Origin of the sequence: Prevotella aff. ruminicola Tc2-24 (assembly GCF_900110895.1) — a bacterium.
Classification (GTDB): Bacteria; Bacteroidota; Bacteroidia; order Bacteroidales; family Bacteroidaceae; genus Prevotella.
In genome coordinates this window covers 1-57671 of record NZ_FOIQ01000004.1, presented here as the reverse complement: position 1 = coordinate 57671, position 57671 = coordinate 1, and the positions used below count along the sequence as shown (strand labels likewise).

At 48.9% G+C, this 57671-nt stretch carries 48 protein-coding genes and 1 tRNA gene (1 of these 49 running past the window's edge); 18 read left to right on the top strand and 31 right to left on the bottom strand.

What is annotated here, in order from left to right; all coding sequences use genetic code 11:
* From recQ to BMY63_RS08360, 15 genes are all read right to left on the bottom strand, one after another.
* Positions 1 to 567 carry the start of a DNA helicase RecQ gene (gene recQ, locus BMY63_RS08430; protein ID WP_091915941.1) on the bottom strand. Its footprint begins 1614 nt before the window's first position, so only the first 567 of its 2181 coding nucleotides appear in the window; it begins with the start codon at positions 565 to 567; the stop codon falls past the left edge of the window.
* Between the two features lie 16 nt (positions 568 to 583).
* The gene (gene clpX / locus BMY63_RS08425; protein WP_091915939.1) at positions 584 to 1807 is read right to left on the bottom strand and encodes an ATP-dependent Clp protease ATP-binding subunit ClpX; all 1224 of its coding nucleotides are present in this window, start codon (positions 1805 to 1807) and stop codon (positions 584 to 586) included.
* A 5-nt stretch (positions 1808 to 1812) separates the two neighbouring features.
* Complete coding sequence (gene clpP, locus BMY63_RS08420; protein ID WP_091901040.1) at positions 1813 to 2484, bottom strand: ATP-dependent Clp endopeptidase proteolytic subunit ClpP; 672 nt, start codon at positions 2482 to 2484, stop codon at positions 1813 to 1815.
* A 131-nt stretch (positions 2485 to 2615) separates the two neighbouring features.
* Complete coding sequence (gene tig / locus BMY63_RS08415; protein ID WP_091901042.1) at positions 2616 to 3977, bottom strand: trigger factor; 1362 nt, start codon at positions 3975 to 3977, stop codon at positions 2616 to 2618.
* 96 nt (positions 3978 to 4073) lie between these two features.
* Positions 4074 to 4874, bottom strand: a complete 801-nt coding sequence (gene lptB / locus BMY63_RS08410) for an LPS export ABC transporter ATP-binding protein (protein ID WP_091915937.1) — start codon at positions 4872 to 4874, stop codon at positions 4074 to 4076.
* Positions 4875 to 5168: 294 nt separating this feature from the next.
* Entirely contained in the window at positions 5169 to 7790 is a 2622-nt protein-coding gene (locus BMY63_RS08405) for a hypothetical protein (RefSeq protein WP_143065759.1), read from the bottom strand.
* Positions 7791 to 8107: 317 nt separating this feature from the next.
* Positions 8108 to 10588 (bottom strand): BT4734/BF3469 family protein, encoded by a 2481-nt coding sequence (locus tag BMY63_RS08400; protein ID WP_091915933.1) that lies wholly within the window; start codon positions 10586 to 10588, stop codon positions 8108 to 8110.
* A 10-nt stretch (positions 10589 to 10598) separates the two neighbouring features.
* Entirely contained in the window at positions 10599 to 11036 is a 438-nt protein-coding gene (locus BMY63_RS08395) for a lysozyme (RefSeq protein ID WP_091915931.1), read from the bottom strand.
* Positions 11037 to 11052: 16 nt separating this feature from the next.
* Entirely contained in the window at positions 11053 to 11370 is a 318-nt protein-coding gene (locus BMY63_RS08390; protein ID WP_218141890.1) for a hypothetical protein, read from the bottom strand.
* Positions 11370 to 11591, bottom strand: a complete 222-nt coding sequence (locus BMY63_RS08385) for a hypothetical protein (protein WP_091915927.1) — start codon at positions 11589 to 11591, stop codon at positions 11370 to 11372. Before BMY63_RS08385 ends, BMY63_RS08390 begins: the two co-directional genes overlap by 1 nt.
* 135 nt (positions 11592 to 11726) lie before the next feature.
* Positions 11727 to 12197: a hypothetical protein gene (locus BMY63_RS08380; protein ID WP_091915925.1), complete on the bottom strand. Its 471-nt coding sequence runs from the start codon at positions 12195 to 12197 to the stop codon at positions 11727 to 11729.
* Positions 12194 to 12436 carry a hypothetical protein gene (locus BMY63_RS08375; RefSeq protein ID WP_091915924.1) on the bottom strand — a complete coding sequence of 81 codons (243 nt, stop codon included), beginning with the start codon at positions 12434 to 12436 and terminating at the stop codon, positions 12194 to 12196. The genes BMY63_RS08380 and BMY63_RS08375 overlap by 4 nt, the downstream gene beginning before the upstream one ends.
* A gap of 481 nt (positions 12437 to 12917) precedes the next feature.
* Complete coding sequence (locus tag BMY63_RS08370) at positions 12918 to 13136, bottom strand: hypothetical protein (protein ID WP_256218979.1); 219 nt, start codon at positions 13134 to 13136, stop codon at positions 12918 to 12920.
* Between the two features lie 424 nt (positions 13137 to 13560).
* Positions 13561 to 15024, bottom strand: a complete 1464-nt coding sequence (locus BMY63_RS08365) for a hypothetical protein (protein ID WP_091915923.1) — start codon at positions 15022 to 15024, stop codon at positions 13561 to 13563.
* A gap of 317 nt (positions 15025 to 15341) precedes the next feature.
* The gene (locus tag BMY63_RS08360; protein ID WP_091915921.1) at positions 15342 to 16136 is read right to left on the bottom strand and encodes an NERD domain-containing protein; all 795 of its coding nucleotides are present in this window, start codon (positions 16134 to 16136) and stop codon (positions 15342 to 15344) included.
* Positions 16137 to 16944: 808 nt separating this feature from the next.
* Here BMY63_RS08360 and BMY63_RS08355 point away from each other — a divergent pair.
* Positions 16945 to 17469: an HU family DNA-binding protein gene (locus tag BMY63_RS08355; protein WP_256218978.1), complete on the top strand. Its 525-nt coding sequence runs from the start codon at positions 16945 to 16947 to the stop codon at positions 17467 to 17469.
* Positions 17470 to 17535: 66 nt separating this feature from the next.
* Positions 17536 to 17652 (top strand): smalltalk protein, encoded by a 117-nt coding sequence (locus BMY63_RS12330; RefSeq protein ID WP_177178410.1) that lies wholly within the window; start codon positions 17536 to 17538, stop codon positions 17650 to 17652.
* A gap of 80 nt (positions 17653 to 17732) precedes the next feature.
* On the opposite strand, the gene BMY63_RS08350 is transcribed toward BMY63_RS12330, so the two are convergent.
* Positions 17733 to 19631, bottom strand: a complete 1899-nt coding sequence (locus BMY63_RS08350; RefSeq protein ID WP_091915917.1) for a mucoidy inhibitor MuiA family protein — start codon at positions 19629 to 19631, stop codon at positions 17733 to 17735.
* A gap of 373 nt (positions 19632 to 20004) precedes the next feature.
* On the opposite strand from BMY63_RS08350, the gene BMY63_RS08345 reads away from it, so the two are divergent.
* Positions 20005 to 20751 carry an MlaE family ABC transporter permease gene (locus BMY63_RS08345; RefSeq protein WP_091915915.1) on the top strand — a complete coding sequence of 249 codons (747 nt, stop codon included), beginning with the start codon at positions 20005 to 20007 and terminating at the stop codon, positions 20749 to 20751.
* Positions 20748 to 21521 carry an ABC transporter ATP-binding protein gene (locus tag BMY63_RS08340; protein ID WP_091901050.1) on the top strand — a complete coding sequence of 258 codons (774 nt, stop codon included), beginning with the start codon at positions 20748 to 20750 and terminating at the stop codon, positions 21519 to 21521. Before BMY63_RS08345 ends, BMY63_RS08340 begins: the two co-directional genes overlap by 4 nt.
* Positions 21522 to 21633: 112 nt before the next feature.
* Here BMY63_RS08340 and BMY63_RS08335 read toward each other — a convergent pair whose 3' ends face one another.
* The 5 genes from BMY63_RS08335 to surE are packed head-to-tail and all read right to left on the bottom strand — an operon-like array spanning position 21634 to position 26778.
* Positions 21634 to 22833, bottom strand: coding sequence for a uracil-xanthine permease family protein (locus BMY63_RS08335; RefSeq protein WP_091915913.1), 1200 nt, complete (start codon positions 22831 to 22833; stop codon positions 21634 to 21636).
* 26 nt (positions 22834 to 22859) lie between these two features.
* Positions 22860 to 23558 (bottom strand): nucleoside-specific channel-forming Tsx family protein, encoded by a 699-nt coding sequence (locus BMY63_RS08330; protein ID WP_091916239.1) that lies wholly within the window; start codon positions 23556 to 23558, stop codon positions 22860 to 22862.
* A gap of 20 nt (positions 23559 to 23578) precedes the next feature.
* Positions 23579 to 24889 (bottom strand): NCS2 family permease, encoded by a 1311-nt coding sequence (locus BMY63_RS08325; RefSeq protein WP_091915911.1) that lies wholly within the window; start codon positions 24887 to 24889, stop codon positions 23579 to 23581.
* 9 nt (positions 24890 to 24898) lie between these two features.
* Positions 24899 to 26014, bottom strand: a complete 1116-nt coding sequence (gene lpxB, locus BMY63_RS08320; RefSeq protein WP_091915909.1) for a lipid-A-disaccharide synthase — start codon at positions 26012 to 26014, stop codon at positions 24899 to 24901.
* Positions 26011 to 26778, bottom strand: coding sequence for a 5'/3'-nucleotidase SurE (surE, locus tag BMY63_RS08315; RefSeq protein WP_091915907.1), 768 nt, complete (start codon positions 26776 to 26778; stop codon positions 26011 to 26013). Before surE ends, lpxB begins: the two co-directional genes overlap by 4 nt.
* A 121-nt stretch (positions 26779 to 26899) precedes the next feature.
* Between surE and BMY63_RS08310 the strand changes: the two genes are divergently transcribed.
* The 5 genes from BMY63_RS08310 to BMY63_RS08290 all read left to right on the top strand — a co-directional run bounded on the left by BMY63_RS08310 (position 26900) and on the right by BMY63_RS08290 (position 33148).
* Positions 26900 to 27664 (top strand): ParA family protein, encoded by a 765-nt coding sequence (locus BMY63_RS08310; RefSeq protein ID WP_091901060.1) that lies wholly within the window; start codon positions 26900 to 26902, stop codon positions 27662 to 27664.
* 6 nt (positions 27665 to 27670) lie between these two features.
* Positions 27671 to 28600: a ParB/RepB/Spo0J family partition protein gene (locus tag BMY63_RS08305; protein WP_091901062.1), complete on the top strand. Its 930-nt coding sequence runs from the start codon at positions 27671 to 27673 to the stop codon at positions 28598 to 28600.
* A gap of 119 nt (positions 28601 to 28719) precedes the next feature.
* The gene (locus BMY63_RS08300) at positions 28720 to 29376 is read left to right on the top strand and encodes a DUF5683 domain-containing protein (RefSeq protein ID WP_371113581.1); all 657 of its coding nucleotides are present in this window, start codon (positions 28720 to 28722) and stop codon (positions 29374 to 29376) included.
* A 46-nt stretch (positions 29377 to 29422) separates the two neighbouring features.
* Positions 29423 to 30853, top strand: coding sequence for a lytic transglycosylase domain-containing protein (locus tag BMY63_RS08295; RefSeq protein WP_255397509.1), 1431 nt, complete (start codon positions 29423 to 29425; stop codon positions 30851 to 30853).
* A gap of 30 nt (positions 30854 to 30883) precedes the next feature.
* Positions 30884 to 33148, top strand: coding sequence for a RelA/SpoT family protein (locus BMY63_RS08290; RefSeq protein WP_091915905.1), 2265 nt, complete (start codon positions 30884 to 30886; stop codon positions 33146 to 33148).
* Between the two features lie 16 nt (positions 33149 to 33164).
* Here BMY63_RS08290 and BMY63_RS08285 read toward each other — a convergent pair whose 3' ends face one another.
* Complete coding sequence (locus BMY63_RS08285; protein ID WP_091901069.1) at positions 33165 to 33515, bottom strand: MerR family transcriptional regulator; 351 nt, start codon at positions 33513 to 33515, stop codon at positions 33165 to 33167.
* 265 nt (positions 33516 to 33780) lie between these two features.
* Here BMY63_RS08285 and BMY63_RS08280 point away from each other — a divergent pair, with 265 nt between their 5' ends.
* Both BMY63_RS08280 and BMY63_RS08275 read left to right on the top strand, forming a co-directional pair.
* Entirely contained in the window at positions 33781 to 35655 is a 1875-nt protein-coding gene (locus tag BMY63_RS08280; protein WP_091916238.1) for a heavy metal translocating P-type ATPase, read from the top strand.
* A 78-nt stretch (positions 35656 to 35733) separates the two neighbouring features.
* The gene (locus tag BMY63_RS08275) at positions 35734 to 38139 is read left to right on the top strand and encodes an outer membrane beta-barrel protein (protein ID WP_091915903.1); all 2406 of its coding nucleotides are present in this window, start codon (positions 35734 to 35736) and stop codon (positions 38137 to 38139) included.
* Between the two features lie 71 nt (positions 38140 to 38210).
* Here BMY63_RS08275 and alaS read toward each other — a convergent pair whose 3' ends face one another.
* Positions 38211 to 40871, bottom strand: a complete 2661-nt coding sequence (gene alaS, locus BMY63_RS08270) for an alanine--tRNA ligase (protein WP_091915901.1) — start codon at positions 40869 to 40871, stop codon at positions 38211 to 38213.
* Positions 40872 to 41187: 316 nt separating this feature from the next.
* Here alaS and BMY63_RS08265 point away from each other — a divergent pair, with 316 nt between their 5' ends.
* The 7 genes from BMY63_RS08265 (at position 41188) to BMY63_RS08235 (ending at position 50386) form a co-directional block, all read left to right on the top strand.
* Positions 41188 to 43953, top strand: coding sequence for a DNA gyrase/topoisomerase IV subunit A (locus BMY63_RS08265; protein ID WP_255397510.1), 2766 nt, complete (start codon positions 41188 to 41190; stop codon positions 43951 to 43953).
* A gap of 37 nt (positions 43954 to 43990) precedes the next feature.
* Positions 43991 to 44788, top strand: a complete 798-nt coding sequence (locus BMY63_RS08260; RefSeq protein WP_218141889.1) for a DUF3316 domain-containing protein — start codon at positions 43991 to 43993, stop codon at positions 44786 to 44788.
* A 22-nt stretch (positions 44789 to 44810) separates the two neighbouring features.
* Entirely contained in the window at positions 44811 to 45854 is a 1044-nt protein-coding gene (locus BMY63_RS08255; protein ID WP_371113580.1) for a S41 family peptidase, read from the top strand.
* Between the two features lie 55 nt (positions 45855 to 45909).
* A tRNA-Leu gene (locus tag BMY63_RS08250) sits at positions 45910 to 45991 on the top strand.
* 199 nt (positions 45992 to 46190) lie between these two features.
* The gene (locus BMY63_RS08245; RefSeq protein WP_091915895.1) at positions 46191 to 48011 is read left to right on the top strand and encodes a hypothetical protein; all 1821 of its coding nucleotides are present in this window, start codon (positions 46191 to 46193) and stop codon (positions 48009 to 48011) included.
* Positions 48012 to 48051: 40 nt separating this feature from the next.
* On the top strand, positions 48052 to 49161 hold the full coding sequence (locus tag BMY63_RS08240; protein ID WP_369807714.1) for an OmpA family protein: 1110 nt from the start codon (positions 48052 to 48054) through the stop codon (positions 49159 to 49161).
* A 112-nt stretch (positions 49162 to 49273) separates the two neighbouring features.
* Positions 49274 to 50386: a hypothetical protein gene (locus BMY63_RS08235; RefSeq protein ID WP_143065758.1), complete on the top strand. Its 1113-nt coding sequence runs from the start codon at positions 49274 to 49276 to the stop codon at positions 50384 to 50386.
* A 58-nt stretch (positions 50387 to 50444) separates the two neighbouring features.
* Here BMY63_RS08235 and BMY63_RS08230 read toward each other — a convergent pair whose 3' ends face one another.
* The 8 genes from BMY63_RS08230 to BMY63_RS08195 all read right to left on the bottom strand — a co-directional run bounded on the left by BMY63_RS08230 (position 50445) and on the right by BMY63_RS08195 (position 57477).
* On the bottom strand, positions 50445 to 51644 hold the full coding sequence (locus BMY63_RS08230; protein ID WP_091901086.1) for a hypothetical protein: 1200 nt from the start codon (positions 51642 to 51644) through the stop codon (positions 50445 to 50447).
* Between the two features lie 66 nt (positions 51645 to 51710).
* Positions 51711 to 52091: a hypothetical protein gene (locus BMY63_RS08225; protein ID WP_091901088.1), complete on the bottom strand. Its 381-nt coding sequence runs from the start codon at positions 52089 to 52091 to the stop codon at positions 51711 to 51713.
* Positions 52088 to 53434, bottom strand: a complete 1347-nt coding sequence (der, locus tag BMY63_RS08220; protein ID WP_091901090.1) for a ribosome biogenesis GTPase Der — start codon at positions 53432 to 53434, stop codon at positions 52088 to 52090. Before der ends, BMY63_RS08225 begins: the two co-directional genes overlap by 4 nt.
* A gap of 61 nt (positions 53435 to 53495) precedes the next feature.
* A complete protein-coding gene (gene era, locus BMY63_RS08215) occupies positions 53496 to 54419 on the bottom strand; it encodes a GTPase Era (protein ID WP_091901092.1) in 924 nt (307 codons plus the stop codon).
* Positions 54403 to 55407 (bottom strand): beta-ketoacyl-ACP synthase III, encoded by a 1005-nt coding sequence (locus BMY63_RS08210; protein WP_091901094.1) that lies wholly within the window; start codon positions 55405 to 55407, stop codon positions 54403 to 54405. The genes era and BMY63_RS08210 overlap by 17 nt, the downstream gene beginning before the upstream one ends.
* Positions 55407 to 55598 carry a 50S ribosomal protein L32 gene (gene rpmF, locus BMY63_RS08205; protein ID WP_091901096.1) on the bottom strand — a complete coding sequence of 64 codons (192 nt, stop codon included), beginning with the start codon at positions 55596 to 55598 and terminating at the stop codon, positions 55407 to 55409. Before rpmF ends, BMY63_RS08210 begins: the two co-directional genes overlap by 1 nt.
* Before the next feature lie 23 nt (positions 55599 to 55621).
* Positions 55622 to 56143 (bottom strand): YceD family protein, encoded by a 522-nt coding sequence (locus tag BMY63_RS08200; RefSeq protein WP_091916237.1) that lies wholly within the window; start codon positions 56141 to 56143, stop codon positions 55622 to 55624.
* 167 nt (positions 56144 to 56310) lie between these two features.
* A complete protein-coding gene (locus BMY63_RS08195) occupies positions 56311 to 57477 on the bottom strand; it encodes a sensor histidine kinase (RefSeq protein ID WP_091901100.1) in 1167 nt (388 codons plus the stop codon).
* Positions 57478 to 57671 lie beyond the last annotated feature (194 nt).

Genomic DNA, 57671 nt, shown 5'->3' with positions numbered 1-57671 from the left:
AATATCTGTACGTACCTTATCCGTAGCAGTTGCTGTCAGTGCGATAATCGGAGCCTTTCCAATTTCATTTACAATCGGACGAATTCTCCTATATTCAGGTCTGAAGTCATGACCCCACTCAGATATGCAATGAGCCTCATCAACGGCATAGAAAGAAATCTTTACTGATTTCAGGAAATCGACGTTATCTTCCTTTGTCAACGACTCCGGCGCGACGTACAGTAATTTTGTACGACCAGACAGGATATCCGCCTTCACCTGGTCTATCGCGGCCTTATTCAGCGACGAGTTCAGATAATGGGCAGTCCCCTCATGCTCACTCAAGTTGGAGATCACATCGACCTGATTCTTCATCAGGGCGATCAAGGGCGAGATCACGATGGCCGTTCCCTCCATCAGAAGGGAGGGCAGCTGATAACAGAGAGACTTACCACCACCAGTGGGCATGAGAACAAAAGTATCATGACCATCCAACAGGTTCTGGATGATTTGCTCCTGATCGCCTTTGAATGTATCAAATCCAAAGTATTTCTTCAGAGCATCGGTAAGGTTTCTCTTCTCTGTCATATATGATTTCAGCAAATTAGGCTCCTATCTTCTGTAAACGAGACTGATCCAACTGTTTCCGCGCATAGTCGGGAGTGATCACCAGTTTCTTGACCTTCTTGGAAGGCATATCAAACATGGCATCCATCATCACGCTCTCCACGATAGACCGCAGACCACGTGCGCCCAGATTATACTCCACGGCCTTATCGACAATCACCTGCAAAGCCTCGTCTTCGAATGTCAGTTCTATTCCATCCATCTCAAACAACTTCTGGTACTGTCTCACGATGGAGTTCTTCGGTTCCACCAGGATACGCTCTAATGCCGCGCGATCCAAAGGATTCAGATAGGTGAGCACTGGCAATCGGCCGATAATCTCCGGGATCAGGCCAAACGATTTCAGGTCCTGCGGCAAGACATATTTCATCAGATCCTTCTTGTCGATCTTTCTCACGTTCTGAACAGAATTGTATCCCACGACATGCGTATTCAGACGCTGGGCGATCTTACGTTCAATACCGTCAAAGGCACCGCCACAGACAAACAGGATGTTATGCGTATCGACATGAATATAGTCCTGATCCGGATGCTTGCGCCCTCCCTTTGGCGGCACATTGACGATCGTACCCTCCAGGAGCTTGAGCAGACCCTGCTGCACACCCTCGCCACTCACATCACGGGTAATAGACGGGTTATCGCCCTTACGGGCTATCTTGTCGATCTCGTCGATGAAGACGATGCCCCTTTGGGCAGCCTCCACATTATAGTCGGCCACCTGCAGCAGTCGGGTCAGGATACTCTCCACATCCTCGCCCACATAGCCGGCCTCGGTGAACACCGTCGCATCAACGATGGTGAAGGGCACATCAAGCAGTTTGGCTATCGTACGGGCCAACAGCGTCTTACCTGTACCCGTGGAGCCCACCATGATGATATTGCTCTTCTCTATCTCGACACCATCCTCATCCTTCTTCTGCTGTAACCGTTTGTAGTGGTTGTATACAGCCACAGAGAGGTAGCGTTTCGCCTCGTCCTGTCCGATCACATACTGGTCCAGGTAATCCTTTATCTCCTTGGGCTTGGGAACTTTCTTCTGACGGAACTGGCCCTCGTCGGCCTGTGGCGTCTTGGAAAGATTCTCCTGCACAATACGATAGGCCTGCTCGGCACAGCTCTCACAGATATAGCCATTGATACCAGTTATCAACAGCTTCACTTCATGTTCGTTTCTTCCACAGAAGCAGCACTCTTTCTTCATCCGCCCTACTTCTTCCTTATCAGAACCTCATCAATCATACCATATGCCTTTGCCTCGTCTGCCGTCATCCAGTAGTTACGATCGGAATCGGCATACACCTTATCATAGGGCGTATGCGAGTGCTCAGAGATAATGGTATACAACTCTTTCTTGAACTTCAGGATCTCCTTCGCCTCGATCTCAATGTCAGAAGCCTGTCCTTGCACACCGCCGAGTGGCTGATGAATCATCACACGACTATGCGGCAGTGCCGAACGCTTGCCTTCCGTTCCGGCCACAAGGAGTACTGCGCCCATAGAGGCCGCCATACCCGTACATATCGTTGCCACGTCGCTGGAGATGAACTGCATGGTATCATATATACCCAGTCCGGCCGTCACACTTCCGCCAGGACTGTTGATATAAATAGAAATATCCTTACCAGCATCGACAGAATCCAGGTAAAGCAACTGCGCCTGCAACGTGTTCGCTGTATAGTCGTCTATCTGTGTACCCAGAAAGATGATACGGTCCATCATCAAACGGGAGAAGACATCCATCTGTGTCACGTTCAGCTGGCGTTCCTCCAAGATATACGGATTCAGGTACTGAGCCTGAGCGCTCATCACCTCGTCCAGTGTCAGGCCATCCATCCCCAGATGCTTGGTGGCATATTTCCTAAAATCATTCTTTAACATATCTTGCTTCCTTTTGTTTTTATGCATAAAAAAAGGTTATCGACCCTTCTTTACCTTGTGATTGGGACACAAAGATAATCAAAAAAGTCGATAACCTCTCTATATAGGGGGTTATTTTTTGCTAAAATACCTTATTTTTCTTGCATCAGCTTGTTGAATTCATCCAACGAGACTTCCTTCTCATTCAGTTTCACAACCTTCTTGAGAGCCTCCGTCAGTTTCACGTCAACGGCACGATCGACGAAGTTATCAAGATTCTCGCGCTTCTTCAGCTGCTCAGCGGCATAGTTCTCGAGCACATCCTCGGGCACATTGCTCATACCATACTGAGCGAACTGCTGACGGATGGCATCCTTGGCGACAGCCTTCAGGTCCTCATCCTCAACCTTAATATTCTGAGCCGCAACGATCTGCTCCTTGATCAAGTGCCACTTCAGCTCCTTGATACTTCCCTCGAAGTTCTTCTCCACATAGTCGGCACCCTTATCCTGATTGTTCTGGATCATCACGCGCTTGAGGAGAGCCTCGGGGAACTCGAGCTTACCCACCTTCTTCTCCATGTGGGCACGCACGTCAAGCATGAACTTATAGTCGCTGTTGCTGACCAACTGAGCCTTCAGCATCTCTGCGATCTTCTCACGGAACGCCTTCTCGTCCTTGACCGTTCCTTCGCCGAACACTCTGTCGAAGAGTGCCTGGTTCACCTCTGCCGGCTGGAAGTGGCGGATCTCGGTGATCTGATAGCTGAAGTCAGCCTTCAGATCCTTCACCTGCTCCTTGTCGACCTTCAGCAGGGCAGCCACCTCGGCGTCGTTGTCGGGATAGGCCTTCTTCGGGTTGAAGGTGATGATATCACCCACCTTGGCACCCTCGAACAACTTCTTCTGGTCCTCGGCCTTGATATAGGCGGGCATCACCATACCACCCTCGGTCGTGATACCACCCTCTTTGGTGTTTCCCTTCTTGTCAAGCTCACGGAGATCACCAGTGATGGTGTCGTTGCCGCTGAAGACCTCGGCCTTCACGAACTCACCACCCTGAGATGCGTACATCTCCACCTGCTGGTCGATCAGCTTGTCATCGACCGTGATGGTGTAATAGTCCACCTTATCGCGGCCTGTCAGCTCAGCCTTGAACTCGGGAGCCACGGCGATGTCGAACACGAAGGTCAGCTCGCCATCCTTCTCGAAGTCCTGAGGCACCTGCTTCTCCTCGTTGGGAAGGGGCTCACCCAGCATCTGAATCTTATTCTCACGGATGTATTCATAAAGTTTCTCACCCATCAGCTTGTTGACCTCATCAACCTTCACGGCTGTGCCATACTGCTTTTTGATCAGTCCCATGGGAACCATGCCAGGACGGAATCCCGGAACCTGGGCTTTCTTGCGATAGCTCTTCAACGTCTTCTCTACCTGCTCCTGATAGTCTGCCGGCTCTACGGTCATTGTCAAAAGACCGTTGATCTTATCGGCGCAATCGAATGTAATTTTCATCTTCTTTATACCTTATTTAATATGTAAATCAAATTTTGAGGTGCAAAAGTACACATAATTGACGTAATACCCGAACAATTTTGTTTTTTTAACACATCACTCTTCCTCTCTTGCCTTTCGTTCCTCTTCCAGCAGCTGGAAGTCTTTCTTCCTCAAGACAAAGGAGTTCGACAAGTACTTTTCCCGCACGATCTTGTTCTCAGCCAACTCCTCCGGACTGCCCTGGAACAAGATACGACCTTCGAACAGAAGATAGGCACGGTCAGTGATCGAAAGCGTCTCCTGAACATTATGGTCCGTTATCAGGATACCGATATTACGATACTTCAGTTTCCATACGATCTGCTGGATATCCTCCACGGCGATCGGGTCGACGCCCGCAAACGGCTCATCCAGCATGATGAACTTCGGTTCGATAGCCAGGCATCGGGCGATCTCCGTTCTCCGTCGCTCACCACCCGACAGCTGGTCACCTTTGTTCTTGCGCACCTTCTGCAGACGGAACTCCTTGATCAGCTCCTCCAACTTCTTCATCTGATAATCACGAGGCTTGCCCGTCATCTCCAATACAGAAAGAATGTTATCCTCAACACTCATCTTACGGAACACGCTCGCCTCCTGCGCCAGATAGCCGATGCCCGCACGGGCACGCTTATACACGGGGAATGTCGTCACATCCTCTTCCCCCAGGTAGATATGCCCCCCATTGGGAACGATCAGACCAGTCGTCATATAGAAAGACGTCGTCTTTCCTGCACCGTTTGGTCCAAGCAGTCCGACGATCTCACCCTGTTTCACGTCAAAGCTCACGTCATTGACCACCGTACGTTTCCCATACCGTTTGACGAGTCCTTCCGTCCGAAGCACCAAACGCTCCTTCATCTGTTTTTCTTCCATATTGATGTCTGATTTGGATGCAAAGTTACGAAAAACGAGTGAAATGTAAAAGGAAAACTCGTTTTTCTTTTTCATGTGTTTTTACGTTGACTTATAGTTTTGACAAAGTTTCCTCTGGGGAATGTCGGATTTTCCTCCGACGAAACGCCCAATTCGCTTTACTGAAGCCTTACACATTTTGTCCAATTGTCCAAACACCGCGTTAATTGTATCACCCTTCGAAACGTGCTTTTTCAAGAAAATATCTCTATTTCTTGTTCGTTCAAATAATTATACTTGTGGAATAAAGAACAGTCACTTCTTGCTTAACATAAATAAGGCTTGTAACATAACATAGCTTGGGGCAGTGTTATGTATTGTCTCCGTATAGCCCTGGGCATCAACCACAAATTTATAATTCGACAGATTCCTCAAGATGTCAAAGCCGACAAGTTTGACATTCAGTTTATTCTTGATAACATTCTTGCTCACAGAGACATTCCAAATGAAATTATCCGTATTCATACTGGCAGATGTATACCCACGTCGGCTGAACATCTTCACGTCAGAGGACAGATCCACACCCCATTGGGGTATTGTATATGACACATTACAACCATAGTCATATTCAAATGCACTGACTCCTGAGAAATCTGTTCTTTTACTCATGCTCTTACGCCACAGGAAATGAACATTCGTCCCCAAGGTGAGTTGCTTATGACGATAGAAGCTAACCATCTTCGTATCAGACAACAACGTGTTCACCTTGCTTAACTCATCGCTAGGAACATAATAAGACAGAGCGTAATCCACGTTTCTTAGATAGTCAAAAGATGACTTAATGTCGGTAGATATCTTCTTTTGCTTTCCCCAGTCGAAATGATAGCCAAGGCCAACACTCATTCGCCAGTTTCCGTTTACATTACCACTACCAATGGTGTAATGCCCTTTCTCCGGATTGAACGTTAGTTTCCTTCCGAGGGCGTTTCTCCTTGCTGTAAGGGTTACGCCTGCGGAGAAGGATCGTCCAGTATTGGAATTTGATTTCGCAATAAGGAAATTGAAGATATGCTCTACACTGTTCTTCAAACCAGGGTTATAGATATAAGTAGTAAGTGCTTCGAAATTATTGACGACAGGCAGGATAATCGACATTTCCGGACTCTGTACATCTACGGAATAGCTGCTTTCCATATGTAATCCATCGTTATTCAGTTCAAAGAAATACGAAGGCTTAATATGCAATTCCCTCCTCCTTGCGAGAGTATCCAGTTGGAGACTGTTGTATCTGATCCTCTCGTCAGTATATTCAAGGGGGAAATAAACGCTCATACGAACGCTTTTCTGATTATGGAAATAATCATAGGACAAATTAAGGCCTGTTGAGTAGACATTGGCAGAGTTGACGAATGAACGGGAATTGAACAGATCTGTCATCGAGTTCTCTTTGTATATATCGTCTGCATGTGTACGTCTCTTCTCATAAGTTACTTGTCCTGACAGCAGGAGATTATTAATAAAGCGCATGACATATTGCCCGTTAAAGGAATAATTTGATTCCTGCCTTGTCTTGTTGATAGAAGAATTGCGAATTTCGGTTGAATCAAGTAGCAGATATCTCACGGCGTATTCCTCGTCATCCCTGTTCGGGCGATTACGCAGATAGTCGCCTTTAATGGAGATATTCAGATTATCACCCGTAGGCAGTTGAGTCGTATAGGTGACAGAGGCTGACGAGTTCAGACTATGTTTCTCCGCATGACCATCATAATTCTTGTTCAGGGCGTTCATCTCAAGTAAAGAACACGACACGTCCTTTACCTTTGAGTAGTCGATCTTTGCTGTCGTAAAAAGCTTGAAAGGTTTCTGGAGGATAAACCGATTGAAGAAGTCCAGGCCTGACAATCTTGAAACATCAGAATTAGCGATATTTGAGACAAGGTTTCCTAAAGAATGATACTCATACTTCATCTGCTGGATGCTGGCATCGTTTTTCTTCCACTTGGCTGTAGCCGACATGGTTTCCTTCCATTTCCTGTCCTTCTCGTTTATGGTGAGATAGGTGCCCAACTGTCTGGTCGAGACCAATCCTTCCACGGCCCTTTCCGGATTCCAGTCACCCCCATAATTGGGCAATTGTGTTTCGTTGGTATTATTCGTGTTTCCAAAAACGCTCCAATTGCTGTGATGGGTCTTTCGCATGGCAAACAAACGCCCTAAATATCTATGTCCAGACCCTATGCCGCCCCCCATATTGATAGTATATCCTGTCGCATACTCTTTCTTAAGCCTGACATCCATTATATAATCTTTACGTGCGGCATGAGAATCGAGGAATTGGTTCTGTTCACTGTCTTGTTCGAACACTCTTAGCTCTTTTACAATATAATAAGGAAGATTATCCAATACAATTCGATTCTTGCCCTTGAAAAAATCGTTACCATCCAACGTCAGATAATCTATTTTCCGTCCATTGACATATATGTCGCCGTTTTGCTTCAACTCTGCACCTGGCAATTGACGGATAAGTGCATCAAGCATGGATCCCGAATGGATATTAAACGCACTGGCGTTATATACAAGCGTATCATTACGATACGTAAAACGAACCTTGGTCCCTTTTACAACAACTTCCTCCAGTCCGATACTTTTATAGACATCAGAATCATTCTTCTCAAGATAAAGAGATGGCAATTCTATCTGAAATCTTCTGGCAACATGTTTGATACGATAAACAAGCGATTGACTTTTGTATCCTGATGCGGAAACCTTAAACTGATATGTGGCTTGTTCTGCTGGTACATAGATTTTGAATCTGGCATCATCGCGGGTCGCTTTTGCCTCCACGGTGTCTAATGGAATATCATGTTCGTTTAACAATACGACAGTACCCTCTACGCCCGTCCTCGTAAAAGCATCGAATATTTTGCCATTCAATTCGATGTTTCTTTTTTGAGCACTTGACGAAATGGACATCAAGAGCAATAACAATGAGCAACAATATTTCATACCTCTATAAAAGAACATGCGACACCTTCAGTTTTTAATTTCAAAGAATAATGTTTTTGTGAGTAAATTCATAAAAATGATTGATAATATAGTATAGAAATCTATCGGAGTGCTTTATACTGTGGCAATTTGATTCTTTTTTGGACGCAAATTTACGAAAAATCGAGCGCAGAACAAAGAAACTCGTTTCTTTTTTTGCCGAGACGGAGTAACTTCGCGGTCTAAAGGCCGCGAAGTTACAGCCCCTATACCACAATCAGCCCAGTCTTCCTGTACCTCGCCTTCGTGGTGCCGTTGTCCACATACTCGCCGATTTTCTCCACCAGGCCGTCCTTCATCAGCCGGTGCAACTTTGTGTAGACTGCGGCTCTTTCTATCGAGAAACAGCGCATCATATCCTCGACGACGAACGTCTCCGGCAGACGGTTGAACCCATCGATGGTCTTCGTCCGCCGCTGCACATTGGTGGCCGCGTCGCGCACCTTGTCGTCGAAATACTTCTCGGCCAAGGCTCCGAAGTAATGGCGCTGACAGGCGTACTGTATCGTTGTCAACAGCTCCACCAGGCGCCAGTCGGTCTCGTCGGTCTCGAACGCCGCGCACCAGTAGTTGCCGTCCTTTGTCATCTGCTCCCAGTGTCGCATCACGATATACGGCGCCGCGAAGTTCAGTCCATGGTAGGCACAGCGCTTCAGCAGCATCTCGTCGGCCCGTGAGTCGTTCTCCTTCGCGTCGAGCATCCGTCGTGCCGTCCAGTCGTACAACTCGTCGACGATGCGTTGCATCGGCAGCTCGCCCTTCGTGCGGTCCAGTCTGTAGGCCCATGTCTTCAGTCGCTCGTCGCTCTGCATGTCGATTGTCTGTTCGCGTGCCATCATCTCGAAGTTCGTCGATGGCAGAGGTATGCACGTCAGTCGTGTGGCTAGTCCCGATCCGAAGTTCTGTGCGTTTACCTTCCGTTTCAGAGCCATAGGCGTACCCGTATAGATGTAGTTCCACGTCACGAAGAAGTTCTGCACCACACTGTCGAGGTTCGAGTAGGCCTGTCCGTCCTCCTCGTTGTGGAAGGCCTTCAGTTCCATCGACTGCTTGTCGATCCACGAGCCGCCCTTCTGTACGGTCATCGTGTTGTCGAGCTCCGTGTCGAAGGTCAGCATATGCAGCTGCATCTCCTCGCCGTCCACCACCTCCACGGCATTCACCATATCCTGGATAAACTGTGCGTTACTCGTGCGGGCGGGATGCACCCTGAATAGCACCTTCGGCTTCTGTGGTTTCTCCTTGTTCGCGCCCTTCGTCTTCATGTCCTCCTTGTAGCGGTTGATAGCCGCTATACCCGTCTTGTCGGCTGCCACCAGCGGAGCCGCCAGCAGTTTGAAGAGCCTGGTGGCGAACGACTTACCGCTGGCCGGGTCGCCGATGATCAGTGTCGAGCTGTTTAGTCGTCGCAGCTCCTCCGGACGGTGGTAGAAGCGGTAGGTGCAGCGCGTCATGAGCGTCATCATCAGTCCGCCCGCCACGAACAGCGCCGCAGGATATTGGTTGCGTTTCAGTCCCTTGCACACGTCCTTCAGCAACGGGAACGGCTCGCCCAGCGCCTCGATGCGCTCGCCCCAGTCCCACAGCCATCGCTCCATGTCGTCTTCGCTCACGGCGGCCGTCGCCTCCTGTCCCCGGGTAATCGCCTGCCACGTCTTCCCTGTCACCTCCTGGATGGCCTGCTGCAACGCCTTACTGGGCTGCTGTGTCAGGTATCTCTTCTCCTTCTCGGCCATGCGCTCTGCGGCGCTCGCCACCGTCTGCGCCACATTCTCGTTGCGCTCGCCGATGATCTCCTGCACCCACGGCTGAGCCATCACCATCGCCTGTACCTTCCTGCGGTCGCCGTCGTAGAGTACCAACAGGTCCGATGCCAGCTTCAGACTCTCGTTGTGACGGTTGCTGTCGGCCGCACACGGTCGCTTCTCGCCATACCGTCTGTCGATGATCGCCTGCACGTCGTAGCCGCGCCATCTCAGCTCCAGAGCCTCACCATCCACCATGCCGCCAGTCCCAGTGCCTTGTGCAGCGTCCTTGCCGGCCACAGGATCAGCCTTAGTGGCACCACTATGACCAGTCCTATACTCAGGCTCGTATTTCTCAGCAAATGTCTTGTCCTCATACGTAAACAGTTCTTTGTCGATAAACAGTATATCCTCTTCCTTGGTGATGAAGCTCATGCGACTGGCGTCCTTGCAGCTCTCGTCCACCTCAACACCCAGGCGTCGCGCCATCTCGTGCTGGTTGTCTATCAGGTTGCCCCATTCGGTTCGAGCCTTGAACACCACCTTCAGTCCGTGCCCCGAGGGTGTGACATACACCAACAGGATGCCCAGCTCCTTCAGGTAATCCCTCTGGTTCAGCCCCTTGCCGTCCTGTCTTGTGTCTTGCCATGCCTCAAACTTTGCCCGCGGCTCCTCCACATGATCCACGTCCATCACCACCAATCCTGTCAGGCGTGTGGCGCTCTGCTTACGCCAACGCCCGGTCTTCCCTGCGGACGAGTTCGTTTCGTCGAACGTCGCCTGGAAGATGAATGCCGGCAGACCGCGTTTCAGCTCCTGGTCGCCCGTCGCCCTGAAACGGTCTATCGTCTCTTCCCATTTCGTTGCCTTGACGAGTGCCCAGAACTGCGCCTCGTCCACCATCTCTGTTGGATTAAAGAAATTCTTCTGATAACTAAACATACCTCACCTTTTAGATTGTCTTACTTTCAAAAAACCTTTTCACCTCCCACTCGCGGCGCCGTACCAGTCCCGCCATCCGCTTGCCGCCGGCATACACCCAGCGCATGAACTCCCGCCGGACCACCGGCTCACTGGCGCCCAGTCTTATCAGCCGTAGCAGTGTCGAGCGGCGCAGGCGGCCGATGCCCAGGTTAAAGGCAAACGATACCAGTGCGTCCAACTGTCCCTGAGTCCTGGCCACGCCCAGGGCCATCACCTCACGCTCCACCTGGCTCACGTCGTCCTTCAGCAGCTCCGTCGCCCAGTATTCCGATATACGGTCGCCCATCCTCACGCTACGCGTGTGACCGTATCCTATCGTCGGCACCCCGGCCGCGTCGCGGTATGCCTCCAGTCTCAGTCCCTCGAAGGCCTTCAGCCGTTCTGTCAGTTCCTTGCTTGTCTTCATCGTCCTCGCCCTCCGTCTATACGTTGTCCAGTATCTCCTCTACCTCCAGCACGCTCATCGCCTGTTTCAGTTCGCGGTGCATCGCCACCTCCACCAGTCGGCGGCCAACGCCCTTCTTCACGCTGCTGAAGAACTTGATGCGTTGCGGACTCTCCTTCAGCCAACCGTTTTCCAGGGCGCACACCAGTCGTTCGTTGTTCATGCGGCGCTGTCGGCAGTAGGCCCTGAACACCATTTTTCCTGTCCACTGATCCCTGCGCAGCGAACCCTCCACACACTTTCCTTCCACTAGGCGCTCCAGCACCTCAATGGGAATCTCAATCATCTTCTTCATCATTCATCAATTGTTCGAACGTTCATATTTTTCAGTGCTTCGCTCATCTGCCACAGCTGGCACACAAACAGCTGCTTCACTTTCAGCTGCAACAGCTCGCATATCCGTGCGCCCTTTCTGGCTATCGCCTTGTGGCGGCATGAGGCGCAGCACCTCTTCACCTTCACGCCGTGACCGTTTCTCACGCAGGTCACCCGCTTTTCCATCATCTTTGTTTTCATCTGTTTCCTTACAGAGCATTCAAACTCTCTGGGTGCAAAGGTAGGCATAAAAAAGATGCGCCCCAAGAACCTTGAGCGCATCTAAAACAAATTCTAAAACTATAAAACTTTTTCTAAAACTTTCTAAAGCTTTTCCTAAAACTTTTCCAGTTCCTTGACCATCGCCTCATGGAACGCCTTGGCCAGGAACACCGAGCGCGGCTTCACGTTCATGGCCTCCCATCTCTCCACGTTCAACTTCAGGTAGCTGTTGTTGTAGAAGCTGCTGGCGATGGTGTTCGGCGGACAGGGATAGTCAAGCCCCAACTCGTGCGACAGTTCATCGACAGTGGTCTCAAACTGTGTGGCATTGTCGCCATACTTGAAGCCGTCGCGCATGGCACAGAATATCACGGCATAGGCCGCTTTCCCCCACATATAGCACTGCACCTCCCTGATGGCTCGGCCTATGGCCTCTCTATTCACCTCCTGTTTCAGTTTGTGGTGGTCTGTGTTGTCATAACTATTATAGGTCACACTGCCGCTGTTCTCTATGATCAGGTTGCCTATGATCAGGCCGCCCCTCATGATCTGCTGTAAGATCTGCTCTTTTACCTCGTTGTTCATAGCTGTTGCTGATGTTGAATGACACCTTGGTTATCCATGATCAGGTCAGTGATCTCAGTCTTCGACCAGTCAAAGAGATACAGGTTAACTTGTTTCTCAATTCTGATTTGAGGTTCACGTCTCATTCGGCAGACGATCCTGATGAGGTTTTTCACAAGTCTTTCGATTCCCGGGACGCCCTCTGCCCTGACGCCCCTTGCCCCGCAATCTGGCAGAGCCTCTTTTGTTGTTTTTTCCATACGATAGAGTTTAATGGTATATTATTGAATTTGCTTTGGCACCTGATTTCTCAGGCGTATTACATCATCATATCTTTGAGGATTGTTGCTATCTTATCGTCCAGTTTATTCCCTCATTGATAAGGGCCTGGTGCAAAAGTATTAAAAAAAAACTATCTCCCCTCATCCGAAGCCCCTCCCAGTGTTTCAATTTCGGACCTTTTCTAAGCACCCCGCAACCAACAGCCATTGATTCACAGCACCTTACCATCGAAAATTGCCCTCAAAAATTGAAACACGCCCCGATGCCCCGGTGATACAAATACAAAACAAAGTGAAACATTTTCTTCATTTCAAGAAAATATTCCTATGGCGCGCTAATAATCCACGAGACAAGAAGAAAGGGCGCCCTGCGCCCTTAATATCCTTTTCGATTATTCGGTGGTATATTTTTCTGTCATTTTTAACATGGCAATCTTCGTGTCATAACAACAAACAAATTCTATTTTGTTATAATGTCTATGATATTTTGGGGTGTTTCTTCCATCTTAGTTACTACGCAAAGACTTTTTCCCATATCTTTCAAACTTGCCCCCATATGATAAACAACATCATCTATTATTAGAAATCTATCATGAATGGCTTTGGAAAATTGGATGTATTTTATCGGAGGATATTGCTTGTTGAATTTTTCAATAAGAAAGCCAGTTTCTTCATCCATAATGGTTCCCATTCTCGCCATTACATTCCCACAGTGTGGGCATTTTATATCAACCATAATATTGTAATTCAAATATATATATCAATTATTATGATGGGCTCCAGGCTCTGTTAAATCAGAATAATCGAAGAAAACTTTCTTCTCGGTTGCAAATATACGAATTAATATGTTTTGTTATACTTCATACCATAGTTATTTAATTACTTTTATGAATCGAGAATTGATAGCGATCTGGATTATCCTTCACGAATCTGTCTAATACAGATAAAACCTCAACACTCAGATCTTCCTTAATGTATATGTATGAGAGCACCTTTAGCTTTTAGTGCTTCATTTGATTCTTTAATACCATCCACTATCTGCAATAGGGAATCTTTGATGAAGTCTTTTATATCCATAGTGCTTAAAGTTTATCACATAATATCTAATCCCAAGCGTCAGAGGTCATATGCTTCTTTATATTTGAAAATCCACTAAACACTTTTACCGTACCGTCTATAAAAATAAATTTTACATTGGTAAGTTTAGTTTTATCAATAACATCCCTGTCGTCCCAAAAAATATCGTCCCATGAATACCTGCCCCCATCTTCTGGTTCTATAGGTCCTATACCTTTGACGGTTCTTGAGGAACGGCCCAAATCATCTTTTTGAACATCTCCGACAGCATTATAATTAGTCATTGTGAATTCAACATATTTTATTGTCTTTGAAAAACAATTATATATATCAAAATGCATTCCGAATCGACTGCGATATTCATTATTATCAAAATCGTAACCTATTCCTGTCAAGAAAATCTGGTATTTCTTCTTGTATGCAACTTCTTTGTTATAATCATCGATGGCAGACTTCAGTTTACTCAGCCATATTTCTGTTTGGACTTCATCATATGCTACTGCGGCATCAAAACGTTGTTCTATTCCTTCCTCACCCTTTGTTTTTAAGAAATTAGCATCAGCTGACGATTTCACAGTCTTTCTCTCCCAAATATACTTTCCCTCAGTTGTGATCTTCTTTGTATCAATAAATTCCACATCTTCTGACTTAAATAAAAGATTGCTATAATGGAATCTCACTACGAACTTATCTTCGGAAGCCCTATAAGAGTAAACGGCTATGGTGTCGCCCTTATAGACCTTTATCGATCTATCGCCATCGATGAATGTGGCTTCATCAAGTGTAATTGCTAAACGAACCTTGGAGTTGGCTAAAGAATCGGCAATTTCTTTTTCACGCTTTTCTTTGGCTAAACGTGCGTTATACTTTTCAACATATGGTTGAATATCATCCTTTTTGATGAAGTAAAGATCTTTAGATTCTTCAAAAAACTTGCTTGTTACCTTGAATTCTTCAAGAGGAATTACGTCACCACATTCACGTAGATAAAACAATGCGCCCTTGTCAGAAAGATCCATTCCTCTCCATTCTATACGGGTAAGATCATCGTACTCAATAGTCGCTTTTGCCGAATGCACCTGATTGTATTTCTTAAAATTCAAATAGATATATTCATTTCGATACAAATCATATATCTCTTGCCAGTATGTTTTAGAAACGAATGAAGATAAATACATAGGAGCATCCTCTTCCTTCAATAATACTGTATCATCCGTACCTTTCAATACGATATAATATTTCTTTTTAAATATATATACATCATTCTCCACGGAATACACCTTTCCTGCCATTGTATGACTTATTTTCTTATCTTTTTTTATAAGTTTTACTTTTCCGTCAACAATCGTATAAGCAACATCTAAAGGGGCATTATCTGTGATATAAACATCCTTCCCCTTAATTTGATCAATATCAGAAAAACGATCTTCCTGTGCGAAAAGTGAAGATGCGAAGAAAAATAAAAAAAACAAAGTCAATAGATTCCTCATATAATCAATATTTTAAAATGCCAACTGTTTTACAACCGTTAATTAACCTCTTTTATAGAAGTGTGACTTGCCAGATAGATGCATTCTCTTTCCTATCAGTCTCGCCTTTACCGTTGCACCTTTTGAAATCAAACACTCTTTGATTTGCAATATATAGTTTTACGTTCTATTCCGCAAAGATAAAGATATATTTTTATTCATGCAAATAATGAGGGAAATAAATTACCGAAGATGCTATAAGAGAGAGGCTTGGCAACAAAAAAGCTACAGTAGAAGTCATTACTCTTATCTATATGAAATAACTACACCTACATAATTCAACAAGTCGTATATTTGCAATTGGGATAGTTTGAGCACCCATAGAAGCTTCCATATTTGCCTGTACGCAAAACGAGAGTGCCACCACATTTGGGGCAGATACCTGCTGCTACCTTGTATTCTTTTTCAGCCTTAATATCATGTATGCTCTTTACATGCGTCCTATTGTCAACAACTCCTTTCATATTCCTTTGTACAAGCAAAGAAACGACCTTTTTAACATCGTCATCTGTCAGATAGACGGTATGGTAATTTTGTATCGTATCTAATAGATCATAATCGTAAATAACATGATAGCGAGAATCGATCTCTTTCAAGATAGCACTGCCCGTAAACACAATAATGGGGACAATTTTGATATCAGGCCATTCTGGTAGATTATTCTTGATAGCAAAGAAATGTGCCTGCGACTGTTTTACGGGGTTATAAAACCTATTTTTTGTTACATATGTATATGTCTTGTACCATTTACGAGCATACGTCACGTTTGATACTATAATCTGAGTCCATTGATCACGCTTGTCATTACCGTATATCTCACCTCTATAATTCTTGGTTTCTATCGCAAATACGCCATATTTTGAAACGACCACATGGTCTATCTGCGTAGTTCCCCTATCTGTGCTTAGAACAACATCATCCAAGATATAATGGTCGTCAGGGAGTCGCATGAGAATATCATGAACTCTTCGTTCTCCTCTTTTCCCCTTTCGGGAAGGTGAATTGTACCACCAAGAGAAAAGCATATAGCCTATGAGCATTATCGAAACGATTATATTGAGAAAGATGATCATACGTCTATAAATGGACCCGACATGTTACTATCAGACGGGGATCGAATACATCCGCAAAGATACAAATATATCCTATAAATCAGAGCTTTTCTCGAAAAAAGTTTGGTGGTTACGGAAAAAGTTGTATCTTTGCAACGTGTTTTTCAAAGCATTATAAATAAAATTCATACGAGGGGTGCAGCGGCATCCCTTTTTTCATATAAAGGGGAAAGGACAATGGGAGATAATCATCCTCCACACCCTGACGCACTAACACCCTGACGCACTAACATTTGCTGTGGCGAAAGTAAGGTCTATGATAATTATATTATATATATATTATAATATATATATAATATAAAATATAAAGTGATAGATTCTGATAGGATTCGTTTGGCGAAATGTAAGGGTGTAAGAGTGTCAGGGCGTCAGGGGGACGATCTGTATTTTCTTTACTTTTCTGTCACTCTCCGTGGCAATTTCTTGTATCCTTGCCTGGCATGAATGATGCGGATGCCTGACAAGAGCGACGGCGACGGGCGCCACGACCGATGCGGATACCCCCTCTTATATAGCGCAAGGCATCGGAACGAACCACGCAAGACAAGGCGACGGAACACGCAAGGCATCGGAAAATCAAACAAAAGCTATCGGCTTCATTATCAGTTATTTACAAAGGACGAAGAAACCCATAAGTGTTAAAACAGGGACTTTTACGTTTTAACACTTGGAACAAATCGGGAAAAGGCTTGCAATGCCCGAGGATTATTCGTAACTTTGCAAAAGCAATCCGGAAAGCACAAACGGCGGGAGCGGTCGCCCGAGGAAGATGGCCGCAATATCTAATACCTTCGACAAGAAAGGAACAAATGCTATGAGTCAGAAATTTGTGAGACTGCAAAACAAGAACCCCGAGTCAATAGCCTTCGGCAATTGGTACGCCACGGCCGTGTACGACCAGCACTTCATTGACACCGACGAGCTGGCAAGCTACATACAGCAGCAGGCCAGCGTGAAAAAGAGCGACATCAAGGCCGTGCTCGACGAGCTGGGCGGTGCCATGAAGCACTACTTCGAGTTGGGGCAAAAGGTGAAACTCGACGGCATCGGCATCTTCAAGGTGGGATTCTCGAGCATCGGCACTAAGAAGAGGGAGGACTGCGGCGCACAGAACATCACCACACGACGGGTGCTCTTCCAGCCCGAGACGGAGCGCGTGGTAGTAGGTCAGACCACGAAGGATGGCAAGGTGGTACAGAAGTACGTCGTGGCCAAGACGCTCGTAAAGGACGTGGTGTTCGAGGAGACCTACGACACGGCGATGAAGGCCGACAAGTCTGACGGAGAGGGTTAGACCACTGGCAGGGGCTCAGGCCTCTGCCTTGACTGAACGACGAACATCTCGACACAACAAACGACCATGAAACACAAAACGATCTGGGAGGTACTACTCCGCATTGTGGTGGCTGCGGCCACCGCGGCCCTCACTGCACTGGGCACCACCAGTTGCATGGGTAACGGGCCACTGGGCATCTGACGCTCAGAACAACAGAAGTGAGGGACCTGCGCCATGCAAGCCCCTCACACTTATTCGTAACTATTACAATATATTGCTTCTTATTCCACAATCAATCGGCGGTTTTTGGGATATTTCACACGGTATTGCAAGATAAACTCCCTTTGCTCGTTGGGCTGGAGCTGGAGCTGCCAGACCACGATGCCCGTGGACTTGTCTAACTGTCCGCCGCTCAGCTCTTCGGTGGTGACGGTGATGTTGGCATTTTCTGAGACGGGTATCTGATCTTGAAGGGTCAGCGAAACGGATTCCTGACGGCTGTTCTTGACGGTAATACGCCAGACCATATCCTGTTCTTGGGTTGATGCCAGCAGACGGCGAGAGGAACGGGCCGACTCTTTCTCACGACGAATACGAATGCCATTGTCCCTACCTAACGAAAAATGTAGCGTGTCGCTGGCGACCGTCGGATCGAGGATGGTCTTGCCGACAAACGAGTTCTCGAAATAGACATTGGCCTCGCCTTCGAGCAGGCTGTGCTGCTGCCAGTCGGTCACATCAGCCACGAGGAAGGCGTCCTTGTCTGCCCTGGGAATACCAAGATATTGATAGGTGGCGGGCAACTGGTAGCGGGCTATCTCCGTCGTAGAGGTCTTGCCGTTGGACGACAGCGTAAGGGGCTGCTTGATATCGAACTCATAGCCGAATTGAGCCTTTTGCTCATTGACGCCAATCAGATCGTTCTCTTCCATTTGCGGAGAAATCCTCTCTTTATGCTTTTCAATAAACACACTGGCATCTTCCTGCTTGCGTTTGGCTCTGCTTCTTCCTTTTTTGCTGGTACCATAGCCGACGACCACTACCTCCTCTAACGAAACCGCATCCTCTTCCATCGTGATATCCAGCGTGGAGCCGTTGACGCGATGTGTCTGACTTAGATAGCCGATATAGCTGAATTGCAGCTGACTCTTGCCACGGGGCATGGTAATGTTGTAATGTCCGTTGACATCAGTGGCTGTGCCAAGGTTGGTGCCAACCACAACGACGGTACATCCGATGATCGGTTCTCCTGCCTCATCAAGCACAACACCTGAGATGTTGCCGTAGGTGACATTCTCATCGTCATAGCGTGGAGCCTGCTTGCCGAAGTCAAGCCAATAGGTGCGCAACTCTGGGGCAACATTCGACCGGTTGGGATTAGCCGACGAGAGGGTTACAGGGATGTTGCTCCATTCCTCCTTGGTGTTCTGGAACACGTTTGCCTTGTATGACAGTTGCAGAGGTTGATCGAGGCCGTCAGAACTAAGGTCATAGGTGGGATACCACCCGGCATTTCTCACGTAATAGGTCAGATCGAACTCCGCTTTACCAGCCTGCGGCACTTGTAACTTAAGGTCGGCCTCGATGACGGTCTTCAGCTTCAGGTGAGCAATCGAGTCGACAGTCTTCTCTTGCTTCTCACGTTTCTCTGCCAGCTTATCCAACTCCTCGTCGATGGCAATGGAGTTCTTCTTCAGTTCAAGGATCTCCTGAGCGTAATAGTTGTTCAACTCCTTGATGTTAGCCAGAGAGGTAACGGCGGTACGATTGCCTGTGGAACAGTTGGTCTTCACCATCTCCAACTGGGCATTCACCACCTCCTGCTGTGCCTTCAGATCCCGTTCCTTATCTGTCGTGAGTTTTACTTGTTGCTCGGCGTCACGCAACTGCTTGACGCGCAGCAGACTGTCTGAGTGCACCGTACGATAGTTCACCCCAAGCACGGTAAGCTTTCCACGTGCCTTGATCTGCACACTCTTCACGTCGGTATAGGGAGACAGTCCGGTGAAGGTGATGACGTGCTCACCTGCTGCCAGGTTCAGGCTATGCGTGCGCTCAACCTGGGCGCCATTGGTAAACATGGTCACATGCTTAATGCCTGCTGTCACTTTCTTGTTCTCTCCATTTGCCGCAATAGCCATGATCAGTGCCGCGACTATGGTGATGACCTTTGCTTTCATACCTGCAATTGTTTTTGATTAATAATCCTTGTAATATTTATTCCCAACCTTGATATCCAAGTGCAGTTTCTATTTACATTTCTATCATCAGTTAGGGTTCATGTGCAAATTTAGTATATAATTCTTAAAGCAACAAACATATTGGCATTTATTTTTGCAAAAACGCAGTTGGAGCAAAGGAGGGGGACTACCCTCTTTTGACGTTACAGGCGACCGGAAATGAAAATTAAGTTAACTTATTTTGTTCTATGCTCGACTTTTCGTAACTTTGTGACTAACGTCACGAAGTTACTACGTCTCGGCATAAAAAAGATTAAAATCTTTTGTTTTGCTCTCGACTTTTCGTAACTTTGCCACCAAAATTCAGATTGAGATGCTTATACAGAAATGGCTGACTACATTCGGCCGGTACCTGATACTCATGGGACGGACGTTCTCAAGGCCTGAGCGCATGAGGATGTTCTTGAAGCAGTATGTGAAGGAGATGGCGCAACTCGGCGTCGATTCGATAGGTATTGTATTACTCATATCTTTCTTCATCGGAGCTGTGATATGTATCCAGATGAAGATCAATATTGAGAGTCCTTGGATGCCACGGTGGGTCGCAGGCTACACCACCCGCGAGATCATGCTGCTGGAGTTCTCCAGCTCGATCATGTGTCTGATCCTAGCCGGAAAGGTGGGGTCGAACATCGCCTCGGAGATTGGTACGATGCGCGTGACACAGCAGATCGATGCCCTCGACATCATGGGCGTGAACTCGGCCTGTTATCTGATCCTGCCGAAGATCGTCGGCCTGCTCACGATCATGCCGTTCCTGGTGATCTTCTCGTCGGCCATGGGTATCGTGGGGGCTTATGCCACCTCGTACATCGGGCATATCATGCCGCCCGACGATCTGACGCTCGGTTTGCAGCATGCCTTTATTCCCTGGTTCGTGTGGATGAGTATCATCAAGAGTCTCTTCTTCGCCTTTATCATCACCAGCGTACCGGCTTATTTCGGCTACACCGTGGAGGGTGGCTCTGTCAATGTGGGCAAGGCGAGCACCGACGCCGTCGTATCATCAAGCGCGCTCATCCTCTGCAGTGATGTCTTCTTAACACAGCTATTATCATGATTGAAGTCAGAAATCTCTATAAGAGCTTCGACGACAAGGAGGTATTGAAGGATATCAGTACCGTCTTCGAAGACGGCAAGACCAACCTTATCATCGGACAGAGCGGATCGGGAAAGACCGTTCTGATGAAAAACCTCGTAGGACTGTTGGAGCCCACAAGCGGACAAGTGCTATACGATGGTCGTGACTTCATCAGAATGACGAAGCATGAGAAGATCATGATGCGGCGTGAGATGGGAATGATTTTCCAGAGCGCGGCCCTCTTTGACTCTCTGACCGTGCTTGAGAATGTGATGTTCCCCTTGGATATGTTCTCCAGCATGACGCTCCGCGAGCGTATCCACCGGGCACAGGAATGTCTGGATCGTGTCAATCTGAAAGGTGCCGACGACAAGTTCCCGGGGGAGATCTCTGGCGGCATGCAGAAACGTGTAGCCATCGCGCGTGCGATAGCGTTAAACCCGAAGTATCTGTTCTGTGACGAGCCTAATTCCGGTCTCGACCCCAAGACATCACTCGTGATCGACGAGCTCTTGCAGAGTATCACACGTGAGTTTAACATGACGACCATCATCAACACCCACGACATGAACTCTGTGATGGGTATCGGCGAGAACATCATCTTCATCTACGAGGGTACAAAAGAATGGCAGGGGGTGAGCAGTCAGGTCATGGGGTCTTCCAACAAACGGCTCACGGACTTCATATTCGCCAGCGACCTGCTGAAGAACATGAGGCAGATGGTCATAGACAACGGTCTGAAACTATAGCGACTTCCAAGACCTTTCCTAAAAGCATCTCCTCGGACACCCGACAATCCGTCTGGCATCCGAGGAGATCCTCTTTATAGGCGCAAGACGCCGGCAGGCGCCTTCACTCCTTTTACGCCTCTTTCTTCATGGGGAGTAACAGATTCAGCAGGACACCGACGACGGCAGAGAGTCCGATGCCACTGATGGAGAAGGTGCCGAAGGTGAGGATGGCACCGCCGATGCCCATCGTCAGCGTGACGGAAACGATGATGATGTTGCGTGTCTGGTTCAGATCCACCTTATGCTGAATCAGGTTCTGCACACCCACAGAGGCAATCGTTCCGAAGAGCAGCAGCATGATACCGCCAAGGACGGCCGACGGAATGCTCTGCAACAGCGCCGAGAGCTTTCCGATGACAGAGAACACGAGGGCTGTACCTGCGGCGATACGGATCACCTGCGGATGGGTGACACGTGTGATCTGCATAGCGCCCGTCACCTCTGAATAGGTGGTCACTGGAGGACCGCCGAAGAAGGAGGCGAACAGACAGGCAAGACCGTCGCCCAGCATGGTACGGTGCAAACCGGGCTCCTTCACAAAGTCTTTATCGGCTACAGCACTGACGACATAGACATCGCCGATATGCTCTATCACCGGCGCGATGGCCACGGGGATCATGAAGACAAACGGCTCCCAGGCAAACTGCGGCAACTGGAAATGGGAGATACTGCCAGGCAGGGCGAACCAGGGGGCTGCACCCACGGCCGACAGATCGACGAGTCCCATACAGAGGGCCACCACATATCCCACGATGATGCCGATCACCACGGGCACGAGCTTCACCAGTCCCTTACCAAACACCAGCACGATGATCGCCGTGACAAGCGACACAAAGGCCAGCAGCCAGTTCTCCTTCGCCATGTTCACGGCAGCGGGCGACAGCGACAGACCGATCAGGATGATGACGGGGCCGATCACGACGGGCGGGAACAGACGGTCGAGGAGCTTGCGGCCCTGCCACTTGATAAGGGCCGACATGACAAAATAGACCAATGCCACGCCGGCGATGCCTGCGATCGTGCCAGGCATGCCCCACTGCTGCGAGGCGGAGATGATCGGAGCAATAAAGGCGAAGCTGCTGCCCAGGAAGATGGGCACCATGCCTTTAGTGACCAGATGGAAGATGAACGTACCTATACCGGCCGTAAACAGGGCCGTAGCCGGATCAAGCCCGACCAGCAGGGGCACCAGTACCGTGGAGCCAAAGGCCACGAACAGGAACTGTACGCCGACGATGGTCTTTCTTGTGGTTGACAATTCTGAAGCCATAGTCATTCGCTTTTCATGATTCAACTTCAGAAGTTCCACTTCATGCCAAGCGTCGGGTTCACGAAGAACGACTTGTCATTATAGGTGTTATAGATGAAATTGCTGCTGATCTCGCACTCTGTACCTATACTCAGGTGACTGTTGAGATTATACCAGAGCTGCGGCTCCGTGAGCATGACCAGCTGACCGTGACCGTCGGCCTTCTGACCGCGCCAGAAGTCAATGAAGCCGGAGAAGGTGCATTTCTTGCCGAAATTCAGGCCCCAGACACCTGTCAGCTGCACACTGTTATAGGCCGAGGTATAGTCATAGCTCTTGAAGAAACGCTTATACAACAGCTGCACGGAGTAGGTCTTGGAGAAGTCGGCATTATGTCCGTTCCAGGCTCCACCGAGGAGGGCTGCCTGCTGGAAACTGCCGAAACGGTTCAGTCCGCCGTTATACTCCACATGGGCGGCGAAGCCTTTCTTGCCGAGGTTAAACTCACGGGAGATCTCCGCATATGCGCCTTCCGTAAACTTCCGGCTGAAGTCGACATCGACGAAATAGAACCACGAGCCCCACTGGTCGGCCTTGAACTGCTCAACGGTGAGGGTCACCTTCTGACGGCCAGCCTCTTCGTCTGAATAAAGGTTACGACCGAAATCATAATGTAGCTGCACGTTCTGTGCCTGGACGGTCATGGCAGCAACAGCCATTACCACGCAAAAAAGAATCTTTTTCATCATACCGTTATTTCGTTATTTTAATTAAACACATATTTCAAGATAAAGAAGGCAGCGAGAATATACATCACAATGGAGAGTTCCTTGTAATGCCCCGTACAAACCTTCACCAGCACATAGGAAAGCATACCCAGTACGATACCTTCGGAGATGCTGGCCGTGAAAGGCATGGTGAGAATGGTGATGAAGCAAGGAACGGCCTCGGTGAAATCGCTGAAGTCGATCTTCGTGATGGTCTTGGTCATCAGCACGCCGACCAGCACGAGGGCGCTCGTAGTAGCGGCGGAAGGGATGATCAGGAACAGCGGCGAGAAGAAGAGGGCCACCAGGAAGAACAGCGCCACGGTCAAGGATGTCAGACCCGTACGACCGCCGGCGGCAATACCCGTCGTGCTCTCCACATAGGTCGTTACCGTAGAGGTACCACAGAGGGCACCTGCTGTCGTTCCGACGGCGTCGGCCATCAGCGCACGGTTCAGACCATGGATCTTGCCTGTTCTCGGATCAGCCATACCGGCACTGGTAGAAGCGCCGATAAGTGTTCCCAGCGTATCAAAGAGATCCATGAAAAGTAGGGTGAAGACCACCACATAATAGTTGATATCCAAAGACAGGAAACGGGAGAAATCCATATGGAACGCGATGGGCGCCATTGATTCCGGCAGACTGACCAGCGAGAAGTTCTCTGGAAGCTGTGTCACGCCGAGGGGGATACCAATAACGGTCATCACGATAATCGTATAGAACAAGGCTCCGCGTACGCCCACGGCCATCAGCACACCGCCGAGCAGCACACCTGCGCCGGCTATCAGCGAAGACACGGTCCACGGTCCGAGGGTGGTGACGGTGGCGTCGCTGGCCACGATGATGCCGCCATTCTTCAAGCCGATATAGGCGATGAACAGGCCGATACCCACGGAAATGGAATAGCGAAGGTTCAGAGGTATTGCATTGACGATGGCTTCGCGAACCTTGAAAAAGGTCAGAAGGATAAAGACGATACCCTCAAAGAGCACGGCCGCCAATGCCTCCTGCCAGGTGTAGCCCATCGTCAGTACGAGCGTATAGGCGAAGAACGCATTCAGGCCCATACCTGAGGCAAGGGCGAACGGCATCTTGGCATAAAAAGCCATCACCAGGGTTGCAATCACCGCTGCAGCAATCGTAGCAGTGAAGAGAGCTCCTTTATCCATGCCCGTCTCTCCAAGGATCAGAGGGTTCACAGCAAGGATGTACGACATCGTGAGAAATGTGGTAAGTCCTGCCATCATTTCTACTTTCACAGAATGTTTCAGTGGGTCAAAGCCCAGCAATGCAAGGATTTTTTTCATAATGACTGATTATTGATTAGATAGTAACGTATAAATAAGTTTTGCAGTTTGCTCTGGAGCTTTCTGATGACCAAGTCGACGACTGATCTCCTCATAATCGTCTAGCATCGACTGACGGACAGGGCCGTCGAGGATCTTTTCCAGTTCCCGTCGGATATTTGTCACAGAGAAGGTGTCGGCCACGAGCTCGGTCACCACCTCGCGATCGGCAATCAGGTTCACCAGCGAGATGTACTTCACCCTCAGCACCTTCTTCCGCAACCAGCCGATCAGACGAGGCAGTGGTGTCTCATAGCACACCACCTGGGGTACCTTGAAGAGGCATGTCTCAAGCGTTGCCGTCCCACTAGTGACAAGAGCGGCATGAGCTTCCGCCAACAAAGGATAGGTCTGATTATAAACCACATCAATCCCTTTTCCTCGCAAGAACGTATCATAATAGTCTTTCTCTATCCCTGGAGCGCCGGCCAACACAACCTGATAATCACTCATATAGGGACTTACGGCCTCCATCATCGCCGGAAGGTTATCTTTTATCTCCTGTTTACGACTGCCGGCCAGGAGGGCGATAATCGGTCTGGTCGGCACGGCCGTCTTTTCGTATGCGGACAGGAACTCACGCACCTCGTCGGCTGTCGGGTTGCCCACATAATGTATCGGATAGTGGTGTCGCTGTTCAAAAAAGGGAACCTCGAAGGGCAGGATGGAGAAAAGTTCATCCACGTCACGGCGGATATTCTTGATACGATATTCTTTCCAGGCCCAGATCTTAGGGGAGATATAATAATAGACGGGAATATTCGTCTTCGATTTTACATATTTTGCGATTGTCAGATTAAAGCCCGGATAGTCAACAAGAATCACACAGTCGGGTTGCCAGTCCACAATATCGCGCTTACACCTCCTCATGTTAGAGAGGATCGTGGGCAGATGGAGCAGCACAGGAACAAAGCCCATATAGGCCAACTCACGATAATGGCGCACGCGGGTACCACCCACCGCCGTCATCAGGTCGCCACCCCAAAAGCGGAACTCCGCGTTGTCGTCAAATTCTTTCAACGACTTCATCAGGTGTGATGCATGCAGATCGCCAGAGGCTTCACCTGCAATCAGATAATACTTCATAAATTCCAGGATTTGATATTATCTATGGCCGTATAGGCGGTCACATCAATCTGTGTCGGTGTGATAGCGACATAGCCGTTCGCTAATGCCCAGTTGTCTGTATCCGTCGCCATCGGCTCGTCATTGGTATATTTCCCCACCATCCACCAATAATCATAGCCACGAGGATGGGCGCATCTCACCACCTCTTGCCCCCATGTTCCTTTGGCCATACGACAGACACGAACGCCCTTGTATTCCTGCACTAAAGGGAAATTCACGTTCAAGCAGACACCTAAGGGCAGGCCGTCTGCCAGCACCCTCATCGTGATGGCACGAACCAACGGGCGAAGGGGTTCGAAATCCGCCTCGTCGCGATGATCGCAGAGAGAATATGCCACAGAAGGTATGTATTTCATACAGCCCTCGAGCGTGACCCCCATCGTGCCGCTGTAATGCACATTCACAGAAGCATTATCGCCATGGTTGATACCGCCGATAACCATATCTGGAGTACGGGGGACGATCTCTGCCAAAGCCATCTTCACACAGTCGACAGGTGTACCATTACACGACCAGACCTCCACGCCCTCCCTTTTTTCCCGAAGTTGCAGTTTCAGTGGTTTCATAGCCGAAAACGCACATGAGAAACCACTACGCACCGACTCCGGAGCGCAGACAATAATATCACCAAGATCAGACACCATTTCCACTAATTCCCGGATACCCTTTGCCTGATAGCCGTCATCATTGGAAATGAGCAACAAGGGTCGTTTAATTTCCATAAAATTTCAACGATTTGGGTACAAAAGTACAAAAAAATATGAATTGTGAATTATGAATTATGAATTATTTCGTAACTTTGTACCCAAATCTCTTATTTTTATTAAGGTATTCAGTAAAACAATGGGAAAGATTATTGCGTTAGCAAACCAAAAAGGCGGTGTGGGTAAGACCACGACAACCATCAATCTGGCAGCCTCGCTTGCCACATTGGAGAAAACGGTGCTCGTCGTCGATGCAGACCCCCAAGCCAACGCTTCCAGCGGACTGGGAGTAGATATCACAGAAGTAGAATGCTCACTATATGAATGTATCATCAACAAAACAGATGTTCGCGACGCGGTGTACACAACAGACATTGACGGTCTGGACATCATACCAAGTCATATTGATCTGGTAGGTGCAGAGATCGAGATGCTGAACCTGGAGAACCGCGAGAAGGTGATGAGAGACCTCTTGGCGCCCATCCGCGATGAATACGACTATATCCTCATAGACTGCTCTCCCTCGCTAGGGCTGATCACGGTTAACTCGCTGACTGCGGCCGACTCCGTGATTATCCCTGTGCAATGCGAGTATTTCGCACTTGAAGGTATCAGCAAACTGCTCAACACTATTAAGATCATCAAGAACAAGCTGAACCCACAGCTGGAGATCGAAGGATTCCTGCTCACGATGTATGACAGTCGTTTGCGTCTGGCCAACCAGATCTACGACGAGGTGAAGCGGCATTTCCAGGAGCTGGTATTCAAGACGGTCATCCAGCGCAACGTGAAGCTCTCAGAGAGCCCAAGCCACGGTCTGCCTGTCATCTTATACGACGCAGACTCCACAGGTAGCAAGAACCATCTGGCTTTAGCCAAGGAAATCATCTACAAAAACAAATAGACGACTATGGCTGTAAGGAAGAAATACGACAGGAATGTTCTGGGACGAGGACTGGACAACATCGGGACTGGAAAAGGTCGAGGACTGGATGCGCTGATTGACACAGGCGACATCCAAACAGAGGGAACCTCCAATCTGAGCGAGATACCCATCAAACAGATTGAGCCTAATCCCAACCAACCACGACGTGAGTTTGACGAGGCAGCCTTACAGGAGCTGGCTGCCAGCATCCAGGAGATAGGTATCATCACCCCTATCACTCTCAGGCAGACTACAAGCGGGAAATACCAGATCATTGCTGGTGAACGTCGTTGGAGAGCATCACTCATTGCCGGTCTCACCTCTATCCCCGCCTATATCCGAACGGCAGAGGACGAGAGTGTGATGGAGATGGCCCTGGTTGAGAACATCCAGCGTGAGGACTTGAATGCCATTGAGATCGCACTGGCTTACCAGCATCTGGCAGAAGCTACGGGCATGACGCAGGAAAAGATCTCTTCCAGAGTCGGCAAGAGTCGCACATCCATCACCAACTACATGCGTCTTCTCAAACTTCCTGCACAGATACAGATGGCTCTGAAGAACAAGGAGATGGACATGGGACACGCCCGAGCCTTGCTGGCCATCGAGAGTCCTTCTGCCCAACTGAAGCTGTTCAAGGAGATACAGAAAAATGGTTACTCCGTACGTAAGGTAGAGGAAATGGTACAGATGCTGAAGAGCGGAGAGAACATCCAGAGCATCAAGAAGGCTGTTTCCCCGAATGCCCAACTGCCATTGGAATATAGTATCCTCAGAGACCGTCTTTCGACGTTGTTCAAGGTAAAAGTACAGATGTCCTGTAATCCACAAGGCAAAGGAAAGATCAGCATCCCCTTTTCTAACGAAGAGGAGCTGGAGTTCGTTATGAACATTATCGACAAGATCAAGAACTAAGTGATAGAGCACAGACGTTGAGACAAGTTTTTTTCGCATCATTGCGCATTTCGATCATAACCGGGATCCTGCTGTTGGCAGGCATCGTTCATTCCTCCGCTCAGGGGAGCGTGGGAAGCATGGCCCCCGACAGTATGGTGGTGCTGCCGACAGACAGTATAACTCGCATCATGAGCAGTCTGGAAGACAGTCTTGACAACACCTTAACGGCACTGTCAGAGTCGACCCCTCTGATCAAGAGAAAACACCGCGACATGGCCACCTGGAAACCCGACCCGCAGAGAGCCCTGTGGTTGGCATTGGTCATCCCCGGTGGCGGACAGATCTATAACCGCAAATACTGGAAACTCCCACTTGTGTATGGTGGGTTTATGGGATGTCTATACGCGATGAACTGGAATAACACGATGTATAAAGATTATTCTCAGGCCTATATCGATCTGATGGACGGTAACCCCAGCACACAGAGCTATAACCAGTTCCTGCACCTGGGTATGCAGATAACGGAGGACAACCAGCAACTATCCAATCGCTATAAAGACATCTTCAAAAAACGTAAAGACAGATTCCGCAGATGGCGCGACATGAGCTTCTTCGTGCTAGTGGGAGTCTATGCCTTATCTGTCATCGATGCCTATGTGGACGCAGAGTTGTCTGTCTTTGACATCTCAAAGGACCTGAGCCTGAGGGTAGAGCCGACGGTCTTCGGCGACAATGCCGCCAGGAACCCTCTGAAATCATCCTCACTGGGGCTCCAGTGCAGCCTAAATTTCTGAGGAACAAGAATAACAAGAACCAAAAATCAAAACCATATTAATAAGGATGAAAAAAAGACTATTGTTGATATTCGCCGCGATGTTCTTCGCAGGAAACTGCGCCATGTATGCACAGATAGTAAACGAGGACATTGACAACGAGAATGAAGAGGAAGAAGTAGAGGAAGTGGAGGTTCCCGCGGAAGACGAGATCTCGCTCACCGACAAGGAGGGTAACGAAGAAATCATTGAATTCCCTGAGGCCATGACCTATGATCTCGATAGTCTGTTGAATCTCTATATGTCCAAAACCTATCTGGCCATACCAGGTGACTGCGAGATGAAGAACGAGAATCCGACCTTTTCGAAGGAGGTATACATCGAGCGGCTCAGTCGCATACCCTCTGTGATGGAACTGTCTTATAACGATATCGTCCAGAAGTTCATTGACAGATATAGTGGGCGCCTTCGCTATTCCGTCAGCTATATGCTTGGCGCAGCCAACTTCTACATGCCCATCTTTGAGGAGGCTCTCGAAAGTTACCAGCTGCCATTGGAACTGAAATATCTGCCCATCATCGAGTCAGCCCTGAACCCCAAGGCCGTCTCCCGTGTCGGAGCAACGGGATTATGGCAGTTTATGCTTGGTACCGGCAGGCAATATGGACTAGAGATCAACTCGCTGGTCGACGAGCGTCGTGACCCTGTCAAATCATCATATGCCGCTGCCCGTTACCTCAGGGACCTCTACCGTATCTTCGGCGATTGGAATCTGGTTATCGCTGCCTATAACTGCGGTCCGGAGAATATCAACAAAGCCATTCGCCGCTACCGAGCCGACAAGGGACGGACGGAGAATGAGACCATCACAGCTGACGATAAGGACTATTGGAAGCTCTACCCGTATCTGCCTGGCGAAACACGCGGATATGTTCCCGCATTCATTGCGGCCAACTACATCATGACGTACTACTGTGACCACAACATCTGTCCGATGACAACCCGACTGCCGTCTCAAAGCGACACCATTGTGGTAAACAAGAATGTGCATATCGAGCAGATAGCTGGGGTTATCGGAACTGATGCCGACCTGATACGCTCATTGAATCCGGCCTATCGCCGCGATATTATCCCTGGTGCCACAAAACCGTCAGCTATTCGTCTGCCGATCGCTGACGTAGGAAGGTTTATCGACAACGAGGACTCCGTCTATAATTTCAGAGCCACAGAACTGCTGACCAGACGTGCCGTTGTTGATGTCAACGATGATCTCCCAACTTTCACGAGAAGTAGCCGTAGCTCATATAGCAGGAACGGACGCTACAGTCGTCGCAATGCCAGGAACAGAGGAAGGGGAGGCGCCTCTGTCACCGTCAGGAAAGGACAGACATTATCCGAGATTGCCAAACGCAATGGAACGACTGTGGCCAAGTTAAGAAGGCTCAACGGCATCAGGGGTAACAATATCCGAGCCGGAAAGAAGATCAGGGTGAGATAGGAACAAAAGATTGATTAGAGAGGAAAAGATATGGATGCAGATGAACAGAAATTGCAGGAAGAGGCCGACGAGAAACTGATCAACGACGCGTTTCAAAGGTTGTTGAACGACTATCTGGCATCACGCCACCGCAAGAAGGTTGACCTGATCACGAAAGCATTCAACTTCGCCCGTCAGGCGCACAAGGGAGTACGTCGACTATCGGGTGAACCATATATCATGCATCCTATCGCGGTTGCTCAGATCGCCTGTTCTGAGATCGGACTGGGATCAACCAGCATCTGCTCTGCCCTTCTCCATGATGTCGTAGAAGATACAGATTATACCATTGAAGATATCGAGAATATCTTCGGTGCGAAAATCGCGCAGATTGTCGATGGGCTGACAAAGATCAGTGGCGGCATCTTCGGTGAGCAGGCCTCAGCCCAGGCTGAGAACTTCAAGAAGCTATTGCTCACCATGAGTGATGACATCCGAGTTATCCTCATCAAGATATGTGACCGTCTGCACAACATGCGCACCTTGGAATCGCAGCCGGCCAACAAACAATACAAGATCGCCGGCGAGACGCTCTATATCTATGCGCCACTAGCCAACCGTCTGGGTCTGAACAAGATCAAGTCGGAGTTGGAGAATCTTAGTTTCAGGTTCGAGCATCCTGACGAGTACGCAGCTATCGAGGCAAAACTTCGATCTACGAGTGCATCGCGTGACGAATTGTTTGAACAGTTCACGCTTCCCATTGAGGAGTCACTCCGCCACATGGGAATCCAGTATGAGATTAAGGAACGCGTAAAAAGTCCCTACTCCATCTGGAACAAGATGCAAAACAAGCACGTTACCTTTGAGGAGATATACGACATCCTGGCCGTCAGGATTATCTTCACACCAAGAGTACGCGAGGAAGAGGTCAATGAGTGCTTCAACATCTATGTGGCCATCTCCAAGATCTACAAGTCACACCCTGATCGCCTGCGCGACTGGCTGAGTCATCCGAAAGCTAATGGTTATCAGGCGCTGCACGTAACTCTGATGTCCAAGCAGGGCCGATGGATTGAAGTACAGATTCGTTCCGACCGGATGGACGAGATCGCAGAACAAGGATTTGCTGCTCATTGGAAATATAAAGACGGTGTCGAGGAGGAGTATACCGAGGATGAGAACGAACTTAACGACTGGCTACATACGATCAAGGAGATCCTGGACGACCCACAGCCCGACGCTATGGATTTTCTCGACACCATCAAACTGAACCTTTTTGCCAGCGAGATTTTTGTCTTTACACCTAAAGGAGAGATCCGCACCCTACCTGCCGGATGCACGGCACTCGACTTTGCTTTCTCTATCCACACATTCTTAGGAAGCCACTGCATTGGGGCGAAGGTAAACCACAAACTTGTTCCTTTGAGTCATAAACTTCAAAGTGGCGACCAGGTAGAGATCCTGACATCGAAATCACAACATGTCAGTCCTTCCTGGATCAACTTCGTATCTACGGCCAAGGCCAAAGCGAAGATCCAGGCCATACTGCGCCGCGACAACCGTGAGACCCAACGCGAGGGAGAAGAGATCCTTCATCAATTCCTGCTCAAGCACCATAAGGAACCCAGTCTGGCTATCGCCGATCAGTTAGCAGAGTTCCACGACTACAGCCAACGGAACGACTTCTACCAAGCACTCGGTGAGAAGATTGTCTTGTTGGGTGAGAAAGACCTTGACGAACTAAACGGGAAAAACAAAGAGACTGACAACAAGGGATGGAGGAAATACGTGCCCTTTGTCGGAAAGAAGAAAAAAGAGGAGTTGCCCAAACAGGAACTGTTCATCGTTCCGGAAAAGTTCAACCGCAAGAAACCTATCTATATCTCTGAAGAGAACATCAGTCAGTACAAGTTTGTAGGCTGCTGCCATCCGATTCCCGGAGACGATGCCCTTGGCTACATCAACAACAAGAACCAGATTGAGATTCACAAACGTGCCTGTCCTGTGGCCGCAAAACTCAAGTCCAGTTTCGGCAACCGCATCCTTGACATCAAATGGGATATGCACAAGAAGCTGTTCTTCGATGCGACAATACATATCGGAGGTATCGATCGACTGGGCTTACTTAACGATATCACACAAGTCATCTCGTCACGGATGAACGTAAACATCCACCGACTGACCATCACAACTGAAGAGGGAATCTTTGACGGAAGTATTGACCTGCGTGTTCACGATCGAGGAGACGTCAAAGAGATCATGGATAATCTCAAAGACATACCCAACCTCAAGGAAATATCACAGATTATATAAGAGCGGATTTCTGGTCCTATTGAAGATAATCCAGCTGTTTCTTCAGCGCCTGGAGTTCCGAGCGGACTTCTATCAGCCGCTCTAGAACGTCGGCCTTTGTATCCGCGCCTTTCCTATTCTGCGTCAGAATCTTCCTGGCGGCCGAGAGCTTGAAGCCACGGACCTTCACCAGATTATGAATCAGTCGGATCTGTTCTATATCCTTCTCTTGATACTGCCGTACCTTGGCAGGCCCCGATGTCTTGGGTTTCAGGAACGGGAACTCCTGCTCCCAATACCTCAATGTACTCTCGTTGAGCTCAAACATCTCTGCCACTTCTTTGATAGAATAGTAGAGTTTCAGATTCTTATTCAGGTTTAGTGCCATATCGTGCCTTATTTGTTGCTTCGCAATTTTGTCGCAAATTTACGAAAAATCAAGAGAAATGCAAAGAAATAGAATTCTTTTTTTGCCGAGAGGGGAGCATCTTCTGGAAGAAATGCAACCAAGTTGCGAAATCTTTATCCTACCTTTGCACCCGAAAGAATAAAAAAGGAACAAAGACATGGCACATACACACCACCACGATCATCAGGCTTGCTGTTCACAAAAGCAACACGAGCACCATCATCACGAGCACCATCACGACGGCATAAGAAACCGCATCATGCTTATCGTCGTCACCGCTCTTCTGCTCGTCGGCGCCATCTGGATAGAGAAGTACTGGCAGTTGCCCACCTGGCAATTGTTGCTGATCTACCTTATTCCCTATCTGCTCGTCGGACATGACACACTGAAAGAAGCGGTCGAAGGACTCATTCATGGTGAGGCTTTCAACGAGCATTTCCTCATGTCTGTTGCGACTATCGGCGCTCTGTGTATCGGTTTCCTTCCTGGAGCAGAGACAGAGTTTCCTGAGGCGGTATTTGTTATGTTGTTTTTCCTGGTCGGCGAGTTATTTGAAGAATATGCGGAAGGCAAGAGTAGGGAGAGCATCACCCATCTCATGGATATTCGTCCTGATACCGCCAGCGTTGAGAGGAACGGGATGACGATGACTGTCGATCCCAATCAGGTTGCTGTTGGTGAGACCATCATCGTACGCCCTGGCGAGAAAGTGCCGCTCGACGGTGTGGTACTGGAGGGAACATCGGCTCTGAACACCGTCGCACTGACAGGCGAGAGTCTTCCTCGTGACATCACAGTCGGCGACGAGGTCATCTCTGGTTGCGTCAACCTCTCAGGTGTCATCAGGATAAAGACGACAAAGAGTTTCGGAGAAAGCACGGTAGCCAAGATTATCCAACTGGTTGAGAACGCCGGCAACAGCAAATCCAAGAGCGAGGCTTTCATCACACGCTTTGCGCGTGTGTACACTCCTGTGGTCGTCGGAGCAGCCCTTATCCTGGCTTTACTGCCACCTTTGTTCTCCGGCAACTTCACAACGGCCTTCCCCGACTGGCTATATCGTGCCTTACTATTTCTTGTCGTATCTTGTCCTTGTGCCCTTGTCATCAGTGTGCCACTCACATTCTTCGGCGGCATCGGTGGCGCTTCGCGGAATGGTATTCTGGTCAAGGGGTCCAGTTACATGGATATCCTTGCTCGGCTGGGCACGGTGGTCTTCGACAAGACAGGTACATTGACACACGGTCAGTTCACCGTCACGGCCGTTCACCCCGACACCTGTGACGAGCGACATCTATTGCATCTCGCCGCCCATGTGGAGCATTTCTCGACTCACCCCATCGGTGCCGCCCTGCGCGATGCGTTCCCCGATGAAGCCACTGATGGTTGCATCGTTTCCGATGTCGAGGAAGTCGCAGGACAAGGTATCCGTGCCCGTGTCGCAGACCAGATCGTCTGTGTGGGTAATACCAAAATGATGGATTTCATAGGCGCCAAATGGCATGACTGTCATCACGTAGGCACCATCATCCACGTTGCCATCGACGGGGCTTACGCCGGTCATATCGTCATCAACGACCAAATCAAGGACGACAGTGCCGAGGCTATTGTCTCTCTAAAGGAACTAGGCATCAATAGGATTGTGATGCTGACCGGCGACCGGCGAGAAGTAGGAGAACAGGTGGCGTCACAACTCGACCTGATGGAGTATCACACGGAGTTACTGCCTGCCGAAAAGGTAAAACATGTAGAACAGCTACTCAACGAAAAAGGTGACGGGACTGGATTGGCTTTCGTGGGCGACGGCATCAACGATGCGCCTGTACTTGCCCGCGCCGATGTGGGTATCGCAATGGGAGGCCTTGGCAGTGACGCTGCCATCGAAGCGGCCGACGTCGTAATTATGGACGATCGTCCATCGAGGATTGCGATTGCCATCCGTATCGCTCGACGTACGATTGCCATTGCTCGACAGAATATCTGGCTCGCCATAGGTATCAAGGTTGCGATACTGATACTCGCCGCCTTTGGGCTGGGCACGATGTGGATGGCGGTCTTTGCCGATGTAGGAGTCACCATTCTCGCTGTACTCAACGCCATCCGTGCACTGAAAGTATAAAATATTCATGATTGCTGCAACTTTTCCAACACGAGTTGTGTCTAATAGACAAAAGATTGGAAAAAGCAACAGCATATTATGAATAGATTTAACTTTAGAAGATTCGCCATGATGGCGATGGCGGCCATGCTCACGACAGGAGTATTTGCCAAGCGCACGACACCCGATGTAGGTGGAAAGATTGTTGATGAGAAAGGGGCACCCATGCCATTTGTCAGTGTTGTATTGTTGTCAATGCCAGACTCCGCCTTTGTACAGGGGGCTGTCTCTGACGAGAATGGCAACTTCAAGATTGTGACCCCAGAGAACCAAGGTGTACTGAAGATCTCAAGTATCGGCTATCAGACCCTATTCATTCATGTGTCATCCGACGGCAGCATGGCTGGCGGTCCCGTCATCCAGATGTTGGAAGATGCGCATCTGATTAACGAGGTGGTGGTCAAGGGACAGTTGCCCAAGACGAAGCTACAGGGCTCATCGCTGGTTACTCAGATCAAAGGTTCCGTACTGGAGAAGTCGGGTTCAGTGGAGGATATGCTGTCAAAGGTGCCTGGAATCAGAAAAGGCAAGGATGGACTGGAGGTCATCGGCAAGGGTACGCCGGTTATCTATATCAACGGACGAAAGCTGCATGACACGGACGAGCTGAAGAGGCTCAACTCGCAGGAGATCCTTTCGGTAGACGTTGACATGAATCCCGGCGCCCGCTATGATGCCACAGTAGCATCGGTAGTCCGCATCCGCACCGTCAAGCAGCAAGGCGAAGGTTTCGGATTCAGTCTTTTTGCAGGAAACAACCAGCAGTTACGCTACGGGCAGAGCGACCCATACACCACCTTCAAGGCCAACTATCGCTATCGGTCGGTCGACGTGTTCGGACAGGTTGACTTCTGGGAAAGGCATAACACGGCAGTATCTACTGCCACACAGAACAGCTTCTATAAAGAAAACAATGCTCTGGTCCGACTGGAGCAGGACAACAGTTTCCGCTCTGATTGGCATGCCTATGGCCTGAACTATACCTTCGGCACCAACTGGCAGATCAGCGACAAGCATTCCGTGGGTTTCCGTCTGCAGTATAACGACAGGCTATATGACTGGAACCATGCTGATATCCAGACCGACTATTACCGCAATGGCAAGTTCGAAGACCATATCGACGGAATAGAGTCAGAGAAAACCACAATTCCATATCACTGGGAGGGAAACAGCTATTACAATGGTCAACTAGGAAAGCTGAACATCGATCTCAATGTGGATTTCTATTCGAACAAGAAACGAGCAAACGCCAAGACGGACGAGTATTACCAGATTAGTGACGCCAACCATGTCAATAGCGAAGCGAACACTGCAGACCACATGGTAGCTGAGAAGTTGGTGCTATCTTACCCCGTATGGAAAGGAAAACTGAGCATTGGCAACGAGATGACATTCGTTAATCGCAATGCCAGCTACTACATCAGTGGAACAGCCATACCTGCTACCGACTCGAAGACAAAAGAGCAGAACATCGCCTCCTTTATCGACTACGGTTTCAGTCTGGGAAAGCTCGGAGAAGGTAGCATCGGACTGCGTTTCGAGCACGTAGGCTTCGACTATCGCGACCGTCTGAACGCAGAAAACAACATGAAGCGATATACCAACGACCTGTTCCCCAGCATCTCACTGTCGCGCGCTTTTGGACAAGTACAGGCAGCCATGACCTATACTCAGAAAACTGTTCGTCCTACCTACTGGCAGTTGAACAGTGCTGTGACCTATGCCAACGCCTTTACGCTACAGAGTGGTGATCCGAAGTTGGAGAACCAGAAGAACCATGATCTAAGTCTGAACATGCGATGGAAATGGCTGACATTCGTGTCAAGCTGGCAGCGAATAGAGAAGCACATAACCCAGTGGTCGTTCCTATACAACGACGCCGGTGTGATCATGATCAAGCATGTAAACCTCGATAAGCCGCTGAACCGTTATACCGCATACCTCAACGTAGCGCCCACCATTGGTGTATGGTCGCCTAACCTGAGAACGGGTTTCCTTTCCTACGACACGGAACTTGATCTGGCTGATCCACGCGAGGCTTCTGGCAGTCGTACGGTAACGTACAAAAAACCCATGATCTTCGTACAACTCGACAACACTTTCCGTTTGAAGCACAGTTGGCAGTTTGAACTGGGATGCGACTATCAGTCGCGTGCTGACTGGGTGAGTTATCACTTAAGATACACCACATGGGACATGTCGGCCACCATCCAGAAATGCTGGCTTAAGAACGATGCCCTCTGTCTGCGCATAACCGCAAACAATATTCTACAGAGTGGTAATGAGAAAGTAGGGATAGACTGCGGATACTATTATCTGACCCAGTGGATGCGTTCAAATAACCATCGTCTGAGCATCTCTCTTCGCTATACGTTCAATGTCGCCCGTAATAAATATAAAGGTAGTGGTGCTGGACAGGAAGCTATCCAGCGTATGGGAAATTGATTATTCTCAGGATAACAGAAAAACGCTCTCCTTAATGGAGAGCGTTTTTCATCATCGTTTATGTTTACTTCTTATAACGCTGCCAATTCTAACACTTTGTCAATAGCAGCAGAAAGACCATCTGGGTTCTTGCCACCTGCAGAAGCAAAATGAGGCTGTCCGCCACCACCGCCTTGCATGAGTTTGGCGGCCTCACGTACCAGTTGTCCGGCATTCAATCCGTGGTCCTTCACGAGATCATCACTAAGCATCACGTTCAGCATTGGTTTCCCGTCAAACACAGTACCAACTACGCAGAGCAGATTCTCCGACTGCAGCTCTCGTACCTTGAAGACCAAATCCTTGGCAGCATTCGGCATCATATCATACTGACCAGTAACTACCGTCACGCCGTTCACCGTGCGCGCTTTTGATACAAGCTCCTTCGAGAGAGCCTGTACACGCTGCTGCTGGAAACTCTCAATCTCCTTTTTCATCGTGTCATGTTCCTCGATATACTTCTGAATCACACCCTGAAGATCCTTTGCATTATTGAAGAACGATTTCACCGTACGAAGCATGTCTTCTGTCTTGTAAAGCAGTTCCTCGCACTCTTTGCCCGTCTTAGCCTCAATACGACGGATACCCGCTGCAACAGAACTCTCGGCAACAATCTTAAAGAAACCTATCTTACCTGTTGCCTTGGCATGGATACCACCGCAGAACTCACACGACGGTCCAAAACGAACCACACGCACCTTATCACCATACTTCTCACCGAAGAGAGCGATGGCACCGAGTTTCTTTGCCTCTTCAAAAGGTACGTCACGATGCTCGTCAAGTTGGATATCCTGACGGATCATATCATTGACCATCCGCTCCACCTCACGGATCTGCTCATCACTAACCTTCTCAAAATGAGAGAAGTCAAAACGCAAAGTGTCGGGCGATACGAATGAACCCTTTTGCTCCACGTGGTCACCAAGTACCTGCTTCAAAGCATAGTCGAGCAGGTGGGTTGCCGTATGGTTGGCAGCAGAACTGTCGCGTTTATCAGTATCTACACAAGCCATAAACTGAGCTGTGGGATCTTTAGGCAATTGCTTAACGATGTGAACCGTCTGGTTATTCTCTCGTTTAGAGTCAATGATATCGATAGTTTCTGCTTCATTGCAGATGACACCACAATCACCGACTTGTCCACCCATCTCACCATAGAACGGTGTGTAGTCGAGTACGAGTTCATAGAATTCGTTCTTTTTCTGCGTCACTTTGCGATAACGCAGGATATGACACTCATATTCGGTATAATCGTAGCCTACAAACTGCTGTTCACCTTGGGCAAGTTCCACCCAGTCTGAGTTCTCTACAGCAGCAGCATTACGGGCACGCTCCTTCTGTTTCTGCATTTCAATATTGAACTGCTCCTCGTTGACGGAAAAGCCATTCTCACGACAAATCAGTTCTGTAAGATCAAGGGGGAAGCCGTAAGTATCGAAGAGACGGAAAGCCTGCTCTCCATCAAGTTCCGTCTTTCCTTCGACCTTGAGCTGCTCCATAGCCTTATCAAGAAGAGAGATACCCTTGTCGAGGGTACGGAGGAAGGAATCCTCTTCCTCCTTCATCACCTTGGCAATGAGTTGCTGCTGAGCTTTCAACTCGGGGAAGGCATCACCCATCTCAGCCACCAGAGTAGGCAAGAGTTTATAAAGGAAGCCCTCTTTCTGGCCGAGGAACGTATAAGCGTAACGTACCGCACGACGCAGGATACGACGGATCACATAGCCTGCCTTAGCATTCGAGGGCAACTGACCATCGGCAATCGAGAACGAGACAGCACGGAGATGATCAGCACATACTCGCATAGCCACGTTGATATTGTCCTGTTCCTTCGTGATGGGGTTCAAGACCTCTTCTTCAAAGGTGGTATATTTCAGACCCGTTATCTGTTGCTCGGCCTTGATTATGGGCTGGAACACATCGGTATCGTAGTTAGAGTGCTTACCCTGCATCATGCGGACAAGACGTTCAAAACCCATACCTGTATCGATGACATTCATACCCAACTTCTCCAATGAACCGTCAGCCTTACGATTGAACTGCATGAACACGAGATTCCATATCTCAATCACCTGAGGATCATCCTGATTCACAAGCTCACGACCACTCTTACCAGAAGCCTTGCGCTGCTCTGGCGTACGAGAGTCGACATGAATCTCAGAACATGGACCACAGGGACCTGTATCGCCCATCTCCCAGAAGTTATCATGTTTATTTCCGTTGATGATATGGTCCTCGGGCACATGCTTAGCCCAGTAACGTGCAGCCTCATCATCGCGAGGAATATTTTCCTCAGGCGATCCCTCAAATACCGTTACATAAAGGTCTTCGGGATTCAGTTTTAGTACATCTACCAGATACTCCCAGGCCATATCGATGGCCCCCTCCTTGAAATAGTCGCCGAACGACCAGTTACCGAGCATCTCGAACATGGTGTGATGATAGGTATCATGCCCCACTTCCTCCAAGTCATTATGTTTTCCGCTGACACGGAGACATTTCTGTGTGTCCGCCCGTCGGCGCGGTTCCGGGTCGCGTGTGCCGAGAATGATGTCTTTCCACTGGTTCATACCTGCATTCGTAAACATCAGCGTTGGGTCATCCTTGATGACCATCGGGGCTGACGGCACGATAGCGTGCTGCTTCGACTCAAAAAATTTCTTATAGGAGTCGCGAATCTCGTTTGCTGTCATGTTGATATCTTATTTTTCTATGTTCCAAATAATTGCGTGCAAAATTACACATTTATTCTGAATCTACCAAAACATTAGTTTATATTTTGTGTAGCGCTCGACTTTACACCACCTATTCAAGTGACAGCAAGTCTTAAGAACTCCCTCCCCATTCGGAAAAGTTCAAATAAATTTAGCTTTTCATTCGTTTTTTGTATCTTTGCCATCAAAGATGGCGAAATTACATGCACTCGACATAAAAAATAAGTGAACTTATTTTGTTCTGCGCTCGATTTTTCGTAACTTTGCGACAAAATAATAAAAGTCAAGTGTAGCAATGGACAACGAAACAAGAGACGACGAAATTCTTGAGACCACAGGCACTCCGGATAATGCGGAGAATCCGGAATCCCCAGCCGCCCACTCCGACTATAAACCTGTAAACCGTTTCGACGCAGCCGCAGTACACCATCTGAGTGGCATGTACCAGAACTGGTTTCTCGATTATGCCAGTTATGTGATCCTCGAGCGCGCCGTACCCCATCTGGGTGACGGTCTAAAGCCCGTGCAGAGACGTATCCTACACTCGATGAAACGCATGGACGACGGGCGATACAACAAGGTGGCAAATATTGTGGGTCACACGATGCAGTTCCATCCCCACGGCGATGCCTCCATCGGCGATGCCCTCGTACAGATGGGACAGAAGGACCTGCTGATCGACACACAAGGTAACTGGGGAAACATTCTTACCGGTTCCAGTGCTGCTGCGCCCCGATATATCGAGGCACGCCTTTCAAAGTTCGCCCTCGACACCGTGTTCAACCCGAAGACAACGGAATGGAAGATGTCATACGATGGACGCAACAAGGAGCCCATCACGCTCCCTGTAAAATTCCCTCTTCTGTTGGCACAAGGCGCCGAAGGTATTGCTGTCGGCCTCTCATCAAAAATCCTACCACACAACTTCTGTGAGATTTGCGATGCTGCCATTAGCTACCTTCACGATCAACCCTTCCGACTCTACCCAGACTTTCCCACCAGCGGTTCCATCGACGTCAGTAAATACAATGACGGACAGCGTGGCGGTGTACTGAAAGTCCGTGCGAAAATCGAGAAAATCGATCAGAAGACACTTGTCATCCGTGAGATTCCTTTCTCGAAGAACTCCGAGACACTACAAGATTCGATTGTCAAGGCCGTAGAGAAAGGTAAGATTAAAGCCCGTAAGGTGGAGGATCTCACTGCCGCCAATGTAGAAATACAGGTACATCTCGCCCCTGGCGTATCGTCCGACAAGACCATTGACGCCCTCTATGCTTTTACCGATTGTGAGATCAATATCTCACCGAACTGCTGTGTCATCGAGGATAACAAGCCTCAGTTCCTGACAGTAAGTGATGTGCTCCGCCACAGCGTCGACCGCACCAAGGATCTCATCCGCCAGGAATTGGAGATCCGCAAAGGCGAACTATTGGAACAGTATCATTTCCAGTCGTTGGAACGTATCTTCATCGAAGAACGTATCTATAAGGATAAAAAGTTCGAACAGGCACCTACCGTCGATGCCGTCTGCGAGCATATCGACGAACGCCTCACCCCCTACTACCCCAGTCTGGTACGCGAGGTGACGAAAGACGATATTCTTAAACTTCTTGAGATCAAGATGCAGCGCATTCTGAAGTTCAATAAAGACAAGGCCGACGAGCTGATGGCGCGCATCAAGGCAGAAATCGAGGAAATTGACCGTGACCTGGCAAACCTTACCGAGGTGACAGCCAACTGGTTCCAGTTCCTTAAAGACAAATACGGCAAGGATCATCCGCGTCTCACTGAGATCCGCAACTTCGATACGATAGACTCTGCCAAAGTGGCGGAAGCCAACCAAAAGTTGTACATCAACCGACAAGACGGTTTCCTTGGCACAGGCCTCAAGAAAGACGAGTTCGTATGCAACTGTTCCGACCTCGACGATGTCATCATCTTCTATAAAGAAGGAAAGTATAAGGTGATTCGTGTGGCCGAGAAGGTCTTTGTCGGCAAGAACGTGCTATATGTGGCCGTCTTCAAAAAGAACGATTCACGCACCATATACAATACCGTATACCGCGATGGAAAGAAAGGCTATTGCTACATCAAGCGTTTCAACGTGACAAGCATGACTCGCGACAAGGAATACGACATTACCCAAGGAACGCCCGGATCAAAAGTGATGTACTTCTCTGCCAACCCCAACGGAGAAGCAGAGATTATTAAGGTGACCCTCGATCCGAACCCGCGTCTCAAGAAGATTTTCGTAGACAAGGATTTCTCGGAAGTGATGATCAAAGGACGTGCTTCAAAGGGTAATCTCCTGACAAAGTTCCCCGTACACCGCATCGGCCTGAAGAGTCACGGTCACTCCACCCTTGGTGGACGAAAGGTTTGGTACGACCCAGATGTAAATCGTCTGAACTACGACGAACATGGTCAACTCCTCGGTGAGTTCTTCGATGAAGACCAGATTCTCGTTATACTTCAGAATGGCGAGTGCTACCTCTCTAATTTCGATATTAACAATCACTACGAAGAGAACATCCTGCGTATTGAAAAATACGATCCCGATAAGGTTTGGACCGCCATCCTTTACGATGTCGACAATCAAGGATATCCATACATCAAACGGTTCTTGATGGATGCCACGAAAAAGAAGCAGAACTGGCTCAGTCCCAGTGATACCGGAAAGAATGGAGCGACCTCACAACTCATCCTTTTGACCGATACACCTTCACCACGTTTCCTCATCACCTACGGTGGTGCCGATGCATTCCGCGGCAGCGAGGAGGTTGATGCTGCACAGTTTATCATGGTGAAAGGCTACAAGGCTAAAGGTAAGCGATTGACCACCTATCAGCTCGAAAGTATCACGGAACTGAATCCACCTGAGCCAGAAGAAGATCCAGAGACAACTGAAGCCCCGGAGATTCTGGAGATTATTGACGACCCTAAGGTCGCAGAGACTCCAGAGATTTCAGAAGACTCAGACAGTCCGGAGGTCGCTGTGCCCACACCGAAGAAGCATCAACCCGAACAAGAACTGACACTGTTCGATGATGAAGTATAGCCATCCTATACATCTAAAAGAATTGTCCGTAAGGAGATTGTCATGGGCGTTTCTGCCGATGATGTGGTTCTGTCTGCCGATTGTCGCCCAAGAACAAGCCTCTTTGTCTTCTTCCCCAGATGCCATGACATCAACAAGTCTGATTGGCATCGGTACGACAAGGATTCTCGACACATACATTACTCCCGAGCAATTTTCCGGTACAGGATTCTCTTATCTGAATATACGTGAGCGGGTTAAAGACAACCGTCGATGGAATACTATTACCGAACATGAGCTCGATCTCTCATCCACAGACGATCGAAGCGGCAATATCACCATGCTTGAAGGCAGCTACAATCTCTATTGGGGATTCTATTGTAAGTGGAACCTACTGGCTGACCGTCTACACCTTCAGACTGGCGGTGTCTTGAACGCTTGTCTGGGCTTTCTTTACGACATGACGGCTTCCAACAACCCGGCGCAAGCCCGTGCTGCAGTAAACTTCATGCCGTCGGCCATCACCACCTATGACCTTACCTTATGGCAACAACGCTTCGTCATCCGATACGAACTGAACCTGCCGCTCATGGGGATGATGTTCAGTCCAAACTATGGACAGTCTTACTACGAGATTTTCTCCTTAGGAAACTACGACCATAACATCGTGCCAACAACCTGTGTCTGTGCACCGAACATACGACAGCAGATCACGCTCGACTGGCAGGCATCAAAGAGATGGGCAGTACGAGTAGGTTACCTTGGCAACTACCAACAGGCTGCAGTTAACAACTTAAAACAACATGTCTATACCCACCGACTACTCATCGGTGTCGTCAGGCGCCTTGTCAGATGAAAAGTATAAAGTCCGAAGAAAGATGCAGATATTACGACATAGAATCAAATGGCTGCGGATGATACCTCTATCATTCCTCATCTGTCTTTTGCCCCCGTGTATAGTCGGCTGTATCGACGACGAGCAATACCCGGACAGTCCTCAAGGTAACTTCGAGGCGCTATGGAAAATCATCGACGAGCACTACTGTTTCTTCGACTATAAGCAACATGAATACGGCCTTGATTGGCTGGAGGTATACAATAAATATAATGTACGCGCGAGAGAGGGGGTCAACAAACAACAACTTTTCGAGATTCTCACCGACATGCTCGCCGAGCTACGCGACGGTCATGTGAACCTTTACAGCGCCTTCGACAACGGGCGCTACTGGCGTTGGCACGAAGACTATCCGACAAATTTCAGCGACACTCTCCTGCGTCGTTACCTCGGTACCGACTACCGTATCGCCGGTGCGCTCCGCTACCGCATCCTCGACGACAATATCGGCTATGTCTACTATAACAGCTTCTCAAGTGGCATCGGCGAAAGTAACCTTGATGAGGTGTTTAAGTATCTCGCATTCTGCAACGGTCTGATCCTCGACATCCGAGGCAACGGCGGCGGAGCACTCACCAATGCCGAGAAACTGGCAGCCCGTTTCTGTCAGGAGAAAACGCTGGTAGGCTATATCCAACACAAGACAGGCAAAAGGCACAACGAGTTCTCGCCGATGGAGCCACAGTATATAGAGCCATCCTCCAGACTTCGGTGGCATAAGGGTGTTGCCCTGCTCACAAACCGTGAGGTTTTCAGCGCTGCCAACGATTTCGTGAAGATTATGAAATGCTTCCCCCAAGTGAAGATCGTCGGCGATCGCACCGGCGGAGGTTCTGGGCTTCCATTCACCAATACCCTTCCCAACGGATGGATGGTGCGTTTCTCCGCCTGCCCCACCTACGACCGCGACAAGCAACAGATAGAGTTTGGCATTGCGCCCGACTACGCAGTCGGACTGAGTAACGAGGATTTCATACGCGGCAAAGATTCTATCATAGAATTTGCCCGAGAACTTTTGGTAGAATGAAAAAAGTTTTGTACCTTTGCAGTCGCTATCCCGATAACCACGGGATGTCATATGTGCGCCTGTGGCGGAATTGGTAGACGCGCCAGACTTAGGATCTGGTGTCTCGCGACGTGCAGGTTCGAGTCCTGTCAGGCGCACGACGCTGATGTAAGACAATTTTCTAATTAATTATTGGCAAAAAGTAGCAAAAAAGGCAGAAAAATAGCTATTTACACAAAAAAAACTAAAAATTTCTTGCACATTTAGAAATAATTCCCTACTTTTGTCACCGGTTTATATACATTAATGCATAGATATATCATAATTTAATTGTTTAATTATAATTTTTAAGTTCAAATGAAAAAGAAAATTATTAATGGTATTTTGATGGTAGCATTACTCTTCGCTGCCACAACATCATTTGTTTCTTGTAAGGACAACGTGGACGATGAAATTACAGCCGTTTACGCTAACCTTGCAAAACAAAAGACCACCCTTGAGGATCAGCTTAATGCTCTCCAGAATCAGCTTAATGGTCTTGGCGACAACAGCGCAGAGATTGCAAAGATCAATGGCGAGATTGCAAAGATCAACGAGCAGTTGGGTAAGATCAACGAACAGATTGCAGCCCTTTCTGGAAACGTTGACACGATTAAGAATGACCTTGATGCACTTACTGCTCGCGTTGCAGCTTTGGAAGAGGCCATCAAGAATCTTGGCGGTAACGCAGATTTCGGTGTCTCTAACGCAATGGCCATCAACGATATTGTTGGTAACATGAAGCTTGGTCTCGACTTCTACTCACTGGCTGCTTTCTACGGCACCAACGATACAGGTCTGGACATCTTCCCCGTTGCAGGTAAGGCTTTCAATGTTGACACACAGGATGGTACCATGCTCGCTGCTGAAGAGCTCGAGGGTATCGAGACCATCGAACTCGATCCTGAGTTCATCACCGCTGCTAAGAACAACGCAGGTAAGCTGATTTTTGCTATCAACTCTAGCAAGGACATCAACATCAGCGACTACAACGTATACCTCGAGGATTCAAAGGGCAACAAGGCTCCTGTTGATCTCGTTGCACGTCCCTACACTGCCGAGGACGAGACTATCAGCTTCGGTTGGACAAGAGCTGACGACGCTGCCGCTGCAGGTGCTGCTAAGAACGTCTTCGTTGCTGAGGCAACCATCGACGCTGCTAACCTGAAGGCTGCTGCTTATAAGCTCCCGATCAAATTCGACGAGATTAAGGATCGTCTGAAGACTGCTAAGCAGCACGTTTCTGATGCTGATGGCACAAAGAACGAGGTTAAGCAGGGTGCAAGAGAGCTGGCACAGCTGGTTTACAACCTTTACAAGAATGCAGCATGGGATCGCCTCACCGCACAGCGTCTCGTTGTTGAGAAGGACAACGCTGGTGGCAGATCTGATTTCAACATCTTCGCAGCTTCAGTAAAGCCTCTGTCTTACAACTCATTCTGGGAGTTTGAGAAGAACGTTAGCGATCCTAGCCTGGAAGATGCAGAAGCAGCTGTTGAGAAGCTGGTTCAGATCCTGAAGAAGGAATTCCCCAGCCTTGCTAAGCTGAGCAGCATCAACATCGACGACATGAAGGCTCAGAAGGTTACCGTTGTTGTTGACGGCAAGGAGAAAGAGGTTACTATCGACAAGGCTCTCTTCAAGTCTCTGCGCAAAGCTATCGAGGCTGGTATCGACAACGAGGAGCTGACCAAGATGATCAAGAAGATTGCTGGTCTGACCGACCTCAAGAAGGTTAAGAAGGCTGCTGTTGAGCGTATCGCTGACTATCTGAACAGATTCGATAAGAAGATCATCAACCAGCTGCGTTCTCACCAGCTGACACGTGCTCTCTCTCCAATCATCCTGTTCGAGGGTGCTGAGGGTGTTGACCGTGTTGTTACTGGTCTCCAGGTTCCCGCTGGTGACATGCAGGTTTACCTGACCTCACCGACAGAGGAGGTTCTTGTTCCCGCATACGCTAAGTTCATCGCTGTTAAGAATGCTGCTACTGGCAAGCTCGAGCAGAGCGCTCTGCTGGATGGCCGTGCACTGGATTACACTCTGAACCTGACCTCAGGTCGCAAGGTGATCATCCTGAGCTGCGTTGACTACTATGGCTATGTAGTTACTAAGAGATACACTGTCGACGTGAAGTAATTAACATTGTGAATCTAAAAAGAAAGTAACAGATATGAAAATGAAGAAAGTAATATTGTCTTGCCTGATGTTGATGGGTGTTCTGTCAGCATCTGCTCAGGAGCAGAAAGGCACGACAGAATATGTCTTCGAGCCGCACTGGTACATTCAGCTCCAGGGAGGTGCCCAGTATACTACTGGCGAGGCCAAATTCGGTGATCTCATCTCACCCACTGTACAGGGAGCTATCGGTTATCAGTTCTCCAAGGCAATCGGTGCCCGTCTGGCCATCAACGCATGGCAGGGCAAAGCAGGCTACCAGAAGGTTGTTACCGACATTGTAGGCGACTGCAACTATAAGTACACCTATTTCGCACCTGCTATCGATCTGACATTCAACCTCTCGAATATCATTGCAGGATACGATCCCAACCGTGTAGTTAGCTTCGGTGCTTTCATCGGTGGTGGTCTGAACTTCCGCTCTAGCTGCGACGACGCTGCTGCTGTTAAGGCTAAGATCGATCCGTTCACAGCTCAGTACAACTGGACTCCGATGTTCGAGAACAAGGCCAACACTCTGCTCTTCGGACAGGCTGGTCTGACCATGGACGTGAAGGTAAGCGAGGCTGTTGCCATCGGTCTGGAGGCTAACGCTAACATTCTGGGCGACAAGTTCAACTTCAAGGATGCTGGTAACCCCGACTCATACTTCAACCTGCTCGCAGGCGTGAAGATCAACCTCGGCAAGACCTACTCTACCCGCTTCATCCCGGCTCCAGAGCCTGAGATTCGCTACGTAGAGAAGATCGTTGAGAAGGTGGTTGAGGTTCCTGCTCCGGCACCCGCTATTGAGCCGCTCCGTCGCGACATCTTCTTCCTCATCAACAAGACCGACATCCGTGAGTGTGAGGCTCAGAAGGTTCAGGACATCATTGACTACATGAATGCTCATCCTACAGCTAAGGTGATGATCACCGGTTACGCAGACGCTGGTACAGGTAACGACCGTATCAATGACCGTCTCGCTGCTGGACGTGCTGATGTAGTTGTGAAGGCTCTGAAGGCTAAGGGTATCGCAGAGAGCCGTATCAGCTTCGACAGCAAGGGCTCACGCGTACAGCCGTTCGCCGACAACGACAGCAACCGTGTATCTATCTGTATCGCTGAGTAAGCGCTGAAAGATAAATACAAATGACAATAAAAGCCCGGTCCCAGAATGGGGCTGGGCTTTCTTTTTGAGAAGAAAAGGTAAACACATCCTCTAAACAAACATCAGGAAACACATGAAGAGAATCTTTACTTCAATTGTATTAGCAGCATTCTGTGTGTTCAGTGCCTCTGCACAACTCGAAGACGGTTTCTACCGCATTAAGAACAACAAGACGAAGCGGTATATCAGCATTGCAGACAATAACCCGAAACACTATACCGTCTCTCAGTCAGGAAGTACAACCTTATTAGGCATCCGAACCCTCAAGAATTTCGACAGAGTATCCTGCAGTCCTTCGACCATCATCTACATCAAGAACATGGATAGGAGTAAAAGCCTGTACGACCTTCAGGGTCAAGGTACCAGCCTTTATGCACTCTCAGGCAACATGATTCTTGCTAAACTTGAGGGCGGCGGTACCAGCTACAAGGCATCTGGCACTTATAGCGGTGTCACCATTTGCATAGCCGACCTTGAAGACGACGGTCAGCGCGATGAAGCATGGTTGGCCAATAAAAGCGAGGAGACCGCAAGATGGAACTTCATCAAGGTTGACACTGACACCAACTATATCGGCATTAAGCCCGACGTAAAGACTGATGATGGATACTACGGCACCATCTATGCTGGATTTGCATTCAAATTTGTATCCAGCGGCATGAAGGCCTACTATGTAAAGTCGGCCTCTGGTAAGAGCTTTGAGATGAAAGAGATCACAGGTACTATTCCCGCCAACATGCCTGTCATCATCAAATGCGCTTCTGACAATCCCGCTGAGAATATGATTATGCCCGTTCTTGAAGACATCGCTAAGCTTAGCGGTAACAAACTCGCTGGCGTATATTCAGCCATCAAGTATAAGAACAGTAATATGACTGCCTTTACTGCTTCCACCATGCGTGTGCTCGGCGTGAGCGATGGTAAGTTGGCATTCGTCAAGAAAGCTCCGGAGGAATACTTCTATGAAGGTAAGTATCTGCCGGCCAACAAAGCCTATCTGAAGGTTAAGAGCAGCGATGGCGATGTGATGACTATTGGCGGTAGCGGTATTGTTACTGTGACCGCTGATCCCGTAGATGCTTCAAAAGAAGGTATCTACACACTCACAGGAACCCGTTTGCCAGACAATGCCCCACTCCGTCCTGGTATCTACATCAAAGACGGTAAAAAGATTGTAATCAAGTAAACGAAGAAACAAATACAGTGAGATAAAAAAAAGAGCCCTCTGCAAGGGCTCTTTTTTATTAGAATATCCGCTTTGTCAATCGGAGACTCAAGACGGGGAACACCTTAAACGACTTGAACATATCCACATAGGTGCCCACCTGACCGGTCACATTCTCCACATCTTTTGTCAGGTTCATACCATCGTGTACATACAGATCGGGAGTACCGCCCCAGAACATAGCACCACAGTCGAATGAAACCTTCCAATCATCATTATTCTTCAGTAGACGACCGCCATAGCCGAATCCCAGATAAGGCTTCAACGCTTTCGACTTAGCCTTCACACGGACCAGTCCATCGCCATCAGGCTCCAGGATATAGGGATCGCCAGCCTTATAAAGCACATAAGTCTCTCCCTTGGCATGAATCAGATTACCATTATCATCGAAGATATCCTTCTTCGCAGTCGTATATACATCGTTCTTATATCGGCCCACAGCAAAGCCCAACCGACCGAAACCAAGAAGCTTCTCGTTGAGCTCCTCAATCTGATAGTTGCCAGCCCCCTTGATGCCCAAGGCTGTAGGGTTAATGATGGGCTCGCCATTAACCGCCTTCTCGTACATCCGGTTATAGATGCCTACTGACACCAGTGACACCATGGCCTCTGTTGAGTTGACGGCTTCTGCGAACTGTGATGGTCCCCAGTAAAGACCGGCAGTAAAATGCCAGTTCTTATTGTTCTTGAAGGGGAACACATCAACCAACAACTTGGCATTATTGATCGTTGGCTTACCTATCATCTCGATATGGTCGTCAATATCATAGCCCGTGAAATCATAGAGCATATCCTTCAGACGGTCGAAGGTGGTCTCTACACGGTTACCATTAGGGTCGTACATTCTTGCCGGCTTACCACCGATCGTCAGGTCGAAGTTCATGGATTTGTTGAAGCGCGGCATAATCTCATAACCAGCCCTCACCTGCACATACTCTCCTATCGGGGAAGCCACATCGATACCGATACCGGTCGTTCCTGCCGTCAATGAGATATCCAGATGCTGAAGGATATCATGTTCCTTCCAATATTGGAACACAGGAATATAGTCGGACTTTCCCGTTTTTACCTTCTGCTGCTCCACGGTCTTAAGCGATGCAGACGTAGAAGGAATCTGTATGGTATCTGGACCAGACACCCCTTCAGAATAGACTTGCCCGGAGGCAGAGGCACTGACACTGGCAACGGCCAGCATCATCAAGAGTTGTTTTCCTTTCATCGTTTTCAAGTATTTATAGTCATTAAAATCGTTGATACCGCTTTTCCGGACTTTCCGGGAACGGATTTAGCGCATGCGCCATTGTCCCTGATGCTCTTCCATCGGAACGACCACCTCCTCATTGGTGGAGTCACCGAAACAGAGGATGAGAAACACCTCTGTGTAGTTTGCCAGCGTATCGCGTCGAGCCGTCGCAACACGCACCTCGCGGATACCGTGGTGGAGCGTCTCCTGCTGCGCCACATACTGACGATAGCCATCGAGAAGCTGAGAGCGGTAGTTCTCTGGTAACTGTCCGGCTCCCTGCTTACCTTCCAAGAACAACTCATACTCACCCTTGATAAGATGCGTGTAGTAACCCTTGGCAGCAAGAGAGGCCTGTTCTTCGGCGGTCACGCCGCCACAGGCTACCAACAGAAACAACATGAACAGTAATGCAATCGTCATTTCTGCCGGATAAAGATGTTCACCGGTGAGCCCGTCAGGGTCCAGTTCTCCCGGATCTTATTCTCCAAGAAGCGCTTATACGGCTCCTTCACATACTGTGGCAGATTGGCATAGAAGACAAACGTAGGTATCTGCGTGTCGGGTACCTGTGCCACATATTTGATCTTGATATATTTTCCTTTCACCGAGGGAGGCGGGTAAGCCTCGATCAGCGGTAACAGCACCTCGTTGAGCTTCGACGTGCCGATCTTCGCTTTTCTATGCAGGTATACCTCCTTAGCAGTCTCCAGCACCTTGAAGATACGCTGTTTCGTGAGTGCGGAGCCGAAGATAATGGGGAAGTCGGTAAACGGTGCCATCCGCTGACGGATTGCATTCGTAAAGGTATCGATGACCACCTGAGACTTCTCTTCCACGAGATCCCATTTGTTGACAACGACCACCAACGACTTATTGTTCTTCTGTATCAACTGGAAGATGTTCATATCCTGCGCCTCGATGCCACGAGTAGCATCAATCATCAGAATACACACGTCGCTGTTCTCAATCGCACGGATAGAGCGCATCACACTATAGAACTCCAAATCCTCCGTCACCTTGTTCTTGCGACGGATACCTGCGGTATCGACAAGATAGAAGTCAAAACCGAACTTATCATAACGAGTGTAGATACTGTCACGTGTCGTTCCTGCTATCTCAGTAACGATATTCCTGTCCTCACCGATAAAGGCATTGATGATGCTCGACTTACCAGCATTCGGACGACCGACCACCGCAAAACGGGGAATGCCCTCCTCTGCCTCGTCACGCTGTTTCTCAGGCAGCATCTCCAGGATCTTATCAAGCAGATCACCGGTACCACTGCCCGTAGCAGCACTGATAGGATAAGGATCACCCAGTCCGAGCTTATAGAACTCATACTGGTCGTAGAGATCCTTTCCGTCGTCGGCTTTATTGGCCACCAGCAGCACAGGAAGCGGTTTCGTTGGAGTGCCGTCCTCTTGAGGAGCACGTGCACGGCGCAGGATCTGCGCCACATCCATGTCCCAGGCCGTCACACCATTGGTAATATCACAGAGGAAGAGCACCAGGTCGGCCTCCTCCGTGGCGATGATTACCTGCTTACGAATCTCCTCCTCGAAGATATCGTCGCTGTTCACCACCCAGCCGCCGGTATCGACGACAGAGAACTCACGCCCGTTCCACTCGCACTTGCCATACTGGCGGTCGCGTGTGGTGCCGGCCTCATTGCTGACAATCGCCTGACGTGATTTCGTCAGACGGTTGAAAAGGGTCGACTTTCCTACGTTCGGGCGGCCTACGATAGCTACTAAATTTGGCATAGTCTTTCTTATTTATATTTGGCCTGAGCCGGATTATCCAGAAGCTCCGGGATTTAGAAACTTACTCGGGATTATACCCAAAATGACTTAGTTCACGAGCGGAGCTGCGCCAGTCTTTGTCTACCTTCACGAAGATCTCCAGGAATATCGGTTTCCCGAAGAACTTCTCCAGAGACTTACGGGCCTCTGTGCTTACCTTCTTCAGCGCCACGCCCTGATGACCGATGATGATTCCTTTCTGGGAATCACGCTCCACATAGATCACCGCATTGATATGGATGTGACGATCGTCCTCCTTGAACTGCTCCACGCTGACCTCCACCGAATACGGTATCTCCTTGTCATAGAAGAGCAGGATCTTCTCACGGATAATCTCCGAGACGAAGAAACGGGCCGGCTTATCGGTAAGCTGATCCTTATCGAAATAGGCCGGACTCTCGGGCAACAGTTCCTTGATACGTTTCAGGAGCATGTCGGTGCCGAACTTATTCTTGGCAGAGATCGGCAGGATCTCAGCCTTCGGCAAGAGGGTATGCCAGCGCTCGACGATAGCGGCAAGTTGTGCCTGGGGAGCACCGGATCTGTCTGCATTCTCAGCGAGAGTATCGATCTTATTGATCAGCAGGAGAATGGGGGTATCCATCCGCTGCACTTTCTCCAGAAAGTCCATGTTCTTCTCCGGGTTCTCAACCACATCGGTCACATAGAGCAGGACGTCTGCATCCTGCAAGGCCGACTCAGAGAAGGCTAGCATCGACTCCTGAAGCTTATAGTTCGGCTTCAGAACACCCGGGGTATCGCTGAAGACGATTTGCATATCGTCAGTATTCACGATACCCATGATGCGATGTCGAGTGGTCTGTGCCTTAAACGTCGCAATTGAAATACGCTCACCAACCAGTTGGTTCATGAGCGTACTTTTACCTACATTAGGATTCCCAACGATGTTGACGAATCCTGCTTTGTGACTATTTACTACCGTCATACGCCCACTTATAGTAGGATGCTCCATGGACAAATCCAGCACCGAAGGCAGTAAAGATCATGTTATCGCCTTTCTTCAGCTTGCTCTCATTGTCCCAAAGCGCCAGCGGAATTGTCGCCGCACTCGTATTACCGTAGTGCTCGATGTTCACCATCACCTGATCCATCGGGAGCTCCAACCGCTTGGCGACAGCCTCGATGATGCGCATGTTTGCCTGATGAGGCACCACCCACTGGATATTATTCTTATCCAGTCCGTTGCGCTCAGCAATCAGCACACAGTCGTTGCTCATGTTGGTCACCGCATAACGGAACACCGTCCGTCCCTCCTGATAGAGGTAGTGCAACCGATGGTTGACGGTGAAGTGCGATGGTGGGCAGACAGAACCTCCGGCTTTCATATGCAAGAACGGAAGTCCCTTGCCATCAGTACGGAGATAGGAATCCATCACGCCGATGTTCTGTTCCTCTGTTGCCTCCAGCATGACTGCCGCAGCACCGTCACCAAAAAGCGGACAGGTCTGGCGATCCTTGTAGTCGGTCACCGACGACATCTTGTCGGCTCCGATAAGGATAATCTTCTTGAAGCGACCGCTCTGTATCATCGACGCCGCAACGTCGAGCGCATAGAGGAATCCACAGCAGGCACCCCAGAAGTCGAATGCGAACGCATTCTTCAGTCCGAGCTTACCCAGAACAATGGATGCCGTGGAGGGGAACTTATAATCCGCCGTAGAAGTGGCTACGACCACTGCGTCGATGGAATCAGGGTCAGCGCCGGTCTTCTGCAGCAACTGCTTAGCGGCCTTGCGGGCCATATAGCTGGTGCCAAGACCTTCCTCGGTGAGGATACGGCGCTCCTTGATGCCGACACGCGTCATAATCCACTCATCATTGGTGTCTACCATTCTCGACAGTTCCTCGTTGGTGAGGACATAGTCGGGCACATAGCCGCCAATGCCGGTGATTATCGCGTTAATCCTATCCATTACTCAGCGACCTCGTCTTCCTTCTTGATAGCCACCTTACCACGATAGTAGCCACATGTCGGGCATACGGTGTGATAAACATAATATGCACCGCAGTTAGGACATACTGCCAGTGTGGGAGCTACTGCCTTGTCGTGAGTACGACGCTTGGCTTGACGAGTACTTGATTGTCTTCTTTTAGGATGTGCCATAATTATCTAAATACTTTAATTTTTTAAATTTTTAAATTCTTCAGTTTATCCCATCGGGGGTCTGTCTCCTGGTTGGACTCCTCATCGCTGCTTCGGTCAGCTGACAGCTCTTCCAGAGCTTGCGTCATGGCAGGGTTGCACTTGCCAGGTGCATGCACATGCCTGATGGGTATAGCCAGTGCTACAAACTCGTAGATGATCCACGCCATGTCGAGTATTCCTTCGTCCTCGGGCACGACAATGATGTCATCCTCCTCTGAGTAGGTGCTTCCGAGCTTGACGACAAGACGATTATCGGTCTCCACCGGCTGTTCCATGTCATCGAGACAACGGTCGCAGGAAATGATCACGGTGCCTGCCGTCTGGAACAGAAACTCGAAAAAGCCGGTTGCCTTGCGTATAGACACCGACACGTGCAAAGAGCCTCTTTTCACCTCGGCACTGTCCAAAGCCTCGAAGAAGCGATCATCAAGGTCGAAAGTGAGAGTAGTATTCTCCTCTTTCAATTCCTTCAAGTCTAACTTCAACGACTCCAGACTACACATCATCACATTTCATTTACATTTGGGGTGCAAAGTTACTACTTTTTTTTTATTTATGAGAGACTAATTCGTTTTTTTTATCATTTTACCGCAAAATCGCCACGTTAAAATGCTGATTATTACACACTTCTTTCACAACTGTGCAACATCTGTATGCCCTAACGAGGGTATCAGCGCCGCAGTTCCACCCTGAAGGTGGTGCCCTTGTTAACTTCAGACGACTTGACAAAAATACGACCGTGGTGGTAATCCTCCACGATACGTCGGGCCAGTGAGAGCCCCAGGCCCCAGCCACGCTGCTTCGTGGTAAATCCGGGCTTGAAAACATTCTTAAGATCTTTCTTCCGGATACCCTTGCCATTGTCGGTCACCTCGACCACCACCTTGTGGTCGTCGTCGGACAAGGAGAGCACGATCCTGCCACAGCCTTCCATGGCGTCTACAGCGTTCTTACACAGGTTCTCCACAACCCACTCGAACAGCGAGGCATTCATTCTGACCTTGACATCATGATCAGGGAAATCACGCACCATCTCCACCTTATTCGAGGTGCGACGGTCCATATAATCGATCACATGCTCCAGCACCTCGTTCATCGATCCCTCCTTCGGTTCAGGCAGGGAGCCGATCTTCGAGAAGCGCTCCGCAATCTGCTCCAGACGTTTCACATCCTTATCCATCTCAGGTATCAGTCCGTCGTCCGGATGACTCTCCTTCAATATCTCCACCCAAGCCATCAGACTCGAGATGGGGGTACCCAACTGATGGGCTGTCTCCTTCGAGAGCCCCACCCACACTTTGTTCTGTTCTGCCTTTTTCGACGAGAGAAGAGCGAAGATGGCAACAACCACAAATATCATGACAATGCCGAGCTGCCAATAGGGATATGATGATAGGCGTTTTAACAGCGTCGACTCATCGTAACACACCAACTGGTAATCGCTCGTCTTAGTTGAGTCGCCTAAGAAAATCTTAATGTATTTCCCCTCTTGCCAGAGTCGTCGTCCATAGTCGGAGAGGTAGGAATCTGAGTCCGTCTTATTCTTCCCATCGATGGAGATATTGCGATAGTCGGTCACCGTGCCCAACGAGTCCATCACAATCACAGGGATCGTGTTGTTCCCCTTCATCACACTCAGCACCAGACTGACATCTGTATTCTCGCCAGCGTTATTCAGTGCCCTCAGTGCCTGCGCCCAGACTTCCATCTTATGGCGCTCTTCGTTGGACAGATCTCTGACAAGGTAATGCGATACCAACAAGGAGACGACGGCAATCAGAATTGCCGCTATCACCAGAAGGATCTTGACTTGTCGGATTCTCTCAGTCCACTGCATACATCTATATAACGCTTAAAACACAAGATTATTGTATCACGCTTCCATGTACACATATAGAACAACAAGCTTGGAAGGTATCTTTTACACCATAAGACTTATCTTCTCTTACAGTAAAACAACTTGTTTTACCTTCATGGAAGGCATCTCCATGACTCGTAACTCCTATCTCCACGACAGTAAAACAACTTGTT

Coding starts and splice junctions, on each gene's coding strand:
- clpX (WP_091915939.1), bottom strand. CDS start 1,807: ATGAAGAAAGAGTGCTGCTTCTGTGGAAGAAACGAACATGAAGTGAAG.
- clpP (WP_091901040.1), bottom strand. CDS start 2,484: ATGTTAAAGAATGATTTTAGGAAATATGCCACCAAGCATCTGGGGATG.
- tig (WP_091901042.1), bottom strand. CDS start 3,977: ATGAAAATTACATTCGATTGCGCCGATAAGATCAACGGTCTTTTGACA.
- lptB (WP_091915937.1), bottom strand. CDS start 4,874: ATGGAAGAAAAACAGATGAAGGAGCGTTTGGTGCTTCGGACGGAAGGA.
- BMY63_RS08400 (WP_091915933.1), bottom strand. CDS start 10,588: ATGTTTAGTTATCAGAAGAATTTCTTTAATCCAACAGAGATGGTGGAC.
- BMY63_RS08395 (WP_091915931.1), bottom strand. CDS start 11,036: ATGAAGACAAGCAAGGAACTGACAGAACGGCTGAAGGCCTTCGAGGGA.
- BMY63_RS08390 (WP_218141890.1), bottom strand. CDS start 11,370: ATGAAGAAGATGATTGAGATTCCCATTGAGGTGCTGGAGCGCCTAGTG.
- BMY63_RS08385 (WP_091915927.1), bottom strand. CDS start 11,591: ATGAAAACAAAGATGATGGAAAAGCGGGTGACCTGCGTGAGAAACGGT.
- BMY63_RS08380 (WP_091915925.1), bottom strand. CDS start 12,197: ATGAACAACGAGGTAAAAGAGCAGATCTTACAGCAGATCATGAGGGGC.
- BMY63_RS08375 (WP_091915924.1), bottom strand. CDS start 12,436: ATGGAAAAAACAACAAAAGAGGCTCTGCCAGATTGCGGGGCAAGGGGC.
- BMY63_RS08370 (WP_256218979.1), bottom strand. CDS start 13,136: ATGGATGAAGAAACTGGCTTTCTTATTGAAAAATTCAACAAGCAATAT.
- BMY63_RS08365 (WP_091915923.1), bottom strand. CDS start 15,024: ATGAGGAATCTATTGACTTTGTTTTTTTTATTTTTCTTCGCATCTTCA.
- BMY63_RS08360 (WP_091915921.1), bottom strand. CDS start 16,136: ATGATCATCTTTCTCAATATAATCGTTTCGATAATGCTCATAGGCTAT.
- BMY63_RS08355 (WP_256218978.1), top strand. CDS start 16,945: ATGGCCGCAATATCTAATACCTTCGACAAGAAAGGAACAAATGCTATG.
- BMY63_RS12330 (WP_177178410.1), top strand. CDS start 17,536: ATGAAACACAAAACGATCTGGGAGGTACTACTCCGCATTGTGGTGGCT.
- BMY63_RS08350 (WP_091915917.1), bottom strand. CDS start 19,631: ATGAAAGCAAAGGTCATCACCATAGTCGCGGCACTGATCATGGCTATT.
- BMY63_RS08345 (WP_091915915.1), top strand. CDS start 20,005: ATGCTTATACAGAAATGGCTGACTACATTCGGCCGGTACCTGATACTC.
- BMY63_RS08340 (WP_091901050.1), top strand. CDS start 20,748: ATGATTGAAGTCAGAAATCTCTATAAGAGCTTCGACGACAAGGAGGTA.
- BMY63_RS08335 (WP_091915913.1), bottom strand. CDS start 22,833: ATGGCTTCAGAATTGTCAACCACAAGAAAGACCATCGTCGGCGTACAG.
- BMY63_RS08330 (WP_091916239.1), bottom strand. CDS start 23,558: ATGAAAAAGATTCTTTTTTGCGTGGTAATGGCTGTTGCTGCCATGACC.
- BMY63_RS08325 (WP_091915911.1), bottom strand. CDS start 24,889: ATGAAAAAAATCCTTGCATTGCTGGGCTTTGACCCACTGAAACATTCT.
- lpxB (WP_091915909.1), bottom strand. CDS start 26,014: ATGAAGTATTATCTGATTGCAGGTGAAGCCTCTGGCGATCTGCATGCA.
- surE (WP_091915907.1), bottom strand. CDS start 26,778: ATGGAAATTAAACGACCCTTGTTGCTCATTTCCAATGATGACGGCTAT.
- BMY63_RS08310 (WP_091901060.1), top strand. CDS start 26,900: ATGGGAAAGATTATTGCGTTAGCAAACCAAAAAGGCGGTGTGGGTAAG.
- BMY63_RS08305 (WP_091901062.1), top strand. CDS start 27,671: ATGGCTGTAAGGAAGAAATACGACAGGAATGTTCTGGGACGAGGACTG.
- BMY63_RS08300 (WP_371113581.1), top strand. CDS start 28,720: ATGGCCCCCGACAGTATGGTGGTGCTGCCGACAGACAGTATAACTCGC.
- BMY63_RS08295 (WP_255397509.1), top strand. CDS start 29,423: ATGAAAAAAAGACTATTGTTGATATTCGCCGCGATGTTCTTCGCAGGA.
- BMY63_RS08290 (WP_091915905.1), top strand. CDS start 30,884: ATGGATGCAGATGAACAGAAATTGCAGGAAGAGGCCGACGAGAAACTG.
- BMY63_RS08285 (WP_091901069.1), bottom strand. CDS start 33,515: ATGGCACTAAACCTGAATAAGAATCTGAAACTCTACTATTCTATCAAA.
- BMY63_RS08275 (WP_091915903.1), top strand. CDS start 35,734: ATGAATAGATTTAACTTTAGAAGATTCGCCATGATGGCGATGGCGGCC.
- alaS (WP_091915901.1), bottom strand. CDS start 40,871: ATGACAGCAAACGAGATTCGCGACTCCTATAAGAAATTTTTTGAGTCG.
- BMY63_RS08265 (WP_255397510.1), top strand. CDS start 41,188: ATGGACAACGAAACAAGAGACGACGAAATTCTTGAGACCACAGGCACT.
- BMY63_RS08255 (WP_371113580.1), top strand. CDS start 44,811: ATGCAGATATTACGACATAGAATCAAATGGCTGCGGATGATACCTCTA.
- BMY63_RS08245 (WP_091915895.1), top strand. CDS start 46,191: ATGAAAAAGAAAATTATTAATGGTATTTTGATGGTAGCATTACTCTTC.
- BMY63_RS08240 (WP_369807714.1), top strand. CDS start 48,052: ATGAAGAAAGTAATATTGTCTTGCCTGATGTTGATGGGTGTTCTGTCA.
- BMY63_RS08235 (WP_143065758.1), top strand. CDS start 49,274: ATGAAGAGAATCTTTACTTCAATTGTATTAGCAGCATTCTGTGTGTTC.
- BMY63_RS08230 (WP_091901086.1), bottom strand. CDS start 51,644: ATGAAAGGAAAACAACTCTTGATGATGCTGGCCGTTGCCAGTGTCAGT.
- BMY63_RS08225 (WP_091901088.1), bottom strand. CDS start 52,091: ATGACGATTGCATTACTGTTCATGTTGTTTCTGTTGGTAGCCTGTGGC.
- der (WP_091901090.1), bottom strand. CDS start 53,434: ATGCCAAATTTAGTAGCTATCGTAGGCCGCCCGAACGTAGGAAAGTCG.
- era (WP_091901092.1), bottom strand. CDS start 54,419: ATGACGGTAGTAAATAGTCACAAAGCAGGATTCGTCAACATCGTTGGG.
- BMY63_RS08210 (WP_091901094.1), bottom strand. CDS start 55,407: ATGGATAGGATTAACGCGATAATCACCGGCATTGGCGGCTATGTGCCC.
- rpmF (WP_091901096.1), bottom strand. CDS start 55,598: ATGGCACATCCTAAAAGAAGACAATCAAGTACTCGTCAAGCCAAGCGT.
- BMY63_RS08200 (WP_091916237.1), bottom strand. CDS start 56,143: ATGTGTAGTCTGGAGTCGTTGAAGTTAGACTTGAAGGAATTGAAAGAG.
- BMY63_RS08195 (WP_091901100.1), bottom strand. CDS start 57,477: ATGCAGTGGACTGAGAGAATCCGACAAGTCAAGATCCTTCTGGTGATA.